62 protein-coding genes, 1 tRNA gene and 1 pseudogene (1 of these 64 running past the window's edge) are annotated in these 53,384 nt (G+C 70.8%); 30 read left to right on the top strand and 34 right to left on the bottom strand.

The genetic code is table 11. From position 1 onward, the window contains the following. Both DJ70_RS15730 and DJ70_RS15725 read right to left on the bottom strand, forming a co-directional pair. Positions 1–408, bottom strand: the 5' portion of a protein-coding gene (locus DJ70_RS15730; protein WP_094534654.1) for an adenylyltransferase/cytidyltransferase family protein. 21 nt of this gene lie to the left of the window's left edge; only the first 408 of its 429 coding nucleotides appear in the window; its start codon is at positions 406–408; its stop codon lies off the left edge, out of view. Then, positions 405–926, bottom strand: coding sequence for a Mov34/MPN/PAD-1 family protein (locus tag DJ70_RS15725; RefSeq protein ID WP_094534652.1), 522 nt, complete (start codon positions 924–926; stop codon positions 405–407). The genes DJ70_RS15730 and DJ70_RS15725 overlap by 4 nt, the downstream gene beginning before the upstream one ends. 151 nt (positions 927–1,077) lie before the next feature. Here DJ70_RS15725 and DJ70_RS15720 point away from each other — a divergent pair, with 151 nt between their 5' ends. Beyond that, positions 1,078–3,021, top strand: coding sequence for a DHH family phosphoesterase (locus DJ70_RS15720; RefSeq protein ID WP_094534650.1), 1,944 nt, complete (start codon positions 1,078–1,080; stop codon positions 3,019–3,021). A gap of 28 nt (positions 3,022–3,049) precedes the next feature. On the opposite strand, the gene DJ70_RS15715 is transcribed toward DJ70_RS15720, so the two are convergent. Next, positions 3,050–4,771, bottom strand: coding sequence for a phospholipase D-like domain-containing protein (locus DJ70_RS15715; RefSeq protein ID WP_094534648.1), 1,722 nt, complete (start codon positions 4,769–4,771; stop codon positions 3,050–3,052). Positions 4,772–4,875: 104 nt separating this feature from the next. Between DJ70_RS15715 and DJ70_RS15710 the strand changes: the two genes are divergently transcribed. Then, entirely contained in the window at positions 4,876–5,070 is a 195-nt protein-coding gene (locus DJ70_RS15710) for a cold-shock protein (protein ID WP_066411613.1), read from the top strand. A 247-nt stretch (positions 5,071–5,317) separates the two neighbouring features. Here the strand turns inward: DJ70_RS15710 and DJ70_RS15705 are convergent, their stop codons facing one another. Beyond that, the gene (locus tag DJ70_RS15705) at positions 5,318–6,772 is read right to left on the bottom strand and encodes a HEAT repeat domain-containing protein (protein ID WP_094534646.1); all 1,455 of its coding nucleotides are present in this window, start codon (positions 6,770–6,772) and stop codon (positions 5,318–5,320) included. 275 nt (positions 6,773–7,047) lie between these two features. On the opposite strand from DJ70_RS15705, the gene dpsA reads away from it, so the two are divergent. Then, complete coding sequence (dpsA, locus tag DJ70_RS15700) at positions 7,048–7,596, top strand: DNA starvation/stationary phase protection protein DpsA (RefSeq protein WP_094534644.1); 549 nt, start codon at positions 7,048–7,050, stop codon at positions 7,594–7,596. A 39-nt stretch (positions 7,597–7,635) separates the two neighbouring features. On the opposite strand, the gene DJ70_RS17570 is transcribed toward dpsA, so the two are convergent. Then, entirely contained in the window at positions 7,636–7,797 is a 162-nt protein-coding gene (locus DJ70_RS17570) for a hypothetical protein (protein ID WP_179234080.1), read from the bottom strand. 134 nt (positions 7,798–7,931) lie between these two features. Here DJ70_RS17570 and DJ70_RS15695 point away from each other — a divergent pair, with 134 nt between their 5' ends. Next, a complete protein-coding gene (locus DJ70_RS15695) occupies positions 7,932–9,017 on the top strand; it encodes an NADH:flavin oxidoreductase/NADH oxidase (protein ID WP_094534642.1) in 1,086 nt (361 codons plus the stop codon). 63 nt (positions 9,018–9,080) lie between these two features. Further along, a complete protein-coding gene (locus DJ70_RS15690; RefSeq protein WP_094534640.1) occupies positions 9,081–9,881 on the top strand; it encodes a DUF7547 family protein in 801 nt (266 codons plus the stop codon). Positions 9,882–9,890: 9 nt separating this feature from the next. Here the strand turns inward: DJ70_RS15690 and DJ70_RS15685 are convergent, their stop codons facing one another. The 4 genes from DJ70_RS15685 to DJ70_RS15670 form a co-directional block, all read right to left on the bottom strand. After that, entirely contained in the window at positions 9,891–10,640 is a 750-nt protein-coding gene (locus DJ70_RS15685) for a sugar phosphate isomerase/epimerase family protein (RefSeq protein ID WP_094534638.1), read from the bottom strand. Between the two features lie 47 nt (positions 10,641–10,687). Continuing rightward, positions 10,688–11,275: an NAD(P)/FAD-dependent oxidoreductase gene (locus DJ70_RS15680; RefSeq protein WP_094534636.1), complete on the bottom strand. Its 588-nt coding sequence runs from the start codon at positions 11,273–11,275 to the stop codon at positions 10,688–10,690. A gap of 132 nt (positions 11,276–11,407) precedes the next feature. Further along, positions 11,408–12,481 carry a methionine synthase gene (locus DJ70_RS15675; RefSeq protein ID WP_094534634.1) on the bottom strand — a complete coding sequence of 358 codons (1,074 nt, stop codon included), beginning with the start codon at positions 12,479–12,481 and terminating at the stop codon, positions 11,408–11,410. Beyond that, a complete protein-coding gene (locus DJ70_RS15670) occupies positions 12,481–13,494 on the bottom strand; it encodes a 5-methyltetrahydropteroyltriglutamate--homocysteine methyltransferase (RefSeq protein WP_094534632.1) in 1,014 nt (337 codons plus the stop codon). The genes DJ70_RS15675 and DJ70_RS15670 overlap by 1 nt, the downstream gene beginning before the upstream one ends. Positions 13,495–13,616: 122 nt before the next feature. Between DJ70_RS15670 and DJ70_RS15665 the strand changes: the two genes are divergently transcribed. After that, positions 13,617–14,579 (top strand): ABC transporter substrate-binding protein, encoded by a 963-nt coding sequence (locus DJ70_RS15665; RefSeq protein WP_094534630.1) that lies wholly within the window; start codon positions 13,617–13,619, stop codon positions 14,577–14,579. Here the strand turns inward: DJ70_RS15665 and DJ70_RS15660 are convergent. From DJ70_RS15660 to DJ70_RS15635, 6 genes are all read right to left on the bottom strand, one after another. Beyond that, positions 14,548–15,114 (bottom strand): HemK2/MTQ2 family protein methyltransferase, encoded by a 567-nt coding sequence (locus DJ70_RS15660; RefSeq protein WP_245810875.1) that lies wholly within the window; start codon positions 15,112–15,114, stop codon positions 14,548–14,550. The genes DJ70_RS15665 and DJ70_RS15660 overlap by 32 nt on opposite strands. After that, a complete protein-coding gene (locus tag DJ70_RS15655; RefSeq protein ID WP_094534626.1) occupies positions 15,111–16,268 on the bottom strand; it encodes a mechanosensitive ion channel family protein in 1,158 nt (385 codons plus the stop codon). The genes DJ70_RS15660 and DJ70_RS15655 overlap by 4 nt, the downstream gene beginning before the upstream one ends. A 57-nt stretch (positions 16,269–16,325) precedes the next feature. Next, positions 16,326–17,243 carry a 16S ribosomal RNA methyltransferase A gene (locus tag DJ70_RS15650; protein ID WP_094534624.1) on the bottom strand — a complete coding sequence of 306 codons (918 nt, stop codon included), beginning with the start codon at positions 17,241–17,243 and terminating at the stop codon, positions 16,326–16,328. An 82-nt stretch (positions 17,244–17,325) separates the two neighbouring features. Continuing rightward, complete coding sequence (locus DJ70_RS15645) at positions 17,326–17,928, bottom strand: DUF655 domain-containing protein (RefSeq protein WP_094534622.1); 603 nt, start codon at positions 17,926–17,928, stop codon at positions 17,326–17,328. Between the two features lie 88 nt (positions 17,929–18,016). Then, positions 18,017–18,373 (bottom strand): RNA polymerase Rpb4 family protein, encoded by a 357-nt coding sequence (locus DJ70_RS15640; RefSeq protein WP_094534620.1) that lies wholly within the window; start codon positions 18,371–18,373, stop codon positions 18,017–18,019. Between the two features lies 1 nt (position 18,374). Then, positions 18,375–18,665, bottom strand: coding sequence for a 50S ribosomal protein L21e (locus DJ70_RS15635; RefSeq protein WP_094534617.1), 291 nt, complete (start codon positions 18,663–18,665; stop codon positions 18,375–18,377). Positions 18,666–18,766: 101 nt separating this feature from the next. On the opposite strand from DJ70_RS15635, the gene DJ70_RS17565 reads away from it, so the two are divergent. The 5 genes from DJ70_RS17565 (at position 18,767) to DJ70_RS15610 (ending at position 22,452) form a co-directional block, all read left to right on the top strand. Continuing rightward, positions 18,767–19,201 carry a hypothetical protein gene (locus DJ70_RS17565; protein WP_094534615.1) on the top strand — a complete coding sequence of 145 codons (435 nt, stop codon included), beginning with the start codon at positions 18,767–18,769 and terminating at the stop codon, positions 19,199–19,201. Positions 19,202–19,314: 113 nt separating this feature from the next. Next, complete coding sequence (gene mptA, locus DJ70_RS15625; protein WP_094534613.1) at positions 19,315–20,241, top strand: GTP cyclohydrolase MptA; 927 nt, start codon at positions 19,315–19,317, stop codon at positions 20,239–20,241. A 145-nt stretch (positions 20,242–20,386) separates the two neighbouring features. Then, positions 20,387–20,629, top strand: coding sequence for a sulfurtransferase TusA family protein (locus DJ70_RS15620; RefSeq protein WP_094534611.1), 243 nt, complete (start codon positions 20,387–20,389; stop codon positions 20,627–20,629). 1 nt (position 20,630) lies between these two features. Then, positions 20,631–21,776, top strand: a complete 1,146-nt coding sequence (locus tag DJ70_RS15615) for an NAD(P)/FAD-dependent oxidoreductase (RefSeq protein WP_094534609.1) — start codon at positions 20,631–20,633, stop codon at positions 21,774–21,776. A gap of 1 nt (position 21,777) precedes the next feature. Next, entirely contained in the window at positions 21,778–22,452 is a 675-nt protein-coding gene (locus DJ70_RS15610; protein WP_094534607.1) for a DUF1641 domain-containing protein, read from the top strand. A 58-nt stretch (positions 22,453–22,510) separates the two neighbouring features. On the opposite strand, the gene DJ70_RS15605 is transcribed toward DJ70_RS15610, so the two are convergent. Both DJ70_RS15605 and DJ70_RS15600 read right to left on the bottom strand, forming a co-directional pair. Continuing rightward, complete coding sequence (locus DJ70_RS15605) at positions 22,511–23,098, bottom strand: DsrE/DsrF/DrsH-like family protein (protein ID WP_094534605.1); 588 nt, start codon at positions 23,096–23,098, stop codon at positions 22,511–22,513. A gap of 1 nt (position 23,099) precedes the next feature. After that, complete coding sequence (locus DJ70_RS15600; protein WP_094534603.1) at positions 23,100–23,354, bottom strand: sulfurtransferase TusA family protein; 255 nt, start codon at positions 23,352–23,354, stop codon at positions 23,100–23,102. Between the two features lie 268 nt (positions 23,355–23,622). On the opposite strand from DJ70_RS15600, the gene DJ70_RS15595 reads away from it, so the two are divergent. The 5 genes from DJ70_RS15595 to DJ70_RS15575 all read left to right on the top strand — a co-directional run bounded on the left by DJ70_RS15595 (position 23,623) and on the right by DJ70_RS15575 (position 27,785). After that, positions 23,623–24,825: an MBL fold metallo-hydrolase gene (locus tag DJ70_RS15595; RefSeq protein WP_094534683.1), complete on the top strand. Its 1,203-nt coding sequence runs from the start codon at positions 23,623–23,625 to the stop codon at positions 24,823–24,825. Positions 24,826–24,897: 72 nt separating this feature from the next. Continuing rightward, positions 24,898–25,422 carry a YeeE/YedE family protein gene (locus DJ70_RS15590; protein ID WP_094534601.1) on the top strand — a complete coding sequence of 175 codons (525 nt, stop codon included), beginning with the start codon at positions 24,898–24,900 and terminating at the stop codon, positions 25,420–25,422. 17 nt (positions 25,423–25,439) lie between these two features. Further along, positions 25,440–25,877, top strand: a complete 438-nt coding sequence (locus DJ70_RS15585) for a YeeE/YedE family protein (RefSeq protein WP_094534600.1) — start codon at positions 25,440–25,442, stop codon at positions 25,875–25,877. A gap of 130 nt (positions 25,878–26,007) precedes the next feature. After that, positions 26,008–27,351: a M20 family metallopeptidase gene (locus tag DJ70_RS15580; RefSeq protein ID WP_094534598.1), complete on the top strand. Its 1,344-nt coding sequence runs from the start codon at positions 26,008–26,010 to the stop codon at positions 27,349–27,351. Positions 27,352–27,404: 53 nt separating this feature from the next. Continuing rightward, positions 27,405–27,785: a thioredoxin family protein gene (locus DJ70_RS15575; protein WP_094534596.1), complete on the top strand. Its 381-nt coding sequence runs from the start codon at positions 27,405–27,407 to the stop codon at positions 27,783–27,785. Positions 27,786–27,874: 89 nt separating this feature from the next. Here the strand turns inward: DJ70_RS15575 and DJ70_RS15570 are convergent, their stop codons facing one another. The 6 genes from DJ70_RS15570 to DJ70_RS17560 form a co-directional block, all read right to left on the bottom strand. Beyond that, positions 27,875–28,087: a hypothetical protein gene (locus DJ70_RS15570; protein ID WP_094534594.1), complete on the bottom strand. Its 213-nt coding sequence runs from the start codon at positions 28,085–28,087 to the stop codon at positions 27,875–27,877. Positions 28,088–28,241: 154 nt separating this feature from the next. Further along, positions 28,242–28,799 carry a class I SAM-dependent methyltransferase gene (locus tag DJ70_RS15565; protein ID WP_094534592.1) on the bottom strand — a complete coding sequence of 186 codons (558 nt, stop codon included), beginning with the start codon at positions 28,797–28,799 and terminating at the stop codon, positions 28,242–28,244. A 97-nt stretch (positions 28,800–28,896) separates the two neighbouring features. Then, positions 28,897–30,015, bottom strand: a complete 1,119-nt coding sequence (locus DJ70_RS15560; protein ID WP_094534590.1) for an aminotransferase class V-fold PLP-dependent enzyme — start codon at positions 30,013–30,015, stop codon at positions 28,897–28,899. Positions 30,016–30,049: 34 nt separating this feature from the next. Continuing rightward, positions 30,050–30,394: a thioredoxin gene (gene trxA, locus DJ70_RS15555; RefSeq protein WP_094534588.1), complete on the bottom strand. Its 345-nt coding sequence runs from the start codon at positions 30,392–30,394 to the stop codon at positions 30,050–30,052. 88 nt (positions 30,395–30,482) lie between these two features. Then, positions 30,483–31,541, bottom strand: coding sequence for a sulfite exporter TauE/SafE family protein (locus DJ70_RS15550; RefSeq protein WP_094534586.1), 1,059 nt, complete (start codon positions 31,539–31,541; stop codon positions 30,483–30,485). Next, positions 31,538–31,699 (bottom strand): DUF7512 family protein, encoded by a 162-nt coding sequence (locus DJ70_RS17560; protein ID WP_179234079.1) that lies wholly within the window; start codon positions 31,697–31,699, stop codon positions 31,538–31,540. Before DJ70_RS17560 ends, DJ70_RS15550 begins: the two co-directional genes overlap by 4 nt. A 403-nt stretch (positions 31,700–32,102) precedes the next feature. Here DJ70_RS17560 and DJ70_RS15545 point away from each other — a divergent pair, with 403 nt between their 5' ends. Further along, positions 32,103–32,327 carry a hypothetical protein gene (locus DJ70_RS15545; RefSeq protein WP_094534585.1) on the top strand — a complete coding sequence of 75 codons (225 nt, stop codon included), beginning with the start codon at positions 32,103–32,105 and terminating at the stop codon, positions 32,325–32,327. A gap of 102 nt (positions 32,328–32,429) precedes the next feature. Here the strand turns inward: DJ70_RS15545 and DJ70_RS15540 are convergent, their stop codons facing one another. The 3 genes from DJ70_RS15540 to DJ70_RS15530 form a co-directional block, all read right to left on the bottom strand. Further along, positions 32,430–33,131, bottom strand: coding sequence for a cyclase family protein (locus DJ70_RS15540; protein ID WP_094534583.1), 702 nt, complete (start codon positions 33,129–33,131; stop codon positions 32,430–32,432). A 693-nt stretch (positions 33,132–33,824) separates the two neighbouring features. Next, positions 33,825–34,223 carry a helix-turn-helix domain-containing protein gene (locus DJ70_RS15535; RefSeq protein ID WP_066411529.1) on the bottom strand — a complete coding sequence of 133 codons (399 nt, stop codon included), beginning with the start codon at positions 34,221–34,223 and terminating at the stop codon, positions 33,825–33,827. Positions 34,224–34,326: 103 nt separating this feature from the next. Continuing rightward, the gene (locus DJ70_RS15530; RefSeq protein WP_094534581.1) at positions 34,327–35,178 is read right to left on the bottom strand and encodes a universal stress protein; all 852 of its coding nucleotides are present in this window, start codon (positions 35,176–35,178) and stop codon (positions 34,327–34,329) included. A gap of 199 nt (positions 35,179–35,377) precedes the next feature. Here DJ70_RS15530 and DJ70_RS17555 point away from each other — a divergent pair, with 199 nt between their 5' ends. Beyond that, the gene (locus tag DJ70_RS17555; RefSeq protein WP_179234078.1) at positions 35,378–35,536 is read left to right on the top strand and encodes a hypothetical protein; all 159 of its coding nucleotides are present in this window, start codon (positions 35,378–35,380) and stop codon (positions 35,534–35,536) included. Positions 35,537–35,640: 104 nt separating this feature from the next. Next, positions 35,641–36,552: a 1,4-dihydroxy-2-naphthoyl-CoA synthase gene (locus DJ70_RS15525; protein WP_094534579.1), complete on the top strand. Its 912-nt coding sequence runs from the start codon at positions 35,641–35,643 to the stop codon at positions 36,550–36,552. Positions 36,553–37,199: 647 nt separating this feature from the next. Here the strand turns inward: DJ70_RS15525 and DJ70_RS15520 are convergent. Together DJ70_RS15520 and DJ70_RS15515 are read right to left on the bottom strand one after the other, a co-directional pair. Further along, positions 37,200–37,284, bottom strand: a tRNA-Leu gene (locus tag DJ70_RS15520). Positions 37,285–37,344: 60 nt separating this feature from the next. After that, positions 37,345–37,728 (bottom strand): ferredoxin, encoded by a 384-nt coding sequence (locus tag DJ70_RS15515; RefSeq protein ID WP_094534577.1) that lies wholly within the window; start codon positions 37,726–37,728, stop codon positions 37,345–37,347. A 162-nt stretch (positions 37,729–37,890) separates the two neighbouring features. Between DJ70_RS15515 and DJ70_RS15510 the strand changes: the two genes are divergently transcribed. Next, positions 37,891–38,262 carry a 30S ribosomal protein S8e gene (locus DJ70_RS15510; RefSeq protein WP_066411517.1) on the top strand — a complete coding sequence of 124 codons (372 nt, stop codon included), beginning with the start codon at positions 37,891–37,893 and terminating at the stop codon, positions 38,260–38,262. A 355-nt stretch (positions 38,263–38,617) separates the two neighbouring features. Continuing rightward, on the top strand, positions 38,618–39,289 hold the full coding sequence (rnhB, locus tag DJ70_RS15505; RefSeq protein ID WP_094534575.1) for a ribonuclease HII: 672 nt from the start codon (positions 38,618–38,620) through the stop codon (positions 39,287–39,289). Between the two features lie 26 nt (positions 39,290–39,315). Here the strand turns inward: rnhB and DJ70_RS15500 are convergent, their stop codons facing one another. The 5 genes from DJ70_RS15500 to cofH form a co-directional block, all read right to left on the bottom strand. Continuing rightward, complete coding sequence (locus DJ70_RS15500; RefSeq protein WP_094534573.1) at positions 39,316–40,299, bottom strand: replication factor C small subunit; 984 nt, start codon at positions 40,297–40,299, stop codon at positions 39,316–39,318. Positions 40,300–40,360: 61 nt separating this feature from the next. After that, on the bottom strand, positions 40,361–41,314 hold the full coding sequence (locus DJ70_RS15495; protein ID WP_094534571.1) for a DUF5995 family protein: 954 nt from the start codon (positions 41,312–41,314) through the stop codon (positions 40,361–40,363). A 145-nt stretch (positions 41,315–41,459) separates the two neighbouring features. Continuing rightward, positions 41,460–42,413, bottom strand: coding sequence for an electron transfer flavoprotein subunit alpha/FixB family protein (locus DJ70_RS15490; RefSeq protein ID WP_094534569.1), 954 nt, complete (start codon positions 42,411–42,413; stop codon positions 41,460–41,462). Then, the gene (locus tag DJ70_RS15485) at positions 42,413–43,201 is read right to left on the bottom strand and encodes an electron transfer flavoprotein subunit beta/FixA family protein (RefSeq protein ID WP_094534567.1); all 789 of its coding nucleotides are present in this window, start codon (positions 43,199–43,201) and stop codon (positions 42,413–42,415) included. Before DJ70_RS15485 ends, DJ70_RS15490 begins: the two co-directional genes overlap by 1 nt. Before the next feature lie 122 nt (positions 43,202–43,323). Beyond that, complete coding sequence (cofH, locus tag DJ70_RS15480) at positions 43,324–44,709, bottom strand: 7,8-didemethyl-8-hydroxy-5-deazariboflavin synthase subunit CofH (protein WP_094534565.1); 1,386 nt, start codon at positions 44,707–44,709, stop codon at positions 43,324–43,326. Positions 44,710–44,865: 156 nt separating this feature from the next. Here cofH and DJ70_RS15475 point away from each other — a divergent pair, with 156 nt between their 5' ends. The 3 genes from DJ70_RS15475 (at position 44,866) to DJ70_RS15465 (ending at position 47,206) form a co-directional block, all read left to right on the top strand. Further along, positions 44,866–45,516 carry a LysE family translocator gene (locus tag DJ70_RS15475; RefSeq protein ID WP_094534563.1) on the top strand — a complete coding sequence of 217 codons (651 nt, stop codon included), beginning with the start codon at positions 44,866–44,868 and terminating at the stop codon, positions 45,514–45,516. A 216-nt stretch (positions 45,517–45,732) separates the two neighbouring features. After that, positions 45,733–46,812, top strand: a complete 1,080-nt coding sequence (locus DJ70_RS15470) for an aminopeptidase (protein ID WP_094534561.1) — start codon at positions 45,733–45,735, stop codon at positions 46,810–46,812. Positions 46,813–46,921: 109 nt separating this feature from the next. After that, positions 46,922–47,206 carry an amphi-Trp domain-containing protein gene (locus DJ70_RS15465; protein WP_094534559.1) on the top strand — a complete coding sequence of 95 codons (285 nt, stop codon included), beginning with the start codon at positions 46,922–46,924 and terminating at the stop codon, positions 47,204–47,206. A 23-nt stretch (positions 47,207–47,229) separates the two neighbouring features. Here the strand turns inward: DJ70_RS15465 and DJ70_RS15460 are convergent. Beyond that, positions 47,230–47,758 (bottom strand): annotated as a pseudogene (locus tag DJ70_RS15460) (response regulator). Positions 47,759–48,003: 245 nt separating this feature from the next. Here DJ70_RS15460 and pan2 point away from each other — a divergent pair. From pan2 to DJ70_RS15430, 6 genes are all read left to right on the top strand, one after another. Then, positions 48,004–49,227 carry a proteasome-activating nucleotidase Pan2 gene (pan2, locus tag DJ70_RS15455; RefSeq protein ID WP_094534557.1) on the top strand — a complete coding sequence of 408 codons (1,224 nt, stop codon included), beginning with the start codon at positions 48,004–48,006 and terminating at the stop codon, positions 49,225–49,227. Between the two features lie 115 nt (positions 49,228–49,342). Further along, the gene (locus DJ70_RS15450; protein ID WP_094534555.1) at positions 49,343–50,452 is read left to right on the top strand and encodes a guanosine monophosphate reductase; all 1,110 of its coding nucleotides are present in this window, start codon (positions 49,343–49,345) and stop codon (positions 50,450–50,452) included. A 143-nt stretch (positions 50,453–50,595) separates the two neighbouring features. Then, positions 50,596–51,141, top strand: a complete 546-nt coding sequence (locus DJ70_RS15445; RefSeq protein ID WP_094534553.1) for a pyruvoyl-dependent arginine decarboxylase — start codon at positions 50,596–50,598, stop codon at positions 51,139–51,141. A gap of 82 nt (positions 51,142–51,223) precedes the next feature. After that, positions 51,224–52,600 (top strand): FAD-dependent oxidoreductase, encoded by a 1,377-nt coding sequence (locus tag DJ70_RS15440; RefSeq protein WP_094534551.1) that lies wholly within the window; start codon positions 51,224–51,226, stop codon positions 52,598–52,600. Between the two features lie 115 nt (positions 52,601–52,715). Next, positions 52,716–53,093 carry a DUF5811 family protein gene (locus DJ70_RS15435; protein WP_094534549.1) on the top strand — a complete coding sequence of 126 codons (378 nt, stop codon included), beginning with the start codon at positions 52,716–52,718 and terminating at the stop codon, positions 53,091–53,093. Positions 53,094–53,173: 80 nt separating this feature from the next. Next, positions 53,174–53,384: CNNM domain-containing protein (locus DJ70_RS15430; protein WP_143421059.1), on the top strand; the 211-nt coding region annotated here is incomplete at its 3' end.

Here is a 53,384-nt window from a genome sequence, read left to right as displayed (position 1 = left end):
CCGGTCGATGATGTCGCCCGTCGAGAGCAGCTCGTCGTCGTGGCGGGGCTCGCGGCCGGACGCCCGCTCGACCCGGCAGTCGATCCCCCGGTCCCCGAGCGCGGCCGTGATGGCGTCCTCGTCGTGGTGCTGGTCGAATCCGAGCACGATGACGTCCGGGTCGATCGCCTCGATCGGCACGAAGATGTCCTCGCTGTGCCCGAGGTGGGCCTCGTCGACGGCGTCGAGCGCGGCGACCATGTCCCGACGCTGGCGGTCGGCGAGGATCGGCTTCGCCTTGTGGGTGACGTTCGCCCCCCGAGCGACGATCGCGTGGAGCTCGTCGCCGTACGTCGCGGCGTCCTCGAGGTAGTGGACGTGGCCGGGGTGGAGGAGGTCGAAGGTCCCCTGTGCGACGACCCGCGTCATCGCAGCCACGAGAGGAACCCGCCCCGGTCGTCGTTCGCGTCTCCGAGCTCGCGGTCGATGTCCTCCTGGGTGAAATCGAAGAAGTGCTCGTCGGGCATCTCGACGTCGAGCACCTCGAGGGTCCGCTGGTTCCCGTCGTTGTCGAACGCCTTCCAGTCGCCCCACCCGTAGGGCGCGCCGACGATGATGTGGACCTCGCCCTGTCCGAACGTCGCGAGGTCGGCGTCGCTCGGTTGGAGCACGCCGTTCGGGTGCGAGTGGACCGACCCGACCGAGCGCATGTCGTTCGGCTTCATGTGCGAGCGGACCGACGCGCTCGTCGGCGACGACTCCGTTCCGGGGATGACGAGCACGTCGGTGATGACCTGGCCGTCCCGGTCGACGTCGAGGGCGCTGGCGTCGTCCGCACGGAGGAACCCCATGTACTCGTTGGGGTGGGTCTCCTCGCTGGCCTCGAGGACGAACTCCATCGTGTCTCGGGCGATCCCGAGGAGGTCGTCCGACCGGAACAGTCGCATGTCCCGAGAGAGTCGCCGTCGACTCATATGGGTTCCGGACCGACCGGACGTGAGGACGCCGCGACGACTCCCGCACCGCGGAGGGATCGCCGGCTCCGTGTCGCGAGCACAACATAACAAGCTTAACACCGTCCGATCCCGAACGGCGTGTATGAGCGAGCACACCGCCGGAGATTCCGGCATGCGGGACGATTCGAGTCCCGAACCCGACGCCGTGCGGGCGGAGGGGAACCGCGACAGGGACGTCGTCAACGACCTCGCGCCCGACTGTACCCTCGAGGACGTCGAGACGGGCGCGCTGTACCACGCCGCCGTCAACGGCGTCGTCGACTACGGGATCTTCGTCGACGTCTCCGACGCCGTGAGCGGGCTCGTCCACGAGTCGAACCTCGACGGCGAGTACGCGGTCGGGGACCGCCTGATCGTCCGTCTGACCGAGGTCAAGGAGAACGGCGACGTCGCGTTCGAGGAGGCGTCGCCGGGCGGCTACACGACCGAGATCGTCGAACACGAGCCGACGATAGCGCGGGTTCGCGGGCTCGTTCCCGGCGACGAGGTGACCGTCGAGGGTGAGGTCGTCCAGACGAAACAGACGGGCGGGCCGACGATATTCGGCGTCGCCGACGCGTCGGGGATCGTCTCGTGTGCCGCCTTCGAGGAGGCCGGCGTGCGGGCGTATCCCGGCATCGAGGTCGGCGACCTGGTTCACGTCACCGGGACCGTCGAGACGCGGGAGGGCGGGCTCCAGATCGAGGTCGACTCGTTGGCGGCGCTCTCCGGCGACCGGGAGGCGGCGTCACGAGAGCGGTTCGAGGCGGCGCTCGACGAGCGCGCGGAGCCGGCCGACGTCGACCCGCTCGTCGAGTGGGAGGCGTTCGAGTCGATCCACGACGACCTCCGCGATCTGGCCCGGCTGCTCCGGCGAACCGTGCTCGCCGGACGGCCGATACGGGTCCGCCACCACGCCGACGGCGACGGGATGTGTGCCGCGATCCCGGTCCAGCTGGCGCTCGAACGGCTCGTCCGGGAGGTCCACGAGGACCCGGACGCCGCACAGCACCTGTTCAAGCGGCTCCCGAGCAAGGCGCCCTACTACGAGATGGAGGACGTCACTCGCGACCTCAACTTCGCGCTCGAGGGCCGCGCCCGACACGGCCGGAAGCTCCCCCTGCTTCTCATGCTCGACAACGGGTCGACCGAGGAGGACGTCCCCGCCTACGAGAACCTCACGCACTACGACATCCCCATCGCGGTCGTCGACCACCACCACCCCGACCCGGACGCGGTCGCGCCGCTCCTGGACGCCCACGTCAACCCGTACCTCCACGACGAGGACTACCGGGTCACCACCGGCATGATGTGCGTCGAGCTCGCGCGGCTGATCGACCCGTCGCTCACCGAGGAGCTCGAACACGTGCCCGCCGTCGCCGGGCTCTCGGACCGCTCGAAGGCGGAGGCGATGGACGACTACGTCGAGCTCGCCGCCGAGGCCGGCTACGGGAAGGACGACCTCCTCGACATCGGCGAGGCGCTCGATTACGCCGCCCACTGGCTGCGCTACTCCGAGGGGAAGACGCTCGTCAACGACGCCTTGAACGTCGGCTGTGACGACCCCGAGCGCCACGAGGAGCTGGTCGCGTTCCTCTCCGAGCGCGCCGAACGCGACGTGGACCGCCAGCTCGAGGCCGTCGACGACCACGTCGAACACGAGCGGCTCGCCTCCGGCGCGCACCTCTACCGGATCGACGTCGACGAGTACGCCCACCGCTTCACCTACCCCGCGCCGGGGAAGACGACGGGCGAGCTCCACGACACGCGGGTTCAGGAGACGGGCGACCCGGTCATCACGATCGGCTACGGGCCGGACTTCGCCGTCCTCCGCTCGGACGGCGTCCGGCTCGACATCCCGACGATGGTGACGGAGCTGAACGAGGAGCTCCCCGAGGCCGGCGTCTCCGGGGGCGGCCACCTCGTCGTCGGCTCGATCAAGTTCGTGAAGGGCCGTCGCGAGGCCGTCATCGACGCGCTCGTCGGGAAGATGGCGGAGGCGGAGATCGACGAGACGCTCTCCTCGACCGCCGTCATCGACGACTGAGCCGGCGTCTCGAGCCGACCGACCCGGCTCACACGAACTCGATCTCCCGACGCGCGACCGCTCCCGAGACGACGACCGTCCCGACCAGTCCGACGACCGTGCCGACCGGCAGGTGGACGCCGCCGCCGCGCCAGTCCGCGGCGTACGCACGCGCGTAGAAGTCGGCAACCTCGGCGTTCTCGACGGCGAGGAGCACCTCGCGGTTCTCCGTCCTCGCCCCCTCGTTCCAGTTGAGACTCCCCACGACCGCGGCGTCGTCGATCACGAGCCCCTTGGCGTGGATCTTGCCGTACCGGCCGCGCGGCTCCGCGACGGCGACCTCGATCGGCTCCGCGGCCAGCGTCTCCGCCAGCTTCCGGTTCGTCTCGCGGTCGTACCACGCGTTCGACAACAGGAGGTGAACGTCGACGCCGCGCGCGGCCGCCCGCCGGAGCGCCCGGACGATCCGCTCGTCCGGGCCGCCCGTCCGCGGGACGACCGCGAGGACGCGGTCGTCGGCGGCGTCGATCCGGTCGACGATCCGGTCGCCGGCGTTGCCGGGGGCGGTGAGCAGTTCCACGTCGGCGGGAGCCGGAGGCGGCGGATCGAACCGCACGGGGTACGGCCGGTCCTCGACGTCGCCCCCGTCCGTGTCGTCTCGACCGCTCGCACCGCCGTCGCTACCGCCGTACGCGGGCGGTCCGTGAAACGTCGCGTCGGCGCGAAACTCCCTCCAGGACCGGGTGTCGGGGCCGGTCGCGTCGTTCTCGAAGAGCGCCGCGAGGTCCGTGGCGACCGCCGGGTCGTCCGCGATCACGCCCCAGCCGCGGCTCGATCCGCCGCCCGTTCCCGACCGTTTCCAGTTCTCGGTGAGCACGACCGCCCGGTCGTCGGCGACCGCGTACTTGGCGTGGTGAAACCGGAACCGGTTCGGCTCGCCGTCGAGGACGCGCACCTCGACGCCGGCGGCGACGAGCCGGTCGGCGACGCGCGCGCCCCGCTTCGGGAAGCCGCCCACGGGGGAGCCTTCGAGGAGGACGCGCACCTCCGCCCCGCGGGCGGCCGCATCGACGAGGCGCTTTACCACCCGGTCGGACTCGACCGTGTAGCCGGCCAGCAGGATCCGCTCGTCCGCGGCCGCGAGCGGGTCGACGGGAACGTCGGGGCTGTCCGGGAGGACGAACGGCGTCACGGACGCGCCGGCGACGCGCTCCGGCGCGCGCGGCGCGTACCCGTTCGGCCGCCACTCGTCCCACGCCGCCCGCCAGCGGTACCCCTCGCGGACCCCGTCGACGTCCAGGCGGAGAACGATCCGGTCGCCGCTCGCGGACAGCGGGAAGTGGTCGTCGAGCGCGCGGACGGGAACGTCGCGGCCGACGAGGTGTTCCCGCGTGAGTGTCGGTTCCATCGAGAGCGCGACGGTCCCGGTCGCGTTCGACGGGATCGACGCCTCGTGGTGGCCGTCGGAGAGCGACCAGTTACCGGGCTCCGAGAGCCTGACGACGAGGTACTCGCCGCGGTTCTCCTCCGTAGTCGGATTGGGGTACAGCTCGACGATCCGCGGGTCGGTCGCGTCGATGGGGGCGGTCCGCGACGGGTCGGCCGCGTCCGAAGCGGCCGACGGCCCGGTCGCCGCGCCGGCGGCGGCCACGGCCGGTCCGACGGCCGCGATCAGGACCGCGACCGCGACGACGACTCGGACGGTGACTTCGACTCGAACCGCGGATCTGCCCCGGATGACCCGACGGAGTCGTTCGATCGACGGACACATGCGCGCTCTGGCCGCGGCATTGGGGATAAACGACCGGCCGGCCCCCTCGTGGTACCACGACCCTCGCAAGGGTTATGCCCCGATCGGCCGTACGTTTGATTGCAATGGCAAACGGAAAGGTTGATTTCTTCAACGACACTGGCGGCTACGGTTTCATTTCGACTGAGGACGAGGACGATGACGTGTTCTTCCACATGGAGGACGTCGGCGGTCCGGACCTCGAGGAGGGACAGGAGTTAGAGTTCGACATCGAGTCGTCGCCGAAAGGCCCCCGCGCGACGAACGTCGTCCGCAACTAAGCTCCCCCTAGGCGATCGTCGCCCCGAGATCTCACACGACGAAAATCGAGCCCGTTTCGTTCTCATCGGAGGACGCCGGACGCGACCCGCTTTCTCACGCATATCGCACACGGAGCAGCGCAGACGCCCGATACCGAGGCGTCGCTGAGATCGATATCGACGCGTCATCGAGTCGGCTACGAGGGTTCGGAACCGATTCGAAAGCGGCTCGGCGGCGGTTCGAAACGAAGAGGCCGAGATCGGTCGGTTACGCCGGCGTCGCGGCGGCGTCGAGCGCCGCCTTCGCCTTCTCGGCTTCCGTCTGGACGATGAACGAGCGCTCGTCGGCGTACTCGGCGGCGGCCTCGAGTGCCTCCCGCGTGCCGATCTGCCGGAGCGCCCAGCCGGCGGCGGCGCGAACGTCGTCGGAGGCGTCCCCGGCGAGCGCGTCGGCGAGCGGATCGATCGCGCGGGTGTCGCCGATGAGGCCGAGCGCGCGCGCGGCGAGCGGGCGGACGTGGTCGTTCTCCATCTCCAGTTTCGCCGCGAGGGGACCGACGGCATCGGTCGCGCCGATCTCGCCGAGCGCCTTGAACGTCGCCTTCTGGAGCTGCGGGTTGGAGTCCTCGTCGACGTACTCGAGCAGCGTCTCGACCGCCTCCTCGGCCGCCATCTTCCCGAGAATGCGGATCGCGAACTGGTCGCGCTTGCCGGCGCGACCGAGCAGCTCCTCGAGCGACGCCTCGGTCTTGCCGCGTTTGCCCATCCGCTCGAACGCCTCGAGGCAGTGGCGCTCCATGAACTCCGACTGGAGGGAGTCGAGCGCGAGCAGGATCATGTCGACGTTGCCCTGCGCCTCGTGTTCCTTCAGCGCGGCCCACTCGACGGGATAGTCCTTGTAGTGGCCGAGCACGTCGTAGTATCCTTGCGCGCGGAGCTGCTCGTGGGTCTCGAGGTCGTCCCACTCCTCGGCGTCCTCGAGGTCGCTCTCGAGCGCGTCGGCCGCCTCCAGAAGCGCCGCGATCGTCTCCGCGTCGTCGTCGGGATCGAGTCCCGCCCCGCCGATCTCGTCGGCGACCGCGTCGAGCGCGGCGACGAGCTCCGCGACCGGAACCGCCCCGGCCGCGCCGCCCGCGTCGGTCGTCTCGTCCGTCTCGTCGGCCGCCGCGTCGTCGGCGTCGGTCTCGGCGACCTCGTCGAGGATCGCGTCCGCGGCGTCGGCGTCCTCCTCGACCGCCTCGACGTCGACCGCGTCGGCGGCCGCGGCGATGAACGTTCGGACCGCCTCCGCGGCGTCCTCGTGGCCGTCGGCCGTCCACTCGGTGTCCTCGAGCGTCGAGGCCGCCGTCTCGATCGCCTCGACGACGTCCTCGGCGTAGGGGCCGCGCGCGTCCTCGACTCCCTCGCGGAGCTCCGCGATGCGGTCCTCGAGCTCGCCGCGCGGGTCGTCGGCGTCCTCGTCGTCCTCGTCGGGATCGGGGAGATCGGCGTCCGTCAGCGCGTCCTCGGCGTCGGCCAGGAGCGCCTCGACGTCGTCGAGGTCGGCCTCGGTCTCGGCGTCCTCGAGCGCCGCCTCGATCTCGTCGAGGTACTCGGTCAGGGACTCCTCGGTGGCCTCGTCGGGGAGCGTGGGGGCGGTCGCCTCGGGCTCGTCGGCCGCCGCCGCGTCGTCGGCGTCGACCTCCTCGGAGGCGTCTGCCGGATCGTCGTCGCCGTTGCTCATATACTGGAGAATGCGCGCGTACCGCATTAAGACGTTTCCCTTCACGTCGGACCGCCCACGCATCCACACTGAACCCGTCCGCAGCGATCGCCTCCGACCCCGGCCGCGTCCGCACCGATCCCGGTTCGCGCGTCGAGTCACCGCCGGACCCCGACCGTCGACCGGGGCGTCGGTACGGATCAACAGGGAAAGTCTCGAACTATTCTTCAATCTATCAAAAATATATTTTCAATAGTGAAAGCATTAAGTGGGTGTATACCCTACTATGGGTCGTCATGAGCACCCAGAAGCAGGCTCGCCAGCGGTACGGAGAGGTCCACGAAAGCGAGGCGCTCCGGATCCCGGAGGAGAACGCCGAGCAGCTCGTCGACGCGCTCAACACGGATCTCGCGGCCACGTACGTGCTGTATCACCAGATCAAGAAACACCACTGGCTCGTCGAGGGTGCGGAGTTCCACGACGTCCACGAGTACCTCGGCGAGGTCGCGGCCGACCTCGAGGAGGGTGCGGACGCGATCGCCGAGCGCGCGCAGGCGCTCGGCGGCGTTCCGCTCTCGGGCGGCGCGAACTACGAGGAACACGCCCCCGTGACTCCCGAGGACGCCGACGCCTACGACGTTCGGACGTCGCTCGAGCACGACCTCGAGATGTTCGGCGACGTCGTGGAGAGCGTACGCGAGCACGTCGCACTCGCCAACAACCTCGGCGACTACGCCACGGAGGAACTGCTCCGCGACGTGCTGGAGGACGTCGAGGAGCACGGCCACCACCTCGAGCACTACCTCGAGGACGACACGCTCGTCACTCGGGAGGCTCTCGACTGAGCTCGGCGACTTCCGACGGCGCCGGCGCCCGACCGCTCCTCAGCGCTCGGGCTCGACCGTCAGGTCGGTCGCGATCCAGGCGTCGGTGTTGCCCTCCTCGATGAAGACGGTGCGGTCGGGCGTGGTCCGATTCGTCGCCACGGCCGGCGGATCCTCGGTCGGGACGTCGCGGTCGCGCTCGACGCGTTCTCCGCTGCTCATTGGCGACCGCTCGGGGGCGGGCGACGTTATACTTTTCGGTCGGCCTAAATCGAGCCCGAACGGCCGCCGGCGATGGCGGCGATCCGGGCCGGCTATCGGAGGACATTACGGCGACCGCGGCGTCGATCGCGACGATGACGGACTCGCTTTTCACGCCGTTCTCGCTGCGCGAGACGACGATCCCGAACCGGGTCATGCTCTCGCCGATGTGTCAGTACTCCGCGGAGGAGGGAATGCCGAACGAGTGGCACCGGGTTCACCTCGGTACCCGTGCGGTCGGCGGCGCGGGCGTCGTGATGACGGAGGCGACGGGCGTCGAGCGTCGCGGTCGCATCACCCCCGGCTGTCTGGGCATCTGGTCCGACGAGCAGGCTGCGGCGCTCGAGCCGATCACCGCGTTCGTCCGGTCGCAAGGTGCGGTGCCCGCCATCCAGCTGGCACACGCCGGTCGAAAGGCCTCCCACGCTCCGCCGAGCGAGGGCGGCCACGCCCTTCCGGCGGACCACGCGGACGGCTGGGAGACGATCTCGGCGACCGACGAGCCGTACCCCGACGAGGAGCCCGCCGCGACCCGGCGCATGGACGGCGACGACGTCGAGGAGGTGATCGACGCGTTCGCCGCGGCCGCGGAGCGCGCCCTCTCGGCCGGCTTCGAGATCGCGGAGGTCCACGCCGCCCACGGCTACCTCCTCCACCAGTTCCTCTCGCCGGTCACCAACGACCGCGAGGACGCGTACGGCGGGAGCTTCGAGAACCGGACGCGGCTGGTCCGCGAGGTCGTCGAGGCGGTCCGCGGCGTCTGGCCCGACGACAAGCCCGTCTTCGTCCGGATCTCCGCGACCGACTGGCTTCCCGACCGCGACTCGTGGGACGTGGACGACTCGGTGCGGCTGGCCCCGCTGCTCGCCGACGCGGGCGCGGACCTGATCGACGTCTCCGGCGGCGGGATCCATCCCGACCAGGAGCTCCCGAACGCGGGGCCGGGCTACCAGGTGCCGTACGCGGAGGCGATCCGCGAGGGGACCGACGTGCCGGTCGCCGCCGTCGGCGGGATCACGGAGCCCACCCACGCCGACGCGCTCGTGCGCAACGGACGCGCCGACCTCGTCGCGCTCGGCCGCGAGCTGCTCCGTCACCCCTACTGGCCGCTCGAGGCCGCCCACGAGCTCGGCGCGGAGGTCGAGTGGCCGGTCCAGTACCGCCGCGGCCGGTTCGAGTAGCGGGCGGACGGAGCACGCGTCCGCCGGACGGCCTTTTTACCTCCCGGCCGCGTACGGGCACCCATGAGTTCCCGTGGCTCCCGCGACGGCCCGCGCGACGACGACCTCGAGGAGCGGCTCGACGAGCTCGAGGACGTGCTCTCCGACCTCCGGCGCGACCTCCGGGAAACCGAGCGCGACCGCCGCGGTCCCCCGCGCCCGCCGCGGCTCTCCGAGCTGGTCCGGTTCACCGAGCAGTACACGATCCCGACGCTGATCGCCCTTCTGGAGACGACGATCACGTCGCTGGAGCTGGTGCGCGGAACCCTCCGACTGCTCGATCCCGGTCGAGAGTTACGGGAGGACGCGGACGCGACGGCGGGCCGGCTCGCGGACGCTCGCGACGGCGCGGCGACCGGCCTCGCGCGCTCGCTCTCGGAGCTCCGGACCGCGCTCGCGGAGGCCGACCTCCCCGAGGAGGCCGCCTCGCGCTCGATCATCGAGGACGCGCGCGACCTCTCCGCGGAGATCGAAGCCCGGATCGAGGAGGGCCGCCGGGAGGCGGACGCGGCGAGGCGGTCGGAGCGCGGGACCGCCGACCGAAGCGAGAGCGACGACCGAACCGGAAGCGGCGACCGGGACGGAGCGGTTCGCATCGACGTGACCGACCCGGACGAGGCACGCGGGGACGGGTCGACGGCCGGCGACCCCGAAGACGACGGTTCGGCCGCCGAGAGCCGACCGGCGGTGGACGTCGAGTCGGAGCTCGAGTCGATCAAGAGCCAGCTCGACGACGGAACGGAGAACGAGAGGAACGACGCCGCGGCGGACGCGGGCGACGATACGGGCTCCGACGCCCCCGCCGAGGGGGACGAGGAACGCTGACGGACGCGGTCACCACTCCGCGCCGAGGTGGTCGGCGACCCGCTCGGCGGAGTCACAGAGCAGCGCGTCGTCGTCGGTGAACACCTCCAGCGCGACGGTGCCGTCGAACTCCCCGAGGGCGTCGCTCACGCCCTCGTAGTCCACCTCGCCGGCTCCGACCGGGATGTGGGTGTCGCCGCGCCGGCGCACGTCGTGACAGTGGAGGTGTGAGACGCGATCGCCGTGTCGTCGGAGGAACCGCCGTATCGCCTTGTTTCCGCCCTCCATGTACGCGTGACCCACGTCGAAACAGACCGCGGTGTCCGTCTCGCGGGCGACGTCGCCGAGCACCGACAGCTGGATCCCGCGATGCTGGTGGCCCACGTTCTCGACGACGACCTCGACGCCCGCCTCGCGGCCGGCGTCGGCGACGCGCCGGAGCTGGTCTGCGGCGACCTCGCGGAACTCGACGTCGTCGCGGTCGGCGGAGGTGGCGTGGAGGACGGCCTTCTCCGCGCCGAGGTCGCCGGCGGCCTCCAGCAGCCGTCGCTGGTAGGCGACGATGGCGTCGTTGACCTCGGGCGCGTAGCTCGTGAGCAGCTGGCTGTACGGCAGGTGGACCATCAGGTCGCGGCCCGCTAACGCCCGGTCAAGCCGGTCTGGGTCGATCGATTCGGGCAGGAGGCTGCCCGCGCCCACGCCGAGTTCGACGAAGTCGAACGCCGCCGGCGACGACGCCAGCCGGTCGAGGTCGTCGCCGACGGTCACGCCGATGTCCATGTCGAACGACTGCGCCGCGGGGGGACTTAAGCGAGGCCGTTCGCGTCCTACTCCTCGTCGACGAGCGACCCGAGCACGCGCTCGGCGTCCGCGGGCACGTCGAAGTCGTGGTAGTGTTCGCCCTTCTCCTTCGAGAGGACGTTGAGCGCGGCCGCCGCGCCGTCGCCGGCGGAGATGACCGCCTGCCACTCCTCGGCGCGGACCATCGCGCCGGTCGCGTAGGCGTCCTCCACGGAGGTCTCCATGTTCACGCCGACGTCGACCGTGTCGTCCTCGGAGAAGTCACAGCCGAGCTCCTCGGCGAGGTCGCGGCTCGCGCCGGTCGCGAGCACGACGTAGTCGGCGTCGTACTCCTCCTCGGCGGTCGAGACGACGAAGCCGTCCTCGCCCTCCTCGACGCCGGTCACCTCGACGCCCTGGTGCCGCTCGACGCCGAAGTCGTCGACCTGGTCCCGCATCGTATCGACGAGGACGGTGCCGTCGACCGACCCGATGCCGGGGTAGTTGAACAGGTGGGCCTTGTGCATCCACGTGCCGTCGGTGTCGAAGACCGCCGTCTCGAGGCCGTTCTTCGCCGTGAAGAGGGCTGTGCTCAGGCCGGCGGGGCCGCCGCCGACGACGATGACGTTCGCCATGCCGGAGACACGGGCTCGCCCCGCATAAACGCGTGGTAACGGTGGTGTGATCGGGTGATCCGGACGGAATCGAGAGGAGGCGTCGGGATCGACGTCGGCTCCCGGCGGGTGGCCGCTCCCCGACCCGGCCGCTCAGTCGTCGGCGAGCGGCGCGTCGACGTCGATCTCGCCGGCGTCGATCTCGGCTTCGACCTGCCGGGCGGCCTCGACCATGTTCTCGGTCTTGCCGTAGGCGATCTCGCGGGGCAGCAGCTTCAGCCCGCAGTCGGGCGAGATCGTCAGCTTCTCGGGGGGAACGACGCGCAGCCCCTGGCGGATGTTGGCCTTGATCTCCTCGACCGGCTCGATCTCGGCGGTGTGGGCGTCGACGACGCCGAGCGCGAGGTCGGGCTCGAACTCGGGATCCTGGAACGTCGGGATCTGCTCGTAGTCGCCGTTACACAGCTCCACGTCGAACTCGTCTATCGGGAAGTCGTTGATCTCGGGGTAGATCCGCGAGTAGTCGCCGTAACAGACGTGGAGACCGATCCGCACGTCCTCGTCGATGCCCGAGACGATCCGGTCGAGCGCCTCGCCGACGATGGCGTGGTCCTCCGGCGTCGTCGCCAGCGCGGGCTCGTCGATCTGGACGTAGCGCGCGCCCGCCTCCACGAGCTTCTCGATCTCCTCGTTCACGAGGTCCGCGAGGTCGTAGACGAGCTCCTCGGTGGAGGGATACGCCTCGTTGAACGCCCAGAATCCGAGCGTGTACGGCCCCGTGATGGGGACTTTGACCGGCCTCTCGGCGACGTTCGTGGTGAACGCGAACTCGTCGACGAGCCACGGCTCGTCGTAGGCGACGTCCTCGACGACGCTCGGCTTGTCGAAGTAGTTGTGGCCCCACACCTTCACCGGCCCGTTGAACTCGTAGCCGTCGATGCGCTCGGCGAAGAACTCGACCATCTCGTTGCGGCGCATCTCGCCGTCGACGACGGTGTCGAGGCCGGCGCGCTCGTGCTCGTGGGTGATCAGCCGGCAGGCGTCGTCGTGGGCCTCCTCGAGGTCGTCGTCGTCGAACTTCGAGTCGGGGTCCTCGACCAGCTCGTCGGCCCGGTTCAGCCACTTCGGCTTCGGGTAGGAGCCGACGACGGTCGTGAGCAGGAACGACTCGTTCGGGTGGTCGGCGGGGCGGAACTGGGCGCGGTTGGCGGACGGGTTGCGGACCATTACTCTAACACCTCCGTGGCGGCGGCGAGCGCCTTCAGCTTCGCGCGGTACTTGTTCTCCGGCAGGTAGAACAGCTCGGTGTTCGGCGTCAGGTAGGTCGTCTCGAAGTCGGCGGCCGGGACCCGTCCCTCGAACCACTCGACGCGCTCGGCGACCGTCTCCGGCTCCTCGATCAGGGTGTTCTGGCCGTCGACGAGCCCGAGCGAGACCGAGTCGGTCGCGCCGTACTCCTGGACGTTGTACACGGTGTCGTCGCGGTCGCCGGCGACCAGGTCGAGCCCGAGCGCGTCCGCGTCCGCCTCGTCGACGAGGTGGGCGTACAGCTTCTCGTCGAGCGCGCCCCAGTAGGTCTGGACGACCACGTCGGCGTCGGTCGCGCCGGCGACGGTCGCGATCGCGTCGGTCGCCCGCTCTTCCGTCCCGTCCGCCGGCGGGTCCGTCACCAGCGACGGCTCGAGGAGGAACAGCGTCTCGTGGGCGGGGAACGCCTCGAGTTCGCCGGCGAGGAAGTCGGCGACCGCGGCCTGGAACGCCGCGTCGTCGCCGTAGTGCTCGTCGGTCGCGAGCTCGGCGAGCGAGTACGGGCCGGGCAGCGTCGCCGCGAGCGGGGCGTCGCCGGCGGCCGACCCGGCGATCAGGTCGGCGGCCGCCTCCAGTTCGGCGGCGACGTCGCCGGAGAAGCCGAGGTCGTCGACGACGCGCGGGTCGCGGTAGAAGTTGTTGTTGTCGTAGTACCGCACGATCCCGCCGGTCTCGACGCCCTCATGGACCGCCAGCGGGTGCGCGATCATGTCGTCCCAGCGGCCCTGCCCCTCGACGACGCGGTCGAGGCCGGCCTCGAGCTGGTCGTCGACGAACTCCGCGCGGACCTCGTCGTACGTCTCGGCGATCTCTCCTCCCTCGTCGCCGCTCAGGAGGTCGCCCTTCTGGTGGCCCTTCAGGTCCGAGAGCGTCCCTTTCGCCCAGTCCGGGAGCGGATAGATCCCCGGCGTGGCCGCGACTCGTTCAGTCATCACCGAACGTTGGATATGCCGTTGTATAATATTTGCGAACCTGTTTCATGCTTCTCGGTTATCTCATCGGTTGGCGAGATCGGAGCCGAACCCTTAGTACGCGTCGCGTCGAACCGCGACCCATGTCCGTCGTCTCGCTTTTCCCCTCGGCGACGGAGGTGGCGGCAGCGCTCGGCGTCACGCCCGCCGCGGTCTCCCACCAGTGCGATCGCCCGCCGGCGGCGGCCGCCCGGCCGACGCTCACCGGACTCGTCCGTGACCTCGACGGCGACCCCGACGAGATCGACCGGATCGCCGCCCACGACGACACCTACTACCTCGACGGCGACGCGCTCGCCGCGGCCGACCCGGACGCGATCCTCACGCAGGGCGTCTGTGCCGTCTGCGCGCTCGACGCCGGCCTCGCCCGCCGGGCGGTCGAGCGGCTCGACCTCGACGCCGCGGTGCTCGACGTCCACGCCGACGACCTCGCGGACGTGCTCGCGAACGTCGAGCGGATCGGCGAGGCGGTCGGTCGCCCGGACGCGGCGGCCGACCTGCGCGCCGACCTCGAGACCCGCATCGACGCCGTCGCCGACGCGGTTCCGGGCGGGGTCGCGGTTCCGGGCGCGGCCGCGAGGACGAACGACGCGGGCGATCGACCCGCCGGAGACCGCCCCCGCGTCGCCGTCCTCGACTGGACCGACCCGATCCGCCACGGCGGGCTCTGGATCCCCGACCTGGTCCGCCTCGCCGGCGGCGAGCCCGGCCTCGTCGCGGCCGGCGAGCGGTCGCGGGAGGTCGACCCGGACGAGTTACGCGCGTTCGACCCGGCGGTGCTCGTCGTCGGCCCCTGTAGCGCCGACGTCGACGAGGCCCACGGACGGGCGCGCGACCTGCTGGACCGCGAGTCGCTCGACGGGGTGGCCGCGGTGCGGGAGGGTCGGACGTTCGCGATGGACGGCACCGCCTACCTGAACCGCCACAGCCACCGCGTCGTCGACACGCTGGAGACGCTCGCGGCCCTGATCCACCCGGACCGGTTCGAGACGGACGGGACCGACGACGCGAGGGTCAGACGCGTCGTTCGAGCCGCAACACGCTGAGCGTCTCGAACGGGAACGACTCCTCGACCGCGACCTCGTGGTCGAAGCCGGCCGCCTCGACCAGCGCTAGCACCGCCTCGTAGCCCGTGAGCGAGGAGACGAGCAGGAGGACGACGCCGTCGGGTGCGAGCACCCGTCCCACGTCGTCGAGGAACGGCTCGATGAGCTCCCGCCCGGACTCGCCGCCCGAGAGCGCGCGCTCCATCCAGTCGTCCCACTCGTTTTCGGGGTCGGTCGGGAGGTACGGCGGGTTGAAACACACCGTGTCGAACGCGTCGGCCCGGAACGGCTCGAGCAGGTCGGCGACGACCGCCTCCACGCCGCGGCCGCGCGCCTCCCGCGCCGCGTGGGGGTTGCGGTCGCTGCCCACGACGCGGAGTCCGCGCTCCGCCGCGATCCGCTCGGCGACCCAGCCGGAGCCGGTGCCGACCTCCAGCACGCGGCCGTGTGCGGTCTCGAGGGCCGCCTCGGCCAACAGTCCGGAGTCCTCGGCGGGCTGATACACCGTCGGCCCGTCGCGGTCGAGGCGGGTCACGATCCCTCCGAGCCGTCGGATCCCTCGGCGGGCGTGGGGTCGCCCTCGGCGGCACCGCCGATCCTGGCCTCCATCTCGGCGTCGGCCCCCTTCGTGCGGCTCGAGAGCGTCTGCTGCGGGAAGGGGATCGTGATCCCCTCCTCCTCGAACGCGGTCTTGATCGCGCTCATGACCGCGGTCTGGGTCCGCCAGCGCTTGCGCATGCTCGGGTTCGTGATCCAGTAGCGGACGCCGAAGACGACCGCCGAGTCGGCGAACCGCTTCGTCACGACGTCCGGCTGGGGCATTCGGGCCACCCCGTCCAGCCCCGAGACCGCCTCCTCGATGACCGTCACCGCCTGGTCGAGGTCGGTCGCGTAGTCGACGCCGACCTCGACCTCGATCCGGAGCCGGTTGCGCCGCGACCGGTCGATGACCGCGCCGGCGCGCACCTCGTCGTTCGGGAGCGTCACCACCTCCCCGTCGAACGAGCGGAGCCGCGTGCTGATGATCGAGATCTCCGTGACCGTCCCCTCGTGCTCGCCGATCGACACCCAGTCGCCGACCTCGAACGGGCGCGAGAACATCAGCACGAAGCCGGCGAGGACGGCCCCGAGCGTCTGTCTCGCGGCCATCCCGACCACGATCCCGAGGAATCCCGCCCCGACGAGGAGGCTGCCGACGTTGTCGGTGAAGAGCCCGATGGTCACGAGCCCGACGAGGGTGTACACGGTCAGCTGGACGATCCGCCGGAGCACCTCCTCCTGGTGTTCGGAGATCGCCGTGCTCTCGACGGAGAGCTCGCGGATCACGCCCCCGAGGAAGTCGGTGACCGCGTAGGCGCTCGCGAGCAGGATCACCGCGAGCACGACGTTCGACAGCTGGTCCGCGATCGCGGCCGACTGGAACGCGTCGACGAGCGCCCCGCTGCGCTCCCAGACGACGAGAAGCGAGAACACCCCCGCGGCGGTGGTCCCGGCGACCGCCGTCGAGAGCGCGAGCCGCTGTTTCGAGGAGAGCTCCTCCTGCCGGCGTTTCACCCGCCCGACGACCAGCCTGACGCCGACGACGACCGCGAGGATCGCCGCCGTGATCAGGATGCGCCGGACGTTCCCGCTCACGAGGCGGTCGACGTCGGCGAGCACGCCGACGAGGGTTCCCGTTCCGGCCGTCATCGCTCGCCTCCCGGACTCCGGCCGCGGGCCGCCTCGCGGTTCCGGTCGCTCATCGTCTCACGCCTCCGTCGGCGAGCCGTGCGTGCGGGCGAGCTCCGCCAGCGCCGCGAACGCCGCGGGATCGAGCGTCCCCGGTCGCCGCGAGAGGAGGTCCTCCTCGGCCGCGTCGACGACCGCGTCCGGCCGATCGAGCCCCGAGATGTGTGCCGTGTTGCGGATCGCGTTCCGGACCGTCTTGCGCCGCTGGGTGAAAAGCGCCTTCACGAACCGCAGGAAGAACGCCTCGTCGCCGACCTCGTAGTCGGGATCCCGCGGCGTACACCGGACGACCGCGCTCTCGACGGCCGGTTGGGGGTCGAACGCCTCCTTGGGGATCCGCTCCACGACCTCGACGTCCGCGTAGTGCTGTGCGGACACGGAGAGCCGGCCGTACGCGGACTCGCCGGCCGACGCGACCATCCGGTCGGCGAACTCCGCCTGGAAGGTCAACACGAGCGGCCGCTTCTCGGGGAGGAGCCGGAAGGCGATCTCCGAGGAGATCCCGTACGGGAGGTTCGCGACGCAGGCGGTGAACGCGGGCAGCTCGACCGCCAGCGCGTCCCCCTCGATCACCTCGAGGGTTCCCGACTCGACCGCGTCGGCGAACTCCTCGCGGAGGAACGCCGCGAACGGCGGATCGCGCTCGATCACGGTCACCCGGCCGGTCCCGTCGCCTCCGGCGACCGCGGTCGGTCCGCCCGCCCCCACCGCCGCGAGCAGGCGGTCCGTGAGCGCGCCCGCGCCGCCGCCCACCTCGAGCAGGTGGCCCGTGTCCGCGTCGTCGGGGAGGTACGCCGGGAGCCGGTCGAGGACCCGGTCGTCGACGAGGAAGTGTTGATCGTTGTCGGGGTTCGCGCGGGTGCCGGCCCGCCGCGCGAGCGCGTCGGGGTCGCGGGTTCCGTACGCGTCCGCGGTCCCCGCCGATCGATCGGTCATGGCCGCGCTACACGGCGGTTCGGGGTAAAAGTCCCGTTTCGGCACGGCCGGGGCGCGGCCCCCGTGCCGCCCCGGAGTCCCCTCACTCGCTCCGGTCGACGAACGTCCGGTACTTCAGGTCGTCCTCACGCAGCTCCTCCGCGATTCGTTCGAGGATCACCTCGCGCGGGCTGTGGAGCCCCGAGATCCGGTCCTCGACCTCCTCGAAGCTCTCGAAGGGGCCGCGCTTCCGCTCGTCGAGGACCCTGTTCCGGAGCTTCTTGCCGATTCCGGGGAGCAGGTTGAGCTGGTGGAGGCGGAGCGTGATCGGCTCCGCCTCGTTGTAGAAGTCGACGAATCGGCGTTCGTTCGCGTCGACGATCGCCTCGACGGCGTACTCGATCTCGGCGGCCGCGTTCCGGGTGAGATCCTCGAACGAGACGCCGCGGTACCGCGAGACCGCCGGTCCGTCGAGGTCGATCCGGTCGCTCACGGCGACGTCCGCGTCCTCCTCGAGCGACAGCTCGTACAGCCCGAACGACGACTCGCCGAGCGCGTACGCGACCGGCGACTTCTGGTAGCCCGGTCGGCCGTCGTCGGGGCGGCCGTTCGGGAGGACGTCGAGGAGAACGGCGGCGGCGCGCTCGTCCGTCCCGTCCTCGGGAGCCGGACCGTCGTCGGCGGCGTCCGTCGAGTGGTCACTCATGCGAACAGGGTCCGCATCGGAGCGATAAAAAACCGCTGCCGTCGGGGGAAACGTGGAGTCGAAGCTGGGGCGTGGCCGAACCGCCGTCTCAGGCGTACTTCGCGACGACGTCGAGGACCGCGTCGAGCTCCTCGCCGTCGAGCGAGTACCGCTCCTGGGCGAAGACGGAGCGGAGCTCCGTGCGGTCCTCGGGGAGGAGGTCGGCGATCTTGACCGCGGTGGGCACGTCGATCCGCTCGAGGTCGGCGAGCTCCTCGACGAGCTCGCGGGACTCCTCGGCGTCGAGGTGGCCGAACCGGTTCACGTGCTCGATCGCGCGAGCCAGCTCGTACCGAAGCTCGCGGTCCTCGTCGGCCGCGCGGTCGGCCTCGATCTCGGCGAGGATGTCCTTCGCCTCCGCGGTGGTGAGGTACTCCTCGTCGAGCTTCTCCTTGAAGATAGTCATCTTACTGCTGGCGGCTCATGTGGGCGGCGCGGACGATGAGCGTCTTGGTCTTGCCGCCGTCCGTGATCTCGACCGTGAACGCCGCGCCCTGCTTGCCGGTCACGGTGCCGGTCCGGCCGTCGAAGCGGGGGTGGAACCGTCCCTCCTGAACGCTCGGGTCGATCTTGAGGTGGACCTGCGTGCCCTCCTCGAACTCCTGGATCGCGCGCTGTGGCGGCGAGGTTCCGCGGTCTCTCGGCTTGTTCGATAGCTTGTCTCGAGTGGCCTTCTGGGGTCCATTGGAACTCGGCATGGTCGTTGGGGTACGGTTCCGCTGCCGCAGTTATAAATGGTGCGTTACGCGCCGGAGCGCCGAGCGACGCGGCTTTGAGCGTTCGACGCGAAGGCGACCCCATGGACAGGGCAGTTCCGTTCGCCACGGCGTTTCTCGTCGGCGTCTGCGTGTTCGCGTGGCTGGCGGGACCGGTGCTCGAGGCCCGCTTCGGCGCGGAGGCGCTGCTTGCCGCCTACGGCGGCGTCGCCGCCGGCGCCGCGGCGACCGTCTACGTGCTGGTCCGGCGGATCGACGCCCGGCTCGGCGGCGGGACGGCCGGAGCCGGGACCGAGACGAACGCCGCCGATCCCGAGGAGGGCCGTGCCACGGACTCTGTCACCGACCGTGACGGGGACGGGACCGTCGACCGCGACGGAACGGCTTCCGGCGACGGGGGGAGCCGCGCCGACGACACGGTGACCGTGAGCCTCGACGAACTGGAGGCCCTCGACGTGGAGCGGGAGGTCCGGGAGCTCAAGGCCGAACGGAAGTCGGGTCGCGACGGGCGGGAGTGAGCCGGACGAGACGGCCGCGACGACGGGGAATCGGTGTCCCGACCTCCCCGAAAGCCCGACGTGAGCCCCGTCATCGAAAGCCATAATCACGCGTCTCCCTTGGTACGTTCGTAATGAGTCATCAGCTGCCGGACGTACAGGCGTCGGCCCCGGACGTCACCGTCGGGCTCTCGCAGGTCGGCGTCACCGGCGTGGAGAAACTCGTCAAGCTCGCCCGCGGCGACGACCGACCGATCGTCCTCATGGCCGAGTTCGAGGTGTTCGTCGACCTCCCCAGCGGCCGGAAGGGGATCGACATGTCGCGGAACCTCGCGACGATAGACGAGATCTTAGAGGAGATCACCCGCGAGGAGGCGTACCGCGTCGAGGACGTCTGTGGCGACGCCGCGGAGCGACTCCTGGAGAAGCACGACTACACGACGACCGCCGAGGTGTCGATGACGGCGGAGCTCGTCACCCGCGAGGACACGCCGGCCTCCGGGCTCGAGACCCAGAGCACGGCGACCATCATCGCCAGCGCGACCGCGACGGAGGAGGGAACCCGCGCCGAGATCGGCGCGGAGGTCACGGGGATGACGGTGTGTCCCTGCTCGCAGGGGATGAGCGAGTCGCGCGCCCGCGAGAAGCTCGCCGAGCTCGGCGTCGACGAGGAGACGACCGACGCCTTCCTCGAGGCGGTCCCGCAGCCGGGCCACTCCCAGCGCGGCCACGCCACCCTGACGATCACCACGGACGGCAGCCCCGAGGTCGACCTTCGGGACGTGATCGACGTCGCCCGCGACTCGATGAGCGCGCGGATCTACAACATGGCGAAACGCCCCGACGAGGACCACATGACCTACCACGCCCACGCGAACGCGAAGTTCGTCGAGGACTGCGTCCGCGCGCTCGCCGAGGGGACCCTCTCGGAGTTCGGGCACCTCGCCGACGACGCCGTGGTCCGCATGAAACAGTCGAACGACGAATCGATCCACCAGCACAACGCGCACGCCGAACGCGAGGTCACGATGGGCGACCTCCGCGACGAGCTCGGCGAGTAGCCGCTGCCCCTTTCTGCGGCCTCCCGGCTCCCCCTGACGCTCGCGTCCGCCGGGCCGGTGGGGTATATAAGATCCGGCATGGTTCTACGCTTTTGGGATATCTATACAATACTATGTGCGCGGCACCCGAACCTCCGCACGTATCATGACCGACATCGACATCGAACCCACGGACACGGTCGACGCGCGCGGCGCCGCCTGCCCCGGTCCGCTGATGGACCTCATCGGCCGGGTCCGCTCGGCGAGCCCCGGCGACGTGATCCTGCTTTTGAGCGACAACGAGGGGTCGCTCACGGACGTCTCGGAGTGGGTCGACGAGACCGACAACGAGCTGCTCGCCGTCGACGAGACGGGCGACGACTACGGCTTCTACGTGGAGGTGTCCTGACGTGGTCGACCGGATCGCGATCCTCGGCGGGGGAACCGGCGGGGCGGTGCTCGCGAACGACCTCGCCGACCGGCTCGCCGCGGAGATCGACGCCGGCGACGTCGAGGTGACGCTGGTCAACGACGGCCCGGACCACGTGTACAAGCCGGTGTGGCTGTACGTCCCGTTCGGGCAGCGCGAGCCCGCCGACGGCCGGCGGCCGCTCCGCGAGCTCGTCGACTCCCGGATCGATCTGGTCGTCGATCGGGTGACCGGGATCGACACGGGCGCGAGGGAGCTCGCGCTCCGCGACGCGGCCGGGTCGCTCGCGTACGACTACCTCGCCGTCGCGACCGGGTCGACGCTCGCGCCGGCGGAGATCCCCGGACTCGAGGCGGGCGGCCACGACTACTACTCGGAGTCCGGCGCGGTCGCGCTCCGCGAGGAGCTGCTCTCGATGACTGAGGGACACCTCGTGTTGAGCGTCGTGGGAACGCCGCACATGTGTCCCGCGGCCCCCCTGGAGTTCGTCTTCATGGCGGACGACTGGTTCCGCGAGCGCGGACTGCGCGAGGACGTCGAGATCACCTACACCTACCCGATCAACCGCGTCCACGGGAACGCGAACATCGCGGAGTGGGCGCGGCCGCTCATGGACGAGCGCGACGTCGGCGTGGAGACGTTCTTCAACGCCGAGGCGGTCGATCCCGACGCGGGAACGATCGCCTCGATGGAGGGAACCGAACTCGACTACGACCTCCTCGTCGGCGTCCCGCCGCACCGCGGCGTCGACGTCGTCGCGGAGGCCGACCTCGGCGACCGCGGCTGGGTCGACGTCGACAAGCACACGCTCGAGGCCGAGCGCGCCGAGGGCGTCTACGCGATCGGCGACGCCGCGACGACCGGCGTGCCGAAGGCCGGCAGCGTCGCCCACTACCAGGCGGGCGTCGTGGCCCGACGGATCGCGAGCGAGGTCCGCGGCCGTCCCGCGACGGCGACGTACGACGGCAAGACGCTCTGTTTCATCGAGACCGGGATGGACGCGGCGTCGTTCGTCGAGTTCGACTACGAGAACCCGCCGTCGCCCGCCCCGCCCTCGGAGAAGCTCCACTGGTCGAAGCTGGCGTACAACGAGGCCTACTGGCTCACCGCACGGGGGTTGCTCTGAGATGTCGGGGGAAGACGCCGAGGAGGCGAGCGACGCCGGGAGGGCGGACGACGTCGGTCGGGAGGACCTCGACCGCGACGACCTCGAGGCGCTCGTCGCCGAGAACCCCGAGGCCGTCGCGGCGTTCCTCGACCGGCTCGACGCGGTCAACGAGCTGCTCGACGTGCTCGCGCTCGGCGAGGCCGCCCTCACCGACGAGATGGTCGTCGAGCTCGCGGACACGGCGTCGACGCTCGCGGAGTCGGCCGACGGGCTGGCGACGGCGGAGACCGTCGAACTCGCGACGACCGTCGGCGACAACGGCGACGAGCTCCGGGAGGCGATGGAGACGCTGATCGAGCTCCAGCGGAGCGGCACCCTCGACGAGCTCGCGGAGCTGGGGCAGGTCGGCTCGCTCGCGACCGCGGCGCTCGACGACGGGATGGTCCGGTCGCTCGCGGGCACCGGGGCCGCCCTCGGCGAGGTCGCGGACGCCGCGGCCGACGAGGAGGTCCGCGAGGGGACGAAGACGCTCCTGGCGGGGCTCGGCGCGGCCCAGCGGAGCGAGCCGTCGAAGGTGGGTGCCGTGGGGCTCGCGCGCGGGCTCCGCGACCCCGAGATCCAGTACGGGCTGGGGTACGTGCTCGCGCTCTCGAAGGCGATCGGGCGGTCGCGGTCGCCGGAAAACGAGTCCTAACGGGGTCGGTCCGTTCGTTCGGGTCGAAACGGGTCGAGCGGTGTGCCGCCGGGGCGGCTCAAACGAGCAGCTGGATGTCGGCGTCGGCCATGTCCTGGAAGGCGGAGGCCGCGCCCACGCCGGTCGTCACGCCGTCGTAGAAGTCGTCCTCGTCGTAGCCGAGCAGATCGATCGTCATCTGGCACGCCTGGAGGTCGACGCCGCTCGCGAGGGAGGTCTCGATCAGCTCCTCGACCGAGGCCACGTCGTTGTCCTCGATCCGGTTGCGCATCATCCGCGCGGTCATCCGGTCCATCCCCGGAAGCGCGGCGATGGCGTTCGGGACGGGCATGTTGGGGTTGCCGACGGCGCTCAACCCGAGGTCCTTCGAGTTCTCCTCGTGGAGGATCTCGAGGCCCCAGAAGGTGTGGAAGACGGTGACGTCGTAGCCGAAGGCGGCGGCGGTGCTCGCGAGGATCAGCGGCGGGTACGCCATGTCGAGCGTCCCCTTCGTCGCGATGATCACCATCTTGTCGGCGTTCCCCTCGTCGACCTCGCCTCGGAGGTCGGAGACCTCGGTCTCCAACGCCTCGACCCGCGCGTGAAGGTCGGCGACGTCGTCGGGCGAGAACTCGCCGTCCGCCGACGGCGGTGTGTCCGCGCTCATCTCACTCCGCCTTCCGGACGTAGTGTTTGTACACCGCCGTCCCGTCCTCCGTGGCCTCCTTCTGGTCGACCATCTCCGCGCCCGCGGTCGACTCGGCCCAGCCCTTGATGTCGCTCATGCTTCCCGAGTCCGTCGAGACGACCTCGAGAACGTCGCCGACCTCGAGGCCGTCGAACGCTCCCTTCGTCTTGATGACCGGCATCGGGCAGTTCTGTCCTTTCACGTCGAGCGTCTCGGTCGCGGTTTCCGTGCTCATGGTTGGGATCCCCGTGTTGGGGATACCACACAATATTGGACGTTCGATGATAAGTGTGTCGATTCTTGTGGTTGACTTGAACGACTGAACGACAGGACGGTTCGAACGCTCCAGAATATGGAGCGCTACGCGCGGGTACACGCGAAAATGCCGTATAAAAGCGCTTATACGCCTTATCTCCGATCCGACGAGCGGTCGTTTGTATTGTATATCTTGTACATTACTATGAGAACATTTAAGTCGGTACGTCCGATAGTGGGTGATGTACATGGACGCAGACGAGATGGACTTTCCGACGCCGGACTCGGACGTCGACTCGATCGCACCCGAAACGCTCAAAGACCGCATCGACGCCGGGGAGTCGGTGACGCTGCTCGACGCGCGGATGTCGAGCGACTACGAGGAGTGGCGCATCGACGGCGAGAACGTCGACTCGATCAACGCGCCCTACTTCCACTTCCTCGACGAGGAGATCGACGACGCCGTCCTCAAGTCGATCCCCGACGACGAGCACGTCACCGTGCTCTGTGCGAAGGGCGGCGCGAGCGAGTACGTCGCCGGCGCGCTCGCGGACCGCGGCTACGACGTCGACCACCTCGAGGACGGGATGAACGGCTGGGCGTCGATCTACGAGGCCCGTGAGGTGACCGACTACGACGGGCCGGGAACGCTCCTCCAGTACCAGCGCCCCTCGAGCGGCTGTCTCGGCTATCTGCTGTACGACGACGGCGAGGCCGCGGTCGTCGACCCCCTCCGTGCGTTCGCCGACCGCTACCTCGCGGACGCCGCGGAGCTCGGCGTCGAGCTGAGGTACGCGTTCGACACGCACGTGCACGCTGACCACGTCTCCGGGCTCCGCGAGCTGGCCGCGGAGGGCGTCGAGGCGGTCCTGCCGTCCGCCGCCGCCGACCGCGGCGTCACCTACGCGGACGAGGTCACGCTGACGACCGACGGCGACGAGTTCGTGGTCGGGGACGCGACGGTCGAGACGGTGTTCACGCCCGGTCACACCACCGGGATGACCTCGTATCTGCTCGGCGAGAGCCTCCTCGCGACCGGCGACGGTCTCTTCGTCGAGAGCGTCGCCCGCCCGGACCTCGAGGAGGGCGAAGAGGGCGCCCCCGAGGCCGCACGGATGCTGTACGACTCGCTCCAGAACCGCGTGTTGACGTTCGACGACGACGTCCTCGTGGGCGGTGCGCACTTCAGCGACGCGGCCGAGCCCGCCGGAGACGGCACCTACACCGCGCCGATCGGCGACCTCCGCGAGCGCATGGACGCGCTCTCCGCCGACGAGGACGCCTTCGTCGAGACCGTCCTCGCGGACATGCCGCCCCGACCGGCCAACTACGAGGAGGTCATCGCCACCAATCTCGGGCGGAACGCCGTCGACGACGAGGAGGCGTTCGCGCTCGAGCTCGGCCCGAACAACTGCGCCGCGAGCCAGGATGCCCTCACGAGCGACGACTGACCCGACCGTGAGCTCCGACCGGGCCGCGAGCCGGTACGCGGCGACCCCGTCCTCCGGCGGCGGTGAGCGACGATGATCGCCGGCCTCCTCGGCGACCTGCTCGGGACCGGGACCGTCGACGCGCTGTTTCCCAACGGGGTCTCGCGGTACGCGATCGGCGGGCTGTTCGTCGGGCTCGGCACCGTCCTGATCTACCTCGGCACGGGGATCGCGGCGGGCGCGAGCACGTTCCTCGAGTCGACGCTCTCGTACGTCTCGGGGCGCTCGCGGTTCGCGCAGTACCGGCCCTCTCGGGACTGGCGCGTCGTCTTCACCCTCGGGATACTCGGCGGCGCGGCCGTCTACGCGCTGATCTACCAGGGTGACCCGTGGTCGCTCGCGGGCAGCGCCTGGACCACCGAGGTCTCGCCGTGGCGGCTGTTCCTCGGCGGGATCCTCGTCGGGATCGGCACCCGCGTCGGGAAGGGATGTACCTCGGGTCACGGCATCTGCGGCGTCGGGTCGGTCTCCCGGACGTCGCTCGTCGGCGTGGCGACGTTCCTCGTCGTCGCGATCGTGACCGCGAACGCCGTCTCGGCGCTGGGGGTGGGGGTGTGAGCCGACATCCCCTCTTCATGCCGCTCGTGCTCCTCGGGGGGCTCGTGTTCGGCTTCGGGCTCGGGTTCAGCCACATGGCCCGGCCGGAGGTCGTCCTGGCCTTCCTGACGTTCGACGACTTCGGCCTCCTGTTCGTGATGTTCGGCGGCTCGATCGTCGCCGGGCTCGCGTTCTGGACGCTGCCGAAGCTCCGCGAGTCGGCCCCGCTGACGGGCCGACCGTACGGCCGTCGGCTGAAGTCGTTCGACCGGAACGTCCTCGTCGGCGGCTCGATCTTCGGCGTCGGCTGGGGGCTCTCGGGGATCTGTCCCGGCGCGGCCTACGCCAGCCTCGGCGTCGGCAACTGGCCGATCCTCTACGCGATCGGCGGGATGTTCGTCGGCGCGTACGTCCAGGGCGTCTGGCGCAGCCGGGACGCCGCCGACCCGACCGCGACCGCACCGACCGACGACTGACCCGCACGAACTCGTCTCATCCCGGCCTCCGCTCCGTCGTCCCTCCACCTCACGTCCCGCCGTCCTTCTCTCACGTCTCCCCGTCTCTCCCGCCCGCACCGCTCGCCGGACTCACCTCACGACATCCACCATGACGGACGAACGCTTCGATCCGACCGATTCGACCGATTCGACCGATCCGACCGATTCGACCGATCCGACCGACACGACCGATCCGACCGGGGCCGTCGGCGACGGACCGGCCGTCCGGACGGACCGCGTCGTCGAGATCGCGACCGACCTGATCGGGTTCGACACGCGGAACCCGCCCGGCGACGTCCGCCGGATCGTCGAGCACGTCGACGACCTGTTGGCGTCCGCCGGCTTCGAGACCGAGCGCGTCGCCGCCGACCCGGCGAAACCGAACCTGCTCGCGGTCCTGCCCGGTCGGGGCGAGCGGACGCTGCTGTACGACGGCCACGTCGACACCGTCCCGTTCGACGCCGACGCGTGGACTGCCGATCCGCTGGGCGAGCGGGAGGGCGACCGGCTCTACGGCCGCGGCGCGACCGACATGAAGGGGCCGCTCGCGGCGATGCTGGCCGCGGGCGAGGCGCTCGCCGCGGCCGACGCCGACCCTCCGGTCACCCTCGCGTTCGCGGTCGTGGGCGACGAGGAGACGGGCGGCGACGCCGGCGTCGACACGCTCGTCGCGAGCGACGCGTTCTCCCGGCTCGCGCCCGACGCCTGCGTCATCGGCGAGACGACCTGCTCGCGGGGGCGACACTCGGTCACCGTCGCCGACCGCGGGAGCATCTGGCTCACCCTGCGCGCCGAGGGGACGGCCGCGCACGGCTCCCGGCCGGCGCTCGGCGACAACGCGATCGACCGGCTCTGGGTGGTCGTCTCGCTGCTTCGGTCGCGGCTCGGGGCTCGGGAGTTCGCGCTCGACCCGGCGCTCCGACCGATCGTCGAGGAGTCGGTCGAGTACTACGAGCCGACGCTCGGCGCGGCCGCCGCGCGCGACCTGTTCGAGCACCCGACGGTGAACCTCGGAACGATCGAGGGCGGGGAGGCGGTGAACGCCGTCCCGGACGCGGCGACCGCCCGGCTGGACGTGCGGCTGACCGCGGGCGTCGAGACCGCGGACGTGCTCGCCGACGTCCGGGAGTGTCTCGCCGACTTCCCCGCCGTCTCCATCGCCGACGTGAGCTGGTCGGTCGGGAGCTACGAGCCGGTCGACGGGCCGCTCGTCGACGCCGTGAGCACCGCGGCGGCCGCCGTCTCCAGCGAGCGCGTTTACCGACGGAGCGCCACCGGCGGCGGGGACGCCAAGACCCTCCGGCACGCCGGCGTGTCGACCGTGGAGTTCGCGTTCGGCACCGACACGGTCCACGCGGTCGACGAGTACACGACCCGCGAGGCGCTGGCGCGCAACGCCGAGGTGTACGCCCGGCTGCCGGCGACGTGGGCACGGCGCGTCGACGGCGGATAGTCCCGAATCTGCCGGAAGCGAGCATTTATACTGTCCCAGGGATAATAGTGTCCATGAATCACAATACTGTGTCGACGGACGACGGCGACGATCACGCCGGAAGCGCTTCCCACGGTCGCCCGACCTCGCTCGCCGACGAGCCCGCCCTCGAGGAGTTCCTCGCCGGGACGGACGCCGCGCTCGTCGAGTTCTACACCGAGGGCTGCGGGATCTGCGCGAGCATGGAGCCCGTCCTCGGCAACGTCGCGCGCACGGTCGACGTCGACGTGGCGCTCGTGAACCCCCGCGACGACCCGCCGCTCGTCGAGCGATTCGACGTGCGCAGCGTCCCGCTGTTCGTCCTCTTCGTCGACGGCGAGCCGGTCGCCCGGCGCGCGGAGGGGTTCGTTCCCGGCGACGACCTCGCGGCGTGGGTGCGCGAACACGTCGAGTAGGTCCGCCCGAGACGCCCGGCACCGAGCGACGCGCCGCGTGACCCAACGCGTAGCCGCCGGGACTCGACCAGTCGAGATACCCGAGCTCGTCAGTCGAGATACCCGAGCTCGCGAAGCCCGTCGATGACGTCCTCGTCGGTGACCGCGTCCTCGACGACCTCGTCGACCCCGTCGTGACGCCGTCGAACGACGTGGAGGAGCTGTCGAGCGCTTCTGAGCTTGTACCGCGTCTCGGGATCGTCCACCCCGTCGAGCGCGCCTTCGAGCAGTTCGTCTATCGTCTCGAGCGTCGTTTTGGCCATGCGGAACGTTGGAAGATAGCCGACATGAGTTTTGTGAATGGTACGTGCCTTCCCCGATCGGATCCCGCGACGACGCCCGCCGAGCCGACCTCGCCGGCCCGATCCGGGGCGACTCCCCGCCGGGGCGCTCCGCGGGATCGGGGTCGTTCCCCGCCTACGGCGCCAGCGCGACGACCGCGAACGTCTCCGTGCGGGTCGTTCCGTGGACGACCTCGAAGCCGGCGTCTTCGAGCATCGCGGTCGCCTCCGCCAGGGTGTACCGCTCCGCGGTCGGCGGTCCGGCCGCGCCGCCCCCGTCGGCGGACCAGTCGAAGATCGCGAGCCGGCCGTCGGTCCGCACAACCCTGGCGAGCTCGGCGACCGCGTCGTCGTCGGCGAACTCGTGGAACGTCATCGTCGAGAAGGCGGCGTCGAGCGCGCCCGCGGCGAACGGCAGGTCGGCCACGTCGCTCTCGACGAGCTCGACGTTCTCGGGGAGCCCCTTCTCGCGGTAGCGGTCGTTCATTTCCGCCTGGACGTCGACGCCGTACACCGTGCCGGCGTGGGGCGCGACGTCGTCGGTGTAGAAACCCGTGCCGCTGCCGAGGTCGGCGACCGTCCCGTCGACCGCGGGGTCGACCGCGTCGATCAGCTCCTCGCGGGAGACCCAGGCGTAGCGCTCGGGGTCCTCGAGCTTCGCCGCCCGGTCGGCGTCGAACGTGTGAAATCCCATACGGCTGTATTGTACCGACCGCGCAAAAATCGGTCGGTTCCGGCGTCGACGACGGAACGACGCCCGTGCGTCGACGGAACGGTGACCGCTCCGCCGCCTACGGCTCCTCGGAAAGCGCCGCGACGACGTCGTCGATCTCCCGCTCCGTCGAGACCGCGTGGACCGACACGCGGACCGCGTCCGGGTGCGGGAGGTCCCGGATGACGATCCCCCGCTCGAGGAGCCGCTCGACGGTCGCCTCGGGCTCCGCGACGTCGACGGTGACGAGCCCGGTCTCGTACTCGGTCGGGCTCAGCAGCCGCTCCCCGTCGATGCCCGCCTTCAGGCGGTCGGTGAGCGACTCGATCCGGTCCGTGACCGCGTCGAGCCCGATCGACTCGATCGCGTCGATCCCCTCGAGCAGCCCGACGTGTGCCGCCGGGGTCGTGGTGCCGACCTCGAAGCGCTTCGCGCCCGGCGCGTACTCGATGTCGTGGGCGGTCGGCGTCTCCACCCCGCGGTAGCCGGCGGAGCTCGGCGTCATCCCCTCGGCGACCGCGCGGTCGACGTAGAGGAAGCCCGCCCCCCACGGCCCGAGCAGCCACTTGTGGCCGGCACCCGCGACCGCGTCCGCGCCCCACGCGTGGAGGTCGACGGGGACCTGTCCCGGCGACTGGACCGCGTCGACGAGGGTGAACGCGCCCGCGTCGTTCGCGATCTCCACGAGGTCCCGGACGGGCAGCCGGGTGCCGTGCGTCCAGGTGATCGCGCTGAAGCAGACGAGCCGCGCGTCCGCGACCGCGTCGGCGTAGGCGTCGCGGTCGATCCGGCCCCCCTCGGTCTCGACGACGCGGACCTCGATCCCGGCCTCCTCCTCGAGCTGCCGCCAGGGGAGCACCCCCGCCGGGTGTTCGAGGTCGGTCCGGACGACGACGTCGCCGGGCTCCCAGTCGATCGCGGCGGCGATCCGCGCGATCCCGTCGGTCGTGCTCTCCGTCAGGGCGATCTCCTCGGCGTCGGCCCCGAGGAACTCGGCGATCCGCTCGCGGACCGTCTCGTAGGTGCCGAACGCGCGCTCGTAGGGGTCGGTCCCGATCGGGTCGTACTCGTGGTCGGCGAGGAAGTCGGCGGCGGCGTCGACGACGTACTCCGGGCTCGGCCCGTGTGCGCCGTAGTTCAGGTACGCGGTGTCCTCGTTCAGCGCGGGGACGTCCGCGCGCAGCTCCCGCGGCGTCATGCGGCCACCACCGCCGTCGGTGTCGGACCGTACATCACTCGAGACGGCCGGCCACGGCCTCGCGGAGGGCGTCCTCGGTCTGCGCGCCGACCATTCGGTCGACGACCTCGCCGTCGGCGACCACCAGGAGCGTCGGGATGCCCTGGACGCCGTACTCGCCGGCGAGTCCCTGGTGCCGGTCCACGTCCACCTTGAGAACCGCCGCGTCCGTCTCGGCCGCGATCGCCTCGACCGCCGGCTCCATCATCTGGCAGGGCCCACACCAGTCGGCGTAGAAGTCCACGAGCACGACGTCGTGTTCGGCGACGCGGTCGTCGAAGTCGGCCGCGTTCTCGAGGGCGACGGGTTCGGTCGGCACGGATCCGCTGGTTTGTGTCATCATCGACCGGTACACGCCCCACGCTCATAACGGTTTTGGATACTGAATACAATACTCCTGGTTGGCGGGTCGGCGCCGGCCGGGCCGCTCACTCGCCGCGCCGGGTCGAGCCGGGGACGCCGCGGGTCCGCCGCACCGCGAGCGCGCCGTGATAGAGGATGACGGCACAGACGAGCAGCGCGGACCCGATCAGCAGGAGGAAGCTGAGCCGGTCGAGGACGGGCATCGAGAGCCACGCGGAGAGCTCGCCGATCCCGACGGCGGCGCTGGCGACGAGCAGCATGAGCCCGAAGTAGATCGTCACGTCCTCCTCGTCGACGTAGGCGGTCGCGCTCGATCCGATCCGCGCGCCGAGCGCGCTGCCGACGAGCAGCGCCGTGACGATCCCGAGGTCGATCACGCCCGCACGGCCGTAGGTGAACGCCCCCACGGCCCCGGACATCAGCCCCCCGAAGAGGCTCGTCCCGACGGCGGCCGCGAGCGAGGTGCCGATCACGTAGTAGATCGCGGGCATGCGGACGAACCCGCCGCCGACGCCGAGGAACCCGGAGACGAGCCCGACGCCCCCGCCGACGCCGGAGATCGTCCACAGCGACGCCCGGCTCCCGTCCGCCAGGGTGGTCATCGGCGGGATCTCGTACGACTGGATCGTCCGGGCTATCGCCGGGACCTCGTCGTCGGGGTCCTCACCGTCGTCGGCGTCGTCGTCACCCTCGGCGTCGTCCTCGGCGTCGAGCGCGCTCCGCGTGAACAACACGCCGATCGCCGCGAGCAGGAGCACGTACGCGACGCCGACGACGACGTTCGCGATCCCCAGCACCTCGAGTCCGAAGACGAGCCGGCTTCCAAGCTCGATGCCGAGGGTGATCCCGACGAACATCAGCGCGCCGAGCTTGTAGTCGACCTGCCCGGCGTCGTGGTGTTTCATCGTCGCGATCGCGGCGGTCCCGAACACGAACGTCATCGAGCTGCCGATGGCGACCGGGGCCGGATACCCCAAGATCAGGAGCGCGGGCGTGACGAGGAACGAGCCGCCCATCCCGAAGAACCCGAAGAACACCCCGACCATGAAGCCGAAGACGACGAACAGGCCGAAGAGTTCCGGGCCGAGCCCGAGGAGCTCGGTCGGCACGAGCGAGCCGATCATCTCCCGTTCGCGAGCCGATCCAGGACGGCCGACCCGACCGTCTCCTCGACGGCCCCGTACCCGACGTAGAGGGCGATCGCCTCGAGGAGGACGACGCCGATCACCGCGAGTGCCTGTACCGACGGCGACGCGCCCGCGAGAAGCTCGGTGCCGGTCATCGGCTCCCCCCGTCTCTCGCCGCCCGCATCCCGTGTCGAGTCGGTCGATCGATGTCGGTCATGTACCCGAAGGTAGCCGACAGGGAGATATAACGGTTTTGGGTTAGTTGTACAATACTATATCCGCGTGAGAGACGAGTCACGATGGATACCCTATTCATATTATTTTCAGTGATCCGAGTCGCCGACGACGATCCGCCGACTCGGCGGCGGCGTCTCCCGACACACTCCCGTCGCCGCCGTGGGCGGACGCTCGTCCTCGTTCGTGGCGGTCGTCGTTCGACGGAGCATGGTGTTTCGATGGAATCTCACTACACGACTCCTCGTGACGCCGCGCCGACGTGTTCTCCGCGCGTGGGAATCCACACCCGTCCATTTATATACGGAACGCGTACTCGGAGGTATGAGTCACTCATCGCATTCCCCGCGTATCGACCTCGACGCGGCGTTCAAGGCGTTCGGCGCGGTGACGATCCTGATCGGGGTCGTCCTCACCGTCGGCGTGATCGCGCTCACCGACCCGTTCGGCGAGTACGTCACGGCCACGCCCGCCGCGACCGGGAGCCTGCTCTTCACCGGGCTGCTCGCCGCGGTCGGCTACGCGGCGTACGCGCTCCGCCGCCGCTGAGCCGCCGGATCGCGCGCGTCGAACCGTTCTCTCGAGTCGATCCGCCGGCCGTCCGGCGACGCGACGGCCGAGTTTCTCCCGTACGCGTCGGCCCCCGTCCGCTCAGCCACCGGCGGTCTCGTCTCGAGGCGCGTCGCTCCCGCGGTCCGCGGCGGGCTCCCGATCCCCGTCGACCTCCGCGACCGCCCGGATCGGCGCGCCGTCGGCGTCGACGGCCAACGGGTAGGCGTGGAGGGTGACTCGCTCGGGCAGCCGCTCGAGCCCGGTCAGGTTCTCGACGACGAACCGCCCCGCACCGAGCAGCGCGCGGTGGGCCGGCACGCCCGAGGGCTCGTCCGGGGTCGCGCGCTCGGTCGGCGTCGGGTCGGGGTTGAGCGTGTCGGTGGCCACGTGGTGGGCGGCCTCGGCGCAGCGGCGGGCCGTCGCGGGAGCGAGATAGGGATGGTCGAGGTACCGCCCCGTCCCCCAGTGGTCGTCCCACCCGGTCCGAAACGCCAGCAGCTCCGCGTCGGTCTCCGGAACCGCGTCCGGCGGGATCGCCTCGCGTGCGCCGACGTCGCGACAGTCGACGAGGCGGGCGTCGAACCGGAACCGCTCGACGTCGTACGCCCCGAGCGTCCGCCCGTCGGGCTCGGTGTGGCGCGGCGCGTCGACGTGCGTCCCGGCGTGGCTCCCCAGCTCGAGGGCGGTCACCTCGTAGCCGTCCGCCTCGTGGGTCGCGTGAGGCGAACGCGACACGTCCGGGTCGCCGGGATACGTCGGCATTCCCGTCTCGATCCGGTGTGTACAGTCGTACAGCGGCATGGTTCACGTCCCGGCACGTCGCGTATAATCCTGTCCCCGACCGTAGGATATCGTCGGTATTCCGGTCCGCGTGCGGATACGTCGTCCGAGGCTCTCGATCGCCGAACGTTGCCTATAGAACGGGTATTTCGTGAGTGATCGGGCTGATGAGAACGGGATCGTTGCTGGCGCGGTGACCACCACCAAAGCCCCAGCCGGCTCCGGCCGGGGGCCTCGCTGTGGTCCTCGCTCACTTCGTTCGCTGCGGTGCTTTCATCGGCCGTCTTCCCGGAGCCGGCTGCTAGAGGGACCTCCGGTCCCTCTCTGTTCGCTCCTGCGGTCCTTGCGTCGGCCGTCTTCCCGGAGCCGGCTGCCCCTTGGAATCCCACCCGACCACTGGAAGACGGTCCTGCTCGTTCACTCCGTTCGCTGCGCGGGCTGCGACTTCCATGCTCCCGCTCGCTTCGCTCGCGGGAACGCAACCGCCCCGCACCTCACACCTCCCCAGCCTCGCGACTCCCTTCGGTCGTCGCGTCCCTCGCGGGCGGTTCGCGGGCCTTCGGCCCGCTCACCGGCGCGCCACCGCCCCGGCGATCGCCCACTCCCTCACCCGTACTGATCACCCCGAATCACACCGGGTCCTGCTGTAGAACTCGACGAGGTCGACGGAAAAAGGGGTTCCGGGCTGCGCGTTTCGGTCCGGCGCGGACCGGATCAGCTCGAGGCGGTCGCCGACTCGGCACCCTCGTACTTGTCCTCGAACTCCTGGATGAGCTGGCCCATCTTCGCGTACCAGTCGTTCAGCATCCGCTGCATCTCCCCCGAGATCTTCTCGGGGTCGGTCGGCTGGTAGACGTGGTAGTAGCCGCCCTGGTCGTAGTTGATCTGCTCCTTGCTGATGAAGCCGGTCTGGAGGAGCCGCTGGACCGCCCGGTAGGCGGTCGAGCGCTCCCGGTCGACGGCCTCGCCGATCTCGTCTATCGTCAGCGGCTCCTCGCTCTCCACGAGCACCTGGAAACACTCCCGATCCAGCGGTTTGAGCCCGTGAAAACACTCCAGTAACCCCTCACACTCCATGTCGCTCCGGAGCTGTTCGGCCAACGAGTCTGGCATGGTATTACCTACGGGTACGACCCGTGCGCCTAAAAGGCTTGTGTATAGAACACACAATTCCGTGCGAGCGGGCTCGAACGACCCGACGATCCCCGGTGTGAGTTCAGGCCGACCGCGGCGGCGGCACCAGGAGGACGTTGCCGGTCGCGTTCACGACGACCTCCTCGCTCACGCTGCCCAGGAGCAGTCGTCGCAGCCGGCTCCGGCCGCGCGAGCCGAGAAGCAGCGTGCTCGGCTCGTGTTCACGCTCCGCGGCGAGGATCTCCGCCGCGGGGTCGCCGCGCCTGACGTCGATCCGGGAGTCGAGGCCCCATCCGTCGAGGCGGTCGGTGAGCTCGCCGAGCCGCGTCTCCACGTCGCCCTCGTCGCCGGTGTCGTCCTTCGGCGAGCGCACGTGGACCAGCGTGACCTCCTCGGTCGCGTGTCTGAGGTACGCGAACGTCTCGAAGGCGCGCTCGGCGTTCTCGGAGAAGTCGGTGGCGAAGAGCGTCCGCTTGAACAGGTGGCGTCGCACCGTCTCGGGGTCGTCGACGCCGCGCTCGATCCGGTCGACGAGAAGCGGCACCACCGTGGTCCGGGCCAGGTTCCGCGCCGTCGAGCCGATCACCCGGTTCTCGAGCGGGCTCTTCCCGCGGGAGCCGACGAGGATCAGGTCCGCGCCGACCGCGCCCGCGATCCCGTTGATCCGGCGGTGTGGCGTTCCCCGAACCACGTGCGTCTCGACGTCGAAGCCGGCGGCCTCGATCGTCTCCCGATAGCGGCGGAGCCCGCGCTTCCGCCGCTTCTCGAAGTCGATCCCCGGCATCCCGGAGTGGACGTTCGAGGGGACCACGGTCACGAGGTGGATCCGGTCGACGCCGATACGCGAGAGGCAGTTCAGGCCCGTCTCCGACTCGACCATCGTCTCGCTCGCCGTCGAGAGGTCCGTCGCGAGCACCGCCGACTTCCCGCTCATCGGTGCTCCCTCCGGCCCCGCCCCCGGTTCCCCCCTCGTCGCCGGCTCCGTCCTCGCCGCCGGTTCGCCGATCCACGCGGCCACACAGTATTCTCCATGTCGTACAATACTCTTGTCCGGAAATAAAACCCGCGGTCGGCGCGGCGCGTTCTCCCCGCGGACGGGTAGATATACCAGGTCGGCGGGCGTGTCCTCGGACATGACCGACGACGAGACCGACCTCGCGGCCGCGGTCGATCGCTTCCTCGAGGAGGCCGACGCGGCGTTCGACCAGTACGAACAGGGATACGCCGACGCCGACGCGACCGTGTCGGTGCTTCGAAGCCACGTCGACGACCTGCGGGACGCCCGCGAGTGAGCGGCCGATCCCCCTAAATGCGAACCGTCGCCTCCCGGACGGAGGTCCGGCCGGCGGCGGATCGCGTCGCCGCCGTTTATGTCGCCCGCGCCCGACCGGTCGGCATGGTCTCGGAGATCTTCGACCCCGACGCGTGGGAGCCGGTTACGGACGAGTTCGAGGACGTGACGTACCACCGCGCCCGCGACGCGCCGGTCGTCCGGATCGCGTTCGACCGCCCGGAGGTCCGCAACGCGTTCCGGCCCGGAACGGTCGACGAGCTGTACGCCGCGCTCGACCACGCCCGCAAGCGGGCCGACGTGGGCTGTGTCCTTCTGACGGGGAACGGCCCCTCCGAGACGGACGGCGGCTGGGCGTTCTGCGCCGGCGGCGACCAGTCCGTGCGGGGCGGCTCCGGCTACGAGTACCGCGACGACGACGAGGCCGACGAGGCGGACGACCCCCTCGTGCGCGAGGCGAAGGCCGGCCGACTCCACGTCCTCGAGGTCCAGCGGCTGATCCGGTTCATGCCGAAACCCGTCGTCGCGGTCGTCCCCGGCTGGGCGGTCGGCGGCGGCCACTCGCTCCACGTCGTCTGTGACCTGACGCTCGCGAGCGACGAGCACGCGAAGTTCCTCCAGACCGACCCCGACGTGGCCTCCTTCGACGGCGGGTTCGGCTCCGCCTACCTGGCCAAACAGATCGGCCAGAAGAAGGCCCGCGAGGTGTTCTTCCGCGGGAAGACCTACTCCGCCGCGGAGGCCGTCGACATGGGGATGGCCAACGAGGCGGTCCCCCACGAGGACCTCGAGAGCGTCGCCTTGGAGTGGGCTGAGGAGATGACGAGCAAGTCGCCGACCGCGATGCGCATGCTGAAGTACGCGTTCAACATGACCGACGACGGCATGGTCGGCCAGCAGGTGTTCGCGGGCGAGGCGACCCGGCTCGCGTACATGACCGAGGAGGCCCAGGAGGGCCGCGACGCCTTCCTAGAGAAGCGCGAGCCCGACTTCGACGACTACCCCTGGCACTACTGATCAGCAACTCTCGCACGCGTTCCGCCGTGGTGGCGTGCGCCTCCGATCGTCCCGACGGGACGCGAGGAGCCCGCGCGAGGGAGTCGGGCGGCCGGAGCGACGCGGAGGCCGGCCGACAGGGCGAGAGCGAAGCTCTCGCTTGCAGCCGGACGTAGTCCGGCGACGAGGCTGGGGAGGCGTGAGGTGCGGTGCGGAGCGGTTGGGTGGGACTCAAAGGGGCAGCCGCGGGGACGCCAGACGCTCGCTGTGCTCCTCACTCGGTCGCTCCGGCTCCCTCCCTGCGGTGCTTGCGTCGCCTCTGGCGTCCCCGCGGTTGGGGCTTTGGCGGTGTTCGCCGGAGCCAGCCCCTCGTTCGCTCGCGATGCTCGCGAACTGCTCGCCGCAGGTATGCGGGGGAAGGGATTCGAACCAACGAAAGACGGTCCGGGCGTGCGGCTCGCTCCGCTCGCCGGTCCGGGCTGCGACTTTCTGGGTTCGAACCCCTGGTCAGATACCTGCGGCTCGCGAACTGCTCGCCGCAGGTATGCGGGGGAAGGGATTCGAACCACCGTCGCTCCCGTTCGCTCGCGATGCTCGCTCACCTCCCGCTCCCTGCTTCGAACCCCTCCTGCCGACTCCTGCTGCTCGCGGATTGCTCACAGCAGGAGTGCGGGGGAAGGGATTCGAACCCTCGAACCTCTACAGGAGCGGATCTTAAGTCCGCCGCTTTTGGCCAGGCTCAGCCACCCCCGCGCGGATCCGGGTACCGCCGGCGGGGTCAAACCCCTTTCGGAAGCCGGTCCGGACCTCGATTCACCAATCGACCGACAGCGTCCCGTCGCCGTGCGGGTCGGGCGCGATCTCCTCGTCGGTCCGCCGGTCGACGACGTGGATGACGCCGCGCTCCTTCTTCGCCGGACACGCCTCCGCGGCCCGGACGTTCTCGGCCAGGTCGTCCTCACCGATGTAGTAGGTCCGCGGCTTCGCCATCCCGCTCACGACGTCCATCTCCCAGTTGTCGGCGACCTCCGCGCACTTGCCCGCGCCGAAGCACTTGTTCGCCTCGAAGACGATCTTGTACGGCTTCTCCTCGATCGGCGGCCCCTCGCCGCCGAGATCGCTCGCGGCGAGGACGCCGTCGTCGCTTCCCTCCTCCCCGTCGGCCTCGTCGGGTTCCGTCCCGCGCGCGTCGCTCATACCGGTCGATCGGTGACGGCGGGACTTTCGTCTGTCGGTCGCGTCGACTCGTCGGTCCCGGATCGCTACCCCGGATCGGTGCGGATCGGTCGTGATCGGCCGCGAGACGCCACGCCGTCCGGAGTCGAACGGTTCAAGTATTCGCTGGCTGTTCGTAGGGACATGAAAGACCAGGGACGCTCCACGCGCAAGCGAACCGGCGGCCGACTGAAACACGCCTCGAACAAGAAGCGCCACCAGCTCGGCCGCGAGCCCGCCGAGACGACGGTGGGCGAGACCCGCGTTCAGTACATCGACTCCCGCGGCAACGAGCGGAAGGTCCGCGCGCTCGCGACGAACGTCGCCCAGGTCGCCGACGGCGACGAGGTCGTCGAGGCCGACATCGAGGACGTCGTCGAGAACCCCTCGAACGTCAACTACGTCCGCCGGAACATCGTCACCAAGGGCGCCGTCATCGAGACCTCGGAGGGCCGCGCCCGCGTCACCTCCCGACCCGGCCAGACCGGCCAGGTCAACGCCGTCCTGATCGAGTAGAGTCGGCTTCCTCGGTTTCGTTTTCCGCCATCGTGAGTCCGTAGCATCGACCGTCGTCACCGATCCGGACTCCAAGCGTGGCGAGCTGCTGGCGCGGTCACCACCAAAGCCCCAGCCGACCGCCCCGCACAACACCGCAACCGCACCTCACGCCTCCCCAGCCTCGTGGCTCACTGCTCGCGGTTTCACCGCTCGCTATCGAGGTGCTCACTTCGTTCGCACCTCGCCCCGTTCGCCACGTCCCTCGCGGGCTCCTCGCGTCCCGTCGGGACGATCGGAGGCGCGCCGACTGCTCCGACGACCATCCGGCCGACCGATCTCAAGCTATTTGTCCGTTCCCGCCCCGGGTCGAGACGTGTACGTCGGCGTCGACGAGGCCGGAAAGGGGCCCGTGCTCGGGCCGATGGTCGCCGCGGCGGTGCGCGCGGACCCGGAGAGCCTGCCGGCCGACGTCGACGACTCGAAGCGCGTCGCCCCCGATCGCCGGCGGGAGATCGCGGCGGAACTGCGGGCGAGCGACGCGGTCGATGTCGCGGTCGCGACCGTCGAGACCGCGGCGATCGACGCGCCCGACACGGACATGAACACGCTCACCGTCCGCGGACAGGCGCGGGCGGTGCGTGGCGTGGCGCGGGCCGGCGACCGCGTCGTCGCCGACGCGGGCGACACCTCCGAGAGGCGGTTCGCGCGGCGGCTGCGGGAGTTCGTCGTCGACGCCGATACCGCCGACATCGCCGACTCCGTTGCCGTCGACGCCGCCCACGGCGCGGACGCGTCCGACCCCGTCGTCGGCGCGGCGAGCGTCGTCGCGAAGGTGGCCCGCGACGCCCGAATGAGCGCCATCGACGCGGCGTACCCCGACTACGACGGCGTCGGCAGCGGCTACCCGAGCGACCCGACGACGCGGGCGTTCCTCCGCGCGTACGTCGCCGACCACGGGGAGGTCCCGCCGCACGCCCGCCGCTCGTGGTCGACGTGTGCGGACGTGCTCGCGGCCGCGAAACAGTCCGGCCTCGACGAGTTCTGAAATCGGGTCGCTCCTTCCGATCCCTCCTACTCCTCGCGCAGCGCCAGCGCGGCCAGTAGCGCCTCGAGTTGGACCTGCTCGTTCGCGCCCTCGGCGATCCGGTAGTCGGCCTCGCCGATCCGCTCCATCAGCCGGACGGCCTCGCGCTCGTGGAGGTCGAACTCCCACACCGAGCGGTGAAGCTGGTCTATCACGTCGCCGCCGGCCATCCCGGTGTCGGTGAGCAGGGTGTCGAGCGTCGCCCGCGCCTTGGTGAAATCGCCGGCCAACGCGTCCGTCACCATCGATTCGATCTCCTCGGGGCGGGCGGTCGCCGTGATCGCGTACACCGCCTCCTCGTCGACCACCTCGCCGGTCGTCGCCGCGGCCTGAAGCGAGTTGATCGCGCGGCGCATGTCGCCGTCGGCGGCGTAGACGAGCGCCTCGACGCCGGCGTCGGTCACCTCGATCCCCTCGGCGGCGGCGATCTCGCGGGTCTGGGCGGCGACCGCCTCGTCGGCGAGTGGAGAGAAGCGGAACACGGCACACCGCGACTGGATCGGGTCGATGATCTTCGAGGAGTAGTTACACGAGAGGATGAATCGGGTGTTGTCGGAGAACTGCTCCATCGTGCGGCGGAGCGCCGATTGTGCGTCATCCGTGAGGCTGTCGGCCTCGTCGAGAAACACGATGCGGAAGTCGCCCCCGAACGACGACCGCGCGAACCCCTTGATCCGGTCGCGGACCACGTCGATGCCGCGCTGGTCGGAGGCGTTGAGCTCGAGGAAGTTCCCGCGCCAGTTGTCCTCGCCGTAGATCTCGCGGGCGATGGCGGTGGCGGCGGTGGTCTTCCCTACTCCGGCAGGACCGCTGAAAAGGAGGTGCGGCACGTCGTCCTGATCGATGTAGCTCTGGAGCCGTTCGACGATCTCCTCCTGGCCGTGAACGTCCGATAGCGACTGCGGGCGGTACTTCTCGATCCAGATCTCGCGTCCCGTCGCGGTCGCCGCCGGCGAAGACCCCTCGCTCATACACGGATCGAGGGGTCGGCGGGGTGATAAACGAACCGAGAACTCGACGGCGGGCGGCCGATCACTCGCCGGCCCGCTCGTCCGGCACCGGCGGGGGCAGCCGTCGCTCGAGCTCGTCGTGGAACGCGGTCAGCGTCAACACGCCGTCTTCGGCCTCCTTCAGCGCGCTGCGCGTCTCCGCGTCGATCCGCGGCGCGAGCACGAGCGCGGCGGCTCCGGTCGACGCGGTGTGCGTCCGCCAGCCGACGTACCGCTCGCCGAGCCACGTCGGCAGGTCGGCGAGCAGCACGGCGTTGCGCCACGCGAACTCCCGGCTGCCCTCCAGCCCGAGGAGCATCAGTCGGTCGTCGAGCGGGTCGAAAAGCGCCTCCGCGGCGGCGACGCCCGCGGCGTCGTACACCGCGACGAGCCCCTCTTGGACCGCCGCGACGAGGCGGGCGAGGACCGCGTTGATCCGGTCGTGGTCCGCCCGCTTTCGGCCGCGGTTCGGGTCGATCCCCACGTCTCGAAGCGTGTACGTGAGGTCGTAGGTGATGTGGGCGTTGATCCCCGAGAGGGCGTCCTGGAGGACGAGCCTCTCACCGCGGACCGCGGCCGCGAACCCCAGCAGCCACGCGCGGGGGACCCGCTCGAACTCGCGGCGCTCGAAGGCGACGAGCGCCCGTCGGTACCGCTCCGCGAACGCGACGAGATACGACGCGACCCACTCCGAGTCGTCGAAGGATCCGCTCTCGATCCCGTCCGCGACCGCCGCCGTCATCCGCGTGTACACCGTGAGAAACACCGCACGCCGGTCGCCGCGCTCCCGGAGGTACGCCTCGGTTCGGGTCAGCCGGTCCGCGACGTCCTCCACGGAGGCGAACGGCTCGGCGACCAGATCGAGCAGCGTCGCGTCGGAGTCGTCGTCGAGCGCCGCGGTGACCGCCTCCACGTCCACGTCGGTTCCCCGTCGGTAGGCGGCGAACAGGGCCCTGAACTCGTCGGCGGTCGGAACCGTGGCACGGATCGAGAGCATGTGGTGTGAGAGGTTGTGACGTGATGACGAGGATCGTCTTCCGCTCCGGATACACGGCCGGACGCGAAAACGCTGGCGGCGTGGCGGGGTCGGTCGCGGCGGCGGTGGACCCTCGCCGTCGCCGCCGGGTCCGCCCGCGCCGACCTCACTCGAACTCGGCGATGAGCTCGGGGACGACGTCGAAGAGGTCGCCGACGATCCCGTAGTCGGCGATGTCGAAGATGGGCGCGTTGGGGTCGGTGTTGATGGCGACGATCGTCTCGGACCCCTTCATGCCGGCGACGTGCTGAACCGCCCCGGAGATGCCGACCGCGAGGTACACGTCGGGAGTGACGACCTTCCCGCTCTGGCCGACCTGCCGGTTCTTGGGGAGCCACCCGTTGTCGACGATCGGCCGCGAGGAGGAGAGGGTCGCGTCGAGCGCGTCGGCGAGCTCCTCGACGAGCTCGAGGTTCTCCTCCTCGCCGATCCCGCGGCCGACGGAGACGAGCACGTCGGCGTCCGCGATGTCGACGTCCCCGCCGCCGACCTCCTCGAATCCCTTGACGCGCGCGCCCGACGCGGGTGCCTCGACGTCGACCGACGCCACCTCGGCGTCGCCGACGCCCTCGGCGGGGACGAACTCGCCGCCCCGCACCGTGAGACAGAACCGGTCGCCGTCGACGGCGACGCTCGTCTCGACCTTCGAGCCGTACATCTCTCGGGTGACCGTCAGGCCGTCGTCCGCGTCGTACTCGAAGCCGAGGACGTCGGTGACGAGCGGGAGGGCGAGCCGCTCCGCGACCGCGGGCGCGTAGTCGAGGCCGTTGACGGAGTTGGGCGCGAGCACCGCGGTCGGGTCGACCTCCCCGACGAGCGTCTCGACGGCGGCCGCGTAGACGGTGTGGTCGAACTCCTCGCCGTTCTCGACGGCGTGGATCCGGTCGACGCCGGGGCGGTTCAGCTCGTCCGCGAACCGGTCGACGTCGCCGGCGACGACCGCGACGTGGAGGTCGCCGCCGAGCGCGTCCGCCAGCTCCCGGCCGGCGGTGAGCAGCTCCAGCGAGACGTCGCGGAGCTCCCCGCGGCGGTGCTCGGAGACGACGAGTACGTCGCTCATTACGCCTCCACCCCCTTCTCCCGCAGGACCTCGGCAAGGCGACCCGCGGCCTCGCCGGCGTCGCCCTCGATGATCTCCGCGTCCGAGTCGCTCTCGGGTTCGTACATCTCCGTCAGCGTCAGGGCGCTCTCGACGTCGGCGGGAGCGAGCCCGAGGTCGTCCAGGTCGGTCGCGGCGATCTCCTTGCGCTGGGCCTGTCGGATCCCGCGGAGGCTGGCGTACCGCGGCTCGTTGAGCCCGGTCTGGACCGTCAACACGGCCGGGAGGTCGACCTCGGTCAGCTCCTCGATCCCGCCCTCCAGCTCCCGGTGGACGTTCGCGACGCCCGCGTCGGCGTCGAGCTCGAGGTCGTTGACGACCGCGGCGTGCTCGAACCCGATCCGCTCCGCGAGCGCGACGCCGGTCGCGCCGAAGGCGGTGTCCGCCGCCTGGACGCCGCTCAAGACCAGGTCCGGCTCCTCGTCGTCGACGACCGCCTCGAGGACGTCGACCTTCGAGGAGACGTCGGCGAAGCTCCCCTCGAAGGCGTCGTCCCACACCCGGACCGCGCGGTCGGCACCCTTCGCGAGGGCCATCCGGATCGTCTCCTCGGCACGCTCGGGGCCGATCGTGACGGCGACGACCTCGTCGGCGATCCCGGCCTCCGCGAGCTGGACGCCCGCCTCGACGGCGTAGTCGTCCCACTCGTTGAGGTCGTACTCCAGGTCCGACGCCGCGATGTCGGTCCCCTCGATCTCGAAGTCGTCGTCCGCCTCTCCGACCTCCTTCACGGTCACGAGGACTTTCATGAACGTTCCTCCGGCGGTCGTGGGGTAATGGTTTTCGAAACGTTCTCGGGCGGTTCGACGCCGGTCGGCGGCCGACCAAGGCGGGTCCGATCCGCCGCGGTCGGCGGCGGTCCGGGAGCCGATCAGTCGTCCGCGCTCGCGGGACCGCCGCCTTCGGCCCCGTTCGGGAGCATCGGCGTGCCGTCGGCACGGGGGCCGAGCCGCGGGCCGTGCGGGCCGTCGTCGGGGTCGATCCGCCGGCGCGTCCGATAGTCCGTCGACCGCTCGACGGGGGTGCGGCCGATCGCCGTGATCATCTTCACGTAGTCGTCGAACGAGCGGTACTCGCCGTACTCCCCGCCCGCGCGCTTCGTGATCTCCTCCGAGAGGACGGTACCCATGAAGTCGTCCGCGCCGCAGTTGAGCAGTTTGAGTCCGTGGGCGTCGCCGGATTTCACCCACGACGCCTGGACGTGATCGACGTTGTCGAGGAAGAGCCGCGCGACCGCGACGACGAGCTCGTCCTCGTCGCGGGAGGGGCCGGAGTCGACGACGCCCTGCCGGTACAGCGGGGTGTTCTGATGGACGAAGGAGAGGGGAACGAACTCCGTGATCCCCCCGGTCCGGTCCTGGAGGTCGCGGATCACCTTCAGGTGTTCCGCGCGGTGTTCGACCGTCTCGACGTGACCGTACATCATCGTCGAGGTGACGTCGAGGCCGGCGGCGGTCGCCCCCTCCATCGCCGCGACCCAGTCGTCGGTGCGGATCTTCCCCGGACAGATCACGTCGCGCACCTCGTCGACGAGGATCTCGGCGGCCGTGCCGGGCGCGGAGTCGAGCCCGGCTGTAGCCAGCTCGCGGTAGACGGACTCGTAGCTCCAGTCGGTGCCGCGCCTCGCGTGGTACGCCTCCTCCGGGGTCATCGAGTGGAGGTGGACGCCGCCGACCGACATCGCCGCCATCTGCTCGACGTAGGTGCCCGGGTCGGTCGCGTACGCCTCGGGCGGCCTGTAGTTCACCTCGCTCGCGGGGTCGTCGCGGGCGGCGAGGATCTCGTGGTGGTCGTCGTTCAGCGCGAACGCGGGGTGGAGCCCGGAGACCGAACACACCTCGTAGATCCCCATCTCGAGGGCGTCCTCCACCACCGCGCGCGACTCCGCCGGCGGCTTCGTGAACCCCGCGTGTTCGACGTCGCTGTCGGCCTCGAAGGCGTGGGCGGAGTCCTTGAAGTTACAGAACAGACAGCCCGTGTTGCAGGCGGTCGTGACGTTGTTGTTGAGGTTGGCGACGAAGGTGACCTCCTCGCCGACCTCCTCGGCTCGCCGGCGGTCGGCGGCCTCCAGGACGGCCTCCTTGCGGTCCGGGTCGATCCCGTCGACGTCGGTCCCCGTCGCGAGCAGCTCCGTCGCGTCGTCGACGGAGAGCCGGATCCCGTCGCGGGCCTTCGCGAGGGCGTTCTCGAACGACTGGTCGGTCGCCGGCTCGGCGAAACCGAAGTCGTCCGGGTCCAGATCGGGCTCCGTCGTCATCCCCCTATCTTCCCGGCCCCACGGATAAAAACGGGGCGGTCACGGCACCCACGGTTCGCGGAGCGGTGCCGCCGTGGGCCTCGGTCGCCCCGACGGTCCCGCCGGCCCCCGCCGGCGTCGATCGGTTTTTATTCGCCGCGATCCCTCCGGGAGACGATGGTCGTCGCCGGCTTCCCGCTCGCTCCGCCGACGTACGTCCTGTTCGTGCTGGCGGCGGCGACGCTGATCGTCACGCCCGGTCCCGACACGCTGTTCGTGCTCTCGTGCGGGATCGAGAACCGAGCCGCCGGCCTCCGGGCCGCCCTCGGCGTCACGACGGGGATCCTCTTTCACACCGCGCTCGTCGTGGTCGGCGTCGCCGCGGTGTACCGGACCGTGCCGGGGGCCGAGCGGGTCGTCCGGGTCGCGGGCGCGCTCTACCTCTGTTATCTCGGCGTCGACACGCTCCGATCGGCCGGCGACGACGCGCCGCCGACGGGCGGCGACGGCGTCCGCGAGGGCTTCCTCGTCAACGCGCTCAACCCCCAGGTCGCGCTGTTCTTCCTCGCGTTCCTGCCCGGATTCGTCGGCCGCGGCGCCGGCGCCGGCGACGCCGGGGGAGTCGGCGGCGCGCTCGCCGGAGAGAGCGGCGCCATCGCGCTCCTCGGCGTCACCTACGCCGTGCTCACGGCCGTCTACCTCGCCGTCGTGGCGGTCGTGGCCGACGGGGCCGCGGGAGTGCTCCGGGCCGAGGCGACCGGCCGCCGGCTGGACCGCGTCGCGGGTGGCATCCTGCTCCTGCTCGGCGTGTGGGTGCTGGCCGGGTGAGAGCGCGACGGCGGGCGGCTCAGCCGCTCGACCGTGGACGGTCGGGGTTGATCCGTCGCCGTCTCGCTCGCGAGTGGGTCGGGCGCCGTTCGCACGACGCGCGGCGACAGCACGAGCGGGTGGTCAGCGACGTCGCCCCGAGAGACGCCGCCGCGAGTCCCCCGCCCGGCCCGCCGCAAGGAAAACCGGTAATTCCCCTGGGCGAGAGGGTGCGGTATGGACCCACGCATCCGCGAGCACGCCGAGATCATCGCCGACCACTCGACCGGCATCGAGGCGGGAGACGACGTCGTCATCCAGCTGCCGGCCGAGGCCGAGGACCTCGCGGTCGCGCTCCACGAGATCTGCGGCGACCGCGGAGCGAACCCGGTGTACCTCAACTACTCGAAGCGCGCCGAGCGCGCCTTCAAGCGCTCCTCGGCGGAGTTCGCCGAACCGAGCCATCGGCGCGCGCTCTACGAGGAGACCGACGTGTTCGTGATCGCCCGCGGCGGGGCGAACGTCACGGAGGACGCCGACGTGGACCCCGAGACGAACGCCGCCTACAATCGCGCGATGGAGGAGGTGAAACGCGAGCGGCTCTCGAAGACCTGGTGTCTCACCCAGTATCCGACCGCCGGACACGCCCAGCTTGCGGGGATGAGCACCGAGGCGTACGAGGACTTCGTCTGGGACGCCGTCTCGCTCGACTGGGAGGCCCAACGCGCCTTCCAGGCGGAGATGGTGGAGATACTGAACGACGCCGACGAGGTGCGGATCCGGTCGGGCGAGGGGACCGACCTGACGCTCGACGTCTCGGGGAACGCCGCCCTCAACGACCACGGCGAGGCGAACCTCCCCGGCGGCGAGGTGTTCACGGCGCCAGTCCGCGACGGCGTCCACGGCGAGGTCCACTTCGACCTCCCGCTGTACCGCTACGGCCGCGAGATCGACGGGGTCCGGCTCCGCTTCGAGGACGGCGAGGTCGTCTCGCATGCCGCCGAGCGCAACGAGGACCTGCTTGCCGGCATCCTCGACACGGACGAGGGATCGCGGCGCCTCGGCGAGCTGGGCATCGGGATGAACCGCCAGATCGACCGGTTCACGTACAACATGCTGTTCGACGAGAAGATGGGCGACACCGTCCACATGGCCGTCGGCTCGGCGTACCCCGACACCGTGGGCGAGGAGAACGACCTCAACGAGTCCGCCGAGCACGTCGACATGATCGTCGACATGAGCGAGGACTCCGTCATCGAGGTCGACGGCGAGGTCGTCCAGCGCGACGGGACGTTCGCGTTCGAGGACGGGTTCTAGGGGCTCCGCGGCGACGGCGACCGCCCGGCGATCCGGGGGACGGACGCGCGGCGTCCCCGCCGCCCGGTCGGCGCATACGTTTATGCGCCGACGCGACCAACGGTGAGGTATGCCAGAGGAAGTCCTCTTCGAGTCGGAGAGCCGTCGAAGCCGCGAGGAGATCGCCTCCTACCTGCGGACCGTCGCCGACTCGCTCGAGTCCGGCAGCGCGATCACGCTCACCCGCGGCGATCAGTCGGTGACGATGGAGCCGCCCGCGCGGCCCACGTTCGAGGTGAAAGCCGAGCGGGAGGGGCCCGCCGACGGTCCCGGCGAGTTGAGCGTCGAGTTCGAGCTCGAGTGGGACGAGGGAGGCGCCGGCGACGGCGCCGGCGGCGACCTCGAGATCGAGTAGCGCCGATCGGCGACGGAGTGTCGTCAGGGCGCGTTCGTGGCTATCTCGGCGAACGCGTCCTCGGCGGAGAGGCGGTCGAGCGTCTCGTCGACCTCCGCGCGCACGTCCGCCATGCGCTCGACGAGGTCGTCGTACTCCTCGGTGTCCGTCGCCCCCGAGGCCTCGAGCGCCGCCTTCTTCGACGAGCGCGAGGAGCCCCTCGCGGGTGACGGGCTTGGTCTTGTAGTCGTCGAACGGCATGTCGACGATGTCGACGTCGGGGTCGACCGCGGTCAACATCGCGACGCGGGCGTCGTACCCCGCCGCCCGGATCTCGGAGAGCACCTCGTGGCCGGACAGGTCCGGCATCCGTCGGTCGAGGAGCACGACGTCGACGTCCGCGTCCATCTCCTCGAGCGCCCGTTCGCCGCTCGTGGCGATCCGAACGTCGTATCGGTCCTGGAGGTAGACGCGGTACAGCTCGGACAGGTCGGGCTCGTCGTCGACGGCGAGGACCGTCGGCGTCGATCGGTCGGAGGGCGCCGCGTCTCCGGTGGGGGAGCCGTCGGTCATCGCCGAACGGGCGCGCCGAGGCGGTCCCGCTCCGTCTCCGTCGACGCGGCGCGCTGTGGGCCGGTTCGTCCGCTCATGTCGGACGATGCGTATCGGGGCGGCATAAGATCCGGGGCCCGGATATCGGATCTGATACGCGGAGTGGTCGGGAGGTCGCCCGTCGCGGGCGTCGCTTACGCCGTGACCCCGTCCGTCCGCCGTGACCCAAAGGCACATTTACGCGCGTGCCGTATCGAGGCCAACGAATGTCTCATAGCCCCTCACTGCCGGACCGCCCCCGTCTCGAGCTCGATCCGGAGATGAGCGAGGCGGAACGGCTCGAGGCGATCCGGCAACACTACCGGCGGATCGTCCACGTGAACGACGAACTCGAGAACCGTCTCGAGGACGCGCAGGGACGCCGGGGCGACCTCAAAGCCGACGTCGACGAGCTGAAACGCGAGAACGAGGTGTTGAAGACCTCCTCCCTGTACATCGCCTCCGTCGAGGAGCTCACCGACGAGGGGGTCGTCATCAAACAGCACGGCAACAACCAGGAGGTGCTGACGCAGGCGGCGACCCGACTGGACGCCGACCTCCGGCCCGGCGACCGCGTCGCGATCAACGACTCGTTCGCGATCCAGCAGGTGCTCGACGACGAGACGGACTCCCGCGCGCAGGCGATGGAGGTCACGGAGTCGCCCGACGTCGAGTACGCCGACATCGGCGGGATCGACGAGCAGATCCGCGAGGTCCGCGAGGCCGTCGAGGACCCCCTGGAGAACCCCGAACAGTTCGAGACCGTGGGCGTCGAGCCGCCGAGCGGCGTGCTGCTTCACGGCCCGCCGGGGACCGGCAAGACGATGCTGGCGAAGGCGGTCGCCAACGAGTCGGACGCGACGTTCATCAAGATGGCCGGCTCCGAGCTGGTCCGGAAGTTCATCGGCGAGGGGTCCCGGCTCGTCCGCGACCTCTTCGAGCTCGCCGCCGAGCGCGAGCCCGCGGTGATCTTCATCGACGAGATCGACGCGGTCGCCTCGAAGCGGACGGACTCGAAGACGAGCGGCGACGCCGAGGTCCAGCGGACGATGATGCAGCTGCTCTCGGAGATGGACGGCTTCGACGAGCGCGGGGAGATCCGCATCATCGCCGCCACCAACCGCTTCGACATGCTCGACGAGGCGATCCTCCGTCCCGGCCGTTTCGACCGCCTCATCGAGGTGCCCGAGCCCGACGCCGAGGGCCGCGAGCGGATCCTCGAGATACACACCCAGGAGATGAACGTCGCCGACGACGTGGACGTGAGCGAGGTCGCGACGGATCTCGAGGGGTACAGCGGCGCGGACATCGCCTCGGTCGCGACGGAGGCCGGGATGTTCGCGATCCGCGACGGGCGTACCGAGGTGGTCCAGTCCGACTTCGAGCGGGCACGCGAGAAGCTCAAGGACGTCGAGGGCGCCGACGACCAGGTCATCCACTACCAGTACTGAGCGGCGGCCCGGCCGACCCCGACCGCCCGCGGGTACGGGCGATCCGCGGGCCGAAGGGGACGACCCGCGCGATTCGAGACGCTTATCGGGCAGGAGCCGTTCCGTTACCGAGGATATGAACGAGCTACGCACCGGATTGAGCTACGGAGACGTCCTCCTCGTCCCGAAACGGTCGCCGGTCGACAGTCGGAGCGACGTCGACCTCTCGACGACCCTCACGCCGTCCGTCGAACTGGATACGCCGCTCGTCTCCGCCGCGATGGACACGGTCACCGAGTCGGACCTGGCGATCGAGCTCGGTCGCTCGGGAGGGTTCGGCGTCCTCCACCGGTTCCTCACCCCCGAAGAGCAGGCGGCGCAGGTCACGCAAGTGAAAGAGGCGGGCGAGCGGGTGGGCGCGGCGGTCGGCATCGACGAGGACTACGTCGCGCGGGGTGCCGCCGTGATCGAGGCGGGCGTCGACGCGCTCGTCGTCGACGTGGCGCACGGCCACCTCGAGCGAACGCTCGAGGCCGTCGAGATCCTCGCCGGGGAGTTCCCGGACACGGACCTCATCGCCGGCAACGTCGCCACGCCCGCGGGCGTCGAGGACCTCGCCGCCGCCGGCGCCGACTGCGTGAAGGTCGGCATCGGCCCCGGCTCCCACTGTACCACCCGGAAGGTCGCCGGCGCCGGCGTTCCACAGTTGACCGCCGTCGACGACTGTGCGACGGCGGCCGAGGAGGCCGGCGTCACCGTCTGTGCCGACGGCGGGATCCGCACCTCCGGCGACGCGGTGAAGGCGCTCATGGCGGGTGCGGACACGGTGATGCTCGGAAGCCTCTTCGCCGGCACCGCGGAGGCACCCGGCGCGGTCGTCGCGGTCGACGGGACGCGGTACAAGCGCTCACGGGGGATGGCGACGACCGCGGCGGCGGAGGAGCGTGAGGACAAACGGAACGACGTCAGCGCCGACGAGGGGGTCGAGGCTCTGACCCCGTACAAGGGCCCGCTCGCCGACGTGGCAGAGGAGTTCTGTGCCGGGATCCGGTCCGGGCTCTCCTACTGCGGCGGCCATACGATCCCCGAAGCCCGCGAGGACGCCGAGTTCATCCGTGTGGCTCGAAGCGCCAGGGAGCGCGAGGGGTTCCACGCGGACCACGACTGGGAGGGAGTCGACGTGGACAGCGGGGTGAGGCGGGTCCGCGACTCCACGGTCGAGGCGACCGCCGACGGCGACGACTGACCGCCGCTCCGCGTCGCGTCCCACGACGGGGTCGCCTCCGCGGGGCGGCCGACGCCGCCCCGGCCCGTCACGTCTCCCGGCGAACCGAACCGCACGGGTCGGGTTCGTAACCCCTTAGCGCCCCGGCGGTCGATCCGTATCCGATGAACACCATCCACGTCGTCGGCGGCGTCGGCGTCGCCGACACGGCGATGGCCTCCTACGACGCCGCGCTCGCGGACGCGAACCTCCACAACTACAACCTCGTCGCGGTCTCCTCCGTGATCCCCGCCGAGGCGACCGTGACGCGGGTGGCGGCGGCGCCGGATCTGGGGCCCGCGGGAAACGCGCTCACCGTCGTGGAGGCGCGCCGGACGGTCGGGCCGGGCGACGAGGTCGACTTCCGCGAGGGCGGGCGCGCCGGCGCGGAGGACGCGGCCGACAAGCGCGCCCCCCGACGACGGCCGGACGTCGCCGCCGGGCTCGGCTGGGCGACCGGTCCCGGTCCGGGGATCTTCTACGAGGTGACCGGCGAGGACCCCGCGGCGGTCCGCGACCGGATCCGCGCCGGGCTCGACGCGGGGTCGTCGCTGCGCGAGTGGGACCTGCCCGACCGGGAGACCCGCGTCGAGACCGCGACGGCCGAGCCCGGCCGGTACACCACGGCGGTCACCGTCGCGGCGTACGGCGAGTCGGAACCGATCCTCTGAGCGTCCGTCGTCGAATCGGTCCGCCGACCCCGTCATCAAGATTGATTGGCGTCGGTCCCCGACCCCGATCCGGCCGAGACCGATGGTGCTCGAGAACGTGAGGCGGTACGACCCGGACGGGGTCACGACGCTCGGGGAGCGGGCGGTCGTCCTCGGCGGGAGCGTGGCCGGGTTGTGCGCGGCGCGCGTGCTCGCCGACGCCTTCGCGGAGGTGGTCGTGCTGGAGCGGGACCCGATCCCGGAGACGCCGACGCCCCGCGACGGCGCGCCGCAGACGCGTCACCCGCACGCCATGCTGGAGGCCAGGCGGGCGACGATCGGGGACCTGTTTCCCGGCTTCGGCGAGCGGCTCCTCGAGGCGGGCGGGCTGCTGATCGACGCCTCCCGCGAGATGCGCTACTTCGACGGCGGCGACTTCCTCGCGGACCCGCCCGACCGGTTCCCGATGTACTGTGCGAGCCGAGCGCTGTTCGAACACGCGATCCGCGAGGGGATCGAGCGGCTGCCGTCGGTCACCCAACGCGGGGGGTGTCGGTTCACGGGCTACGGGACCGAGGCGGGGGACGCGGGTCGTCGGAGCGCCGACGCGGGCGGCCGCACCGTCACGGGCGTCGCGTTCCGCGACGAGCGGGGCGATCCGACGACCCTCCCCGCGGACCTCGTCGTCGACGCGACCGGCCGCACGAGCCGGACGCCGTCGTGGCTCGAGGCGAACGGGTACGAACCGCCTCCCGTCGACGCCGTCGAGGTCGACGTGACCTACAGCACGATCCGCGTCGACCGCCCCGCGTCGGCGCGACACGCGATCGTCGTCCCGCCGGATCCGCCGCGGACGCGCGGGGCCGCCGCGATCCCGATCGAGGACGGCCGCTGGGAGGTGATCCTCCAGGGGCTCCACGGCGACGACGCGCCGACGGACCGGGAGGGGCTCGTCGCATTCGCGGAGAGCTTTCCGGTCCCCGAGATCGCCGAACTCGTCCGCGATCGCGAGTGGAGCGGGGCGGGGATCGACCGCTATCCGTTCCCCGCGAGCGTGCGCCGCCGGTACGACCGGATGGACCGGTTCCCCGACGGGCTGGTCGTCACCGGCGACGCGATCGCGAGCTTCAACCCGATCTACGGGCAGGGGATGTCCGTGGCGGCGCTCGACGCCCTGGTGCTCCACCACGCGCTCGCCGCCGGCGGCCTCGACGACCTGGCCCCGCGGTTCTTCGACCGCACGGCGTCGATCGTCGAGGCGGTCTGGCGGGTCGCCGTCGGGGCCGACTTCGCGTTCGAGGCGACCGACGGCCCGAAGCCGACCGGGACCGACCCGTTCAACCGATACGTCGACCGCCTCGTCGCGACCGCACACGACGACGGGCGGGTGACGGACGCCTACTATCGCGTCTTCCGGCTCGAGCGGGAGCCGACGTCGCTGCTGCGGCCGGCCGTGTTGTGGCGCGTGTTGACCCCCTGAGAGGGGTCCCGCGGGTCGGGCCGTCGTCGGGCGGGGAGCGGTACCGCCGCCGATCCGGGGGATCGCCGTCGCCGACGCCTTTTTGACTCGGCTCCGCCTACACCGGGTGTCTTCGATGAACGGCAACAACCCGTACGCCGGACCGCCGGGCGTCACCGACGCGGGCGAGCCCGCGCCGGTCGACCTCTCCCCGGAACAGGAACGGCGACTCAGGCGGACGGTGGCGGGGATCGTCTCCCGTACCGAATCGTATCTCCCGGACGGTTACGCGGTCGGATCGGAGCTCTCGGTCGGCACCGACGGCCCCCAGGCGACCGTCGCCGTCAATCCCCCGGCCGGTCACCCCGTCACCGCCGGATTCACGCCGGACCTCGACGAGCTCGAGGCCGGGATCGCCGACTCCGACGCCGACGAGGTCGCCCGCGGGCTGGCCGCGAGCGCCGCGATCCAGGTCATGGACGCCGTCGGCGACGTGACGCCGACCGCGAAGTGACCGCGGCGAGAGCGCCACCGACGTAGCCGCGAAGCGGGATCGACGGAAAACGTCTTGGGACGGGCCGAGAGATCTCCGGCGTGAACGGGCTCGAGATCGGTCTCCGACTGCTCGCCGGCGTCCTGCTCATCCTGGCCAACGGCTTCTTCGTCGCGATCGAGTTCGCGCTGACCCGCGTCCGACAGTATCCCGAGTCGGCGTTCGACACGCCGGGACTGCGGCGGGCCTGGGAGATGACCGAGGACCTCGAGATCTATCTCACGAGCTGTCAGGTCGGCATCTCCGCGACGA

The sequence above is a fragment of the Halorubrum halodurans genome (genome assembly GCF_002252985.1).
Taxonomy (GTDB): Archaea; Halobacteriota; Halobacteria; order Halobacteriales; family Haloferacaceae; genus Halorubrum; species Halorubrum halodurans.
The sequence above is the reverse complement of the archived record's forward strand: the minus strand, read 5'-3'. Positions and strand labels throughout refer to the sequence as shown.

Bases quoted from the DNA above. Each gene is read 5' to 3' on its own strand.
- DJ70_RS15610 (WP_094534607.1), top strand. From the start codon at position 21,778: ATGTCGGGGGAAGACGCCGAGGAGGCGAGCGACGCCGGGAGGGCGGAC.
- DJ70_RS15495 (WP_094534571.1), bottom strand. From the start codon at position 41,314: ATGCTCTCGATCCGTGCCACGGTTCCGACCGCCGACGAGTTCAGGGCC.
- DJ70_RS15705 (WP_094534646.1), bottom strand. From the start codon at position 6,772: ATGAGCAACGGCGACGACGATCCGGCAGACGCCTCCGAGGAGGTCGAC.
- DJ70_RS15640 (WP_094534620.1), bottom strand. From the start codon at position 18,373: ATGACTATCTTCAAGGAGAAGCTCGACGAGGAGTACCTCACCACCGCG.
- DJ70_RS15590 (WP_094534601.1), top strand. From the start codon at position 24,898: ATGATCGCCGGCCTCCTCGGCGACCTGCTCGGGACCGGGACCGTCGAC.
- DJ70_RS15635 (WP_094534617.1), bottom strand. From the start codon at position 18,665: ATGCCGAGTTCCAATGGACCCCAGAAGGCCACTCGAGACAAGCTATCG.
- DJ70_RS15470 (WP_094534561.1), top strand. From the start codon at position 45,733: ATGGACCCACGCATCCGCGAGCACGCCGAGATCATCGCCGACCACTCG.
- DJ70_RS15585 (WP_094534600.1), top strand. From the start codon at position 25,440: ATGCCGCTCGTGCTCCTCGGGGGGCTCGTGTTCGGCTTCGGGCTCGGG.
- DJ70_RS15490 (WP_094534569.1), bottom strand. From the start codon at position 42,413: ATGAGCGACGTACTCGTCGTCTCCGAGCACCGCCGCGGGGAGCTCCGC.
- DJ70_RS15605 (WP_094534605.1), bottom strand. From the start codon at position 23,098: ATGAGCGCGGACACACCGCCGTCGGCGGACGGCGAGTTCTCGCCCGAC.
- DJ70_RS15465 (WP_094534559.1), top strand. From the start codon at position 46,922: ATGCCAGAGGAAGTCCTCTTCGAGTCGGAGAGCCGTCGAAGCCGCGAG.
- DJ70_RS15670 (WP_094534632.1), bottom strand. From the start codon at position 13,494: ATGACTGAACGAGTCGCGGCCACGCCGGGGATCTATCCGCTCCCGGAC.
- DJ70_RS15665 (WP_094534630.1), top strand. From the start codon at position 13,617: ATGTCCGTCGTCTCGCTTTTCCCCTCGGCGACGGAGGTGGCGGCAGCG.
- DJ70_RS15685 (WP_094534638.1), bottom strand. From the start codon at position 10,640: ATGGACATCGGCGTGACCGTCGGCGACGACCTCGACCGGCTGGCGTCG.
- DJ70_RS15545 (WP_094534585.1), top strand. From the start codon at position 32,103: ATGAGTCACTCATCGCATTCCCCGCGTATCGACCTCGACGCGGCGTTC.
- DJ70_RS17555 (WP_179234078.1), top strand. From the start codon at position 35,378: ATGACCGACGACGAGACCGACCTCGCGGCCGCGGTCGATCGCTTCCTC.
- DJ70_RS15650 (WP_094534624.1), bottom strand. From the start codon at position 17,243: ATGACCGATCGATCGGCGGGGACCGCGGACGCGTACGGAACCCGCGAC.
- DJ70_RS17570 (WP_179234080.1), bottom strand. From the start codon at position 7,797: ATGAGCAGCGGAGAACGCGTCGAGCGCGACCGCGACGTCCCGACCGAG.
- DJ70_RS15580 (WP_094534598.1), top strand. From the start codon at position 26,008: ATGACGGACGAACGCTTCGATCCGACCGATTCGACCGATTCGACCGAT.
- dpsA (WP_094534644.1), top strand. From the start codon at position 7,048: ATGAGCACCCAGAAGCAGGCTCGCCAGCGGTACGGAGAGGTCCACGAA.
- pan2 (WP_094534557.1), top strand. From the start codon at position 48,004: ATGTCTCATAGCCCCTCACTGCCGGACCGCCCCCGTCTCGAGCTCGAT.
- DJ70_RS15535 (WP_066411529.1), bottom strand. From the start codon at position 34,223: ATGCCAGACTCGTTGGCCGAACAGCTCCGGAGCGACATGGAGTGTGAG.
- DJ70_RS15690 (WP_094534640.1), top strand. From the start codon at position 9,081: ATGAGTTCCCGTGGCTCCCGCGACGGCCCGCGCGACGACGACCTCGAG.
- DJ70_RS15680 (WP_094534636.1), bottom strand. From the start codon at position 11,275: ATGGCGAACGTCATCGTCGTCGGCGGCGGCCCCGCCGGCCTGAGCACA.
- DJ70_RS15530 (WP_094534581.1), bottom strand. From the start codon at position 35,178: ATGAGCGGGAAGTCGGCGGTGCTCGCGACGGACCTCTCGACGGCGAGC.
- DJ70_RS15515 (WP_094534577.1), bottom strand. From the start codon at position 37,728: ATGAGCGACGCGCGCGGGACGGAACCCGACGAGGCCGACGGGGAGGAG.
- cofH (WP_094534565.1), bottom strand. From the start codon at position 44,709: ATGACGACGGAGCCCGATCTGGACCCGGACGACTTCGGTTTCGCCGAG.
- DJ70_RS17560 (WP_179234079.1), bottom strand. From the start codon at position 31,699: ATGACCGGCACCGAGCTTCTCGCGGGCGCGTCGCCGTCGGTACAGGCA.
- DJ70_RS15540 (WP_094534583.1), bottom strand. From the start codon at position 33,131: ATGCCGCTGTACGACTGTACACACCGGATCGAGACGGGAATGCCGACG.
- DJ70_RS15695 (WP_094534642.1), top strand. From the start codon at position 7,932: ATGACGGACTCGCTTTTCACGCCGTTCTCGCTGCGCGAGACGACGATC.
- DJ70_RS15595 (WP_094534683.1), top strand. From the start codon at position 23,623: ATGGACGCAGACGAGATGGACTTTCCGACGCCGGACTCGGACGTCGAC.
- DJ70_RS15655 (WP_094534626.1), bottom strand. From the start codon at position 16,268: ATGACGGCCGGAACGGGAACCCTCGTCGGCGTGCTCGCCGACGTCGAC.
- DJ70_RS15450 (WP_094534555.1), top strand. From the start codon at position 49,343: ATGAACGAGCTACGCACCGGATTGAGCTACGGAGACGTCCTCCTCGTC.
- DJ70_RS15550 (WP_094534586.1), bottom strand. From the start codon at position 31,541: ATGATCGGCTCGCTCGTGCCGACCGAGCTCCTCGGGCTCGGCCCGGAA.
- DJ70_RS15445 (WP_094534553.1), top strand. From the start codon at position 50,596: ATGAACACCATCCACGTCGTCGGCGGCGTCGGCGTCGCCGACACGGCG.
- DJ70_RS15715 (WP_094534648.1), bottom strand. From the start codon at position 4,771: ATGTGTCCGTCGATCGAACGACTCCGTCGGGTCATCCGGGGCAGATCC.
- DJ70_RS15570 (WP_094534594.1), bottom strand. From the start codon at position 28,087: ATGGCCAAAACGACGCTCGAGACGATAGACGAACTGCTCGAAGGCGCG.
- DJ70_RS17565 (WP_094534615.1), top strand. From the start codon at position 18,767: ATGGACAGGGCAGTTCCGTTCGCCACGGCGTTTCTCGTCGGCGTCTGC.
- DJ70_RS15560 (WP_094534590.1), bottom strand. From the start codon at position 30,015: ATGACGCCGCGGGAGCTGCGCGCGGACGTCCCCGCGCTGAACGAGGAC.
- DJ70_RS15720 (WP_094534650.1), top strand. From the start codon at position 1,078: ATGAGCGAGCACACCGCCGGAGATTCCGGCATGCGGGACGATTCGAGT.
- DJ70_RS15565 (WP_094534592.1), bottom strand. From the start codon at position 28,799: ATGGGATTTCACACGTTCGACGCCGACCGGGCGGCGAAGCTCGAGGAC.
- DJ70_RS15710 (WP_066411613.1), top strand. From the start codon at position 4,876: ATGGCAAACGGAAAGGTTGATTTCTTCAACGACACTGGCGGCTACGGT.
- DJ70_RS15620 (WP_094534611.1), top strand. From the start codon at position 20,387: ATGACCGACATCGACATCGAACCCACGGACACGGTCGACGCGCGCGGC.
- DJ70_RS15675 (WP_094534634.1), bottom strand. From the start codon at position 12,481: ATGGTCCGCAACCCGTCCGCCAACCGCGCCCAGTTCCGCCCCGCCGAC.
- DJ70_RS15440 (WP_094534551.1), top strand. From the start codon at position 51,224: ATGGTGCTCGAGAACGTGAGGCGGTACGACCCGGACGGGGTCACGACG.
- DJ70_RS15525 (WP_094534579.1), top strand. From the start codon at position 35,641: ATGGTCTCGGAGATCTTCGACCCCGACGCGTGGGAGCCGGTTACGGAC.
- DJ70_RS15600 (WP_094534603.1), bottom strand. From the start codon at position 23,354: ATGAGCACGGAAACCGCGACCGAGACGCTCGACGTGAAAGGACAGAAC.
- DJ70_RS15475 (WP_094534563.1), top strand. From the start codon at position 44,866: ATGGTCGTCGCCGGCTTCCCGCTCGCTCCGCCGACGTACGTCCTGTTC.
- DJ70_RS15645 (WP_094534622.1), bottom strand. From the start codon at position 17,928: ATGAGTGACCACTCGACGGACGCCGCCGACGACGGTCCGGCTCCCGAG.
- DJ70_RS15435 (WP_094534549.1), top strand. From the start codon at position 52,716: ATGAACGGCAACAACCCGTACGCCGGACCGCCGGGCGTCACCGACGCG.
- DJ70_RS15485 (WP_094534567.1), bottom strand. From the start codon at position 43,201: ATGAAAGTCCTCGTGACCGTGAAGGAGGTCGGAGAGGCGGACGACGAC.
- DJ70_RS15575 (WP_094534596.1), top strand. From the start codon at position 27,405: ATGAATCACAATACTGTGTCGACGGACGACGGCGACGATCACGCCGGA.
- DJ70_RS15500 (WP_094534573.1), bottom strand. From the start codon at position 40,299: ATGAGCGAGGGGTCTTCGCCGGCGGCGACCGCGACGGGACGCGAGATC.
- trxA (WP_094534588.1), bottom strand. From the start codon at position 30,394: ATGACACAAACCAGCGGATCCGTGCCGACCGAACCCGTCGCCCTCGAG.
- DJ70_RS15725 (WP_094534652.1), bottom strand. From the start codon at position 926: ATGCGACTGTTCCGGTCGGACGACCTCCTCGGGATCGCCCGAGACACG.
- mptA (WP_094534613.1), top strand. From the start codon at position 19,315: ATGAGTCATCAGCTGCCGGACGTACAGGCGTCGGCCCCGGACGTCACC.
- DJ70_RS15510 (WP_066411517.1), top strand. From the start codon at position 37,891: ATGAAAGACCAGGGACGCTCCACGCGCAAGCGAACCGGCGGCCGACTG.